46 protein-coding genes and 1 pseudogene (1 of these 47 cut by a window edge) are annotated in these 57,671 nt (G+C 65.1%); 28 read left to right on the top strand and 19 right to left on the bottom strand.

The window, feature by feature from the left end:
- Positions 1 to 130: 130 nt before the first annotated feature.
- From I6F16_RS06620 to I6F16_RS06605, 4 genes are all read left to right on the top strand, one after another.
- Entirely contained in the window at positions 131 to 706 is a 576-nt protein-coding gene (locus I6F16_RS06620) for an HdeD family acid-resistance protein (protein ID WP_036006124.1), read from the top strand.
- Positions 707 to 929: 223 nt separating this feature from the next.
- Positions 930 to 2,141 carry an ABC transporter substrate-binding protein gene (locus I6F16_RS06615; protein ID WP_036006122.1) on the top strand — a complete coding sequence of 404 codons (1,212 nt, stop codon included), beginning with the start codon at positions 930 to 932 and terminating at the stop codon, positions 2,139 to 2,141.
- Between the two features lie 295 nt (positions 2,142 to 2,436).
- Positions 2,437 to 3,651 carry an acyl-CoA dehydrogenase family protein gene (locus tag I6F16_RS06610; RefSeq protein WP_036006121.1) on the top strand — a complete coding sequence of 405 codons (1,215 nt, stop codon included), beginning with the start codon at positions 2,437 to 2,439 and terminating at the stop codon, positions 3,649 to 3,651.
- Positions 3,652 to 3,809: 158 nt separating this feature from the next.
- Positions 3,810 to 4,103, top strand: coding sequence for a hypothetical protein (locus I6F16_RS06605; protein ID WP_036006118.1), 294 nt, complete (start codon positions 3,810 to 3,812; stop codon positions 4,101 to 4,103).
- A 214-nt stretch (positions 4,104 to 4,317) separates the two neighbouring features.
- Here the strand turns inward: I6F16_RS06605 and I6F16_RS06600 are convergent, their stop codons facing one another.
- A complete protein-coding gene (locus I6F16_RS06600; RefSeq protein ID WP_225113514.1) occupies positions 4,318 to 6,057 on the bottom strand; it encodes a methyl-accepting chemotaxis protein in 1,740 nt (579 codons plus the stop codon).
- Positions 6,058 to 6,292: 235 nt separating this feature from the next.
- Between I6F16_RS06600 and I6F16_RS06595 the strand changes: the two genes are divergently transcribed.
- The 4 genes from I6F16_RS06595 to I6F16_RS06580 all read left to right on the top strand — a co-directional run bounded on the left by I6F16_RS06595 (position 6,293) and on the right by I6F16_RS06580 (position 12,777).
- Complete coding sequence (locus tag I6F16_RS06595) at positions 6,293 to 7,675, top strand: ethanolamine ammonia-lyase subunit EutB (RefSeq protein ID WP_225113513.1); 1,383 nt, start codon at positions 6,293 to 6,295, stop codon at positions 7,673 to 7,675.
- A gap of 148 nt (positions 7,676 to 7,823) precedes the next feature.
- Positions 7,824 to 9,410, top strand: a complete 1,587-nt coding sequence (locus tag I6F16_RS06590; protein ID WP_036006106.1) for a B12-binding domain-containing radical SAM protein — start codon at positions 7,824 to 7,826, stop codon at positions 9,408 to 9,410.
- A 6-nt stretch (positions 9,411 to 9,416) separates the two neighbouring features.
- Complete coding sequence (eutC, locus tag I6F16_RS06585) at positions 9,417 to 10,202, top strand: ethanolamine ammonia-lyase subunit EutC (RefSeq protein ID WP_225113512.1); 786 nt, start codon at positions 9,417 to 9,419, stop codon at positions 10,200 to 10,202.
- A 208-nt stretch (positions 10,203 to 10,410) separates the two neighbouring features.
- Complete coding sequence (locus I6F16_RS06580) at positions 10,411 to 12,777, top strand: MMPL family transporter (protein ID WP_225113511.1); 2,367 nt, start codon at positions 10,411 to 10,413, stop codon at positions 12,775 to 12,777.
- 21 nt (positions 12,778 to 12,798) lie between these two features.
- On the opposite strand, the gene I6F16_RS06575 is transcribed toward I6F16_RS06580, so the two are convergent.
- Complete coding sequence (locus I6F16_RS06575; protein WP_036006100.1) at positions 12,799 to 13,632, bottom strand: hypothetical protein; 834 nt, start codon at positions 13,630 to 13,632, stop codon at positions 12,799 to 12,801.
- A 91-nt stretch (positions 13,633 to 13,723) separates the two neighbouring features.
- On the bottom strand, positions 13,724 to 14,221 hold the full coding sequence (locus I6F16_RS06570) for a hypothetical protein (RefSeq protein ID WP_036006098.1): 498 nt from the start codon (positions 14,219 to 14,221) through the stop codon (positions 13,724 to 13,726).
- A 458-nt stretch (positions 14,222 to 14,679) separates the two neighbouring features.
- Between I6F16_RS06570 and I6F16_RS06565 the strand changes: the two genes are divergently transcribed.
- The 6 genes from I6F16_RS06565 (at position 14,680) to I6F16_RS06540 (ending at position 20,836) form a co-directional block, all read left to right on the top strand.
- Positions 14,680 to 14,913: a hypothetical protein gene (locus I6F16_RS06565; RefSeq protein WP_025035011.1), complete on the top strand. Its 234-nt coding sequence runs from the start codon at positions 14,680 to 14,682 to the stop codon at positions 14,911 to 14,913.
- A 190-nt stretch (positions 14,914 to 15,103) separates the two neighbouring features.
- Entirely contained in the window at positions 15,104 to 15,988 is an 885-nt protein-coding gene (gene hpnC, locus I6F16_RS06560; protein ID WP_109144429.1) for a squalene synthase HpnC, read from the top strand.
- A complete protein-coding gene (gene hpnD, locus I6F16_RS06555; protein ID WP_057027142.1) occupies positions 15,978 to 16,817 on the top strand; it encodes a presqualene diphosphate synthase HpnD in 840 nt (279 codons plus the stop codon). Before hpnC ends, hpnD begins: the two co-directional genes overlap by 11 nt.
- Positions 16,817 to 18,073, top strand: coding sequence for a hydroxysqualene dehydroxylase HpnE (hpnE, locus tag I6F16_RS06550; RefSeq protein WP_225113510.1), 1,257 nt, complete (start codon positions 16,817 to 16,819; stop codon positions 18,071 to 18,073). Before hpnD ends, hpnE begins: the two co-directional genes overlap by 1 nt.
- A gap of 64 nt (positions 18,074 to 18,137) precedes the next feature.
- Positions 18,138 to 20,090, top strand: coding sequence for a squalene--hopene cyclase (gene shc / locus I6F16_RS06545; RefSeq protein WP_036023097.1), 1,953 nt, complete (start codon positions 18,138 to 18,140; stop codon positions 20,088 to 20,090).
- Positions 20,087 to 20,836 (top strand): phosphorylase, encoded by a 750-nt coding sequence (locus tag I6F16_RS06540; RefSeq protein WP_036006088.1) that lies wholly within the window; start codon positions 20,087 to 20,089, stop codon positions 20,834 to 20,836. Before shc ends, I6F16_RS06540 begins: the two co-directional genes overlap by 4 nt.
- Before the next feature lie 165 nt (positions 20,837 to 21,001).
- On the opposite strand, the gene hpnH is transcribed toward I6F16_RS06540, so the two are convergent.
- Together hpnH and ispH are read right to left on the bottom strand one after the other, a co-directional pair.
- Positions 21,002 to 22,162 carry an adenosyl-hopene transferase HpnH gene (gene hpnH / locus I6F16_RS06535; RefSeq protein WP_036006086.1) on the bottom strand — a complete coding sequence of 387 codons (1,161 nt, stop codon included), beginning with the start codon at positions 22,160 to 22,162 and terminating at the stop codon, positions 21,002 to 21,004.
- A 36-nt stretch (positions 22,163 to 22,198) separates the two neighbouring features.
- Complete coding sequence (gene ispH / locus I6F16_RS06530; protein ID WP_225113509.1) at positions 22,199 to 23,125, bottom strand: 4-hydroxy-3-methylbut-2-enyl diphosphate reductase; 927 nt, start codon at positions 23,123 to 23,125, stop codon at positions 22,199 to 22,201.
- Positions 23,126 to 23,580: 455 nt separating this feature from the next.
- On the opposite strand from ispH, the gene I6F16_RS06525 reads away from it, so the two are divergent.
- Positions 23,581 to 26,169: an MMPL family transporter gene (locus I6F16_RS06525; RefSeq protein ID WP_225113508.1), complete on the top strand. Its 2,589-nt coding sequence runs from the start codon at positions 23,581 to 23,583 to the stop codon at positions 26,167 to 26,169.
- On the opposite strand, the gene I6F16_RS06520 is transcribed toward I6F16_RS06525, so the two are convergent.
- Entirely contained in the window at positions 26,137 to 26,799 is a 663-nt protein-coding gene (locus I6F16_RS06520) for a DUF2147 domain-containing protein (RefSeq protein ID WP_036006080.1), read from the bottom strand. The genes I6F16_RS06525 and I6F16_RS06520 overlap by 33 nt on opposite strands.
- A gap of 141 nt (positions 26,800 to 26,940) precedes the next feature.
- Between I6F16_RS06520 and hpnO the strand changes: the two genes are divergently transcribed.
- Positions 26,941 to 28,332, top strand: a complete 1,392-nt coding sequence (hpnO, locus tag I6F16_RS06515) for an aminobacteriohopanetriol synthase HpnO (protein ID WP_036006078.1) — start codon at positions 26,941 to 26,943, stop codon at positions 28,330 to 28,332.
- A gap of 38 nt (positions 28,333 to 28,370) precedes the next feature.
- Here the strand turns inward: hpnO and I6F16_RS06510 are convergent, their stop codons facing one another.
- On the bottom strand, positions 28,371 to 29,252 hold the full coding sequence (locus I6F16_RS06510; protein ID WP_225113549.1) for an alpha/beta hydrolase: 882 nt from the start codon (positions 29,250 to 29,252) through the stop codon (positions 28,371 to 28,373).
- Between the two features lie 13 nt (positions 29,253 to 29,265).
- A complete protein-coding gene (locus I6F16_RS06505) occupies positions 29,266 to 30,885 on the bottom strand; it encodes a GMC family oxidoreductase N-terminal domain-containing protein (protein ID WP_225113507.1) in 1,620 nt (539 codons plus the stop codon).
- Between the two features lie 171 nt (positions 30,886 to 31,056).
- Between I6F16_RS06505 and I6F16_RS06500 the strand changes: the two genes are divergently transcribed.
- Positions 31,057 to 32,229: a M20 aminoacylase family protein gene (locus I6F16_RS06500; protein WP_225113506.1), complete on the top strand. Its 1,173-nt coding sequence runs from the start codon at positions 31,057 to 31,059 to the stop codon at positions 32,227 to 32,229.
- Between the two features lie 104 nt (positions 32,230 to 32,333).
- Here the strand turns inward: I6F16_RS06500 and I6F16_RS06495 are convergent, their stop codons facing one another.
- Positions 32,334 to 33,776, bottom strand: coding sequence for a UdgX family uracil-DNA binding protein (locus I6F16_RS06495; protein WP_225113505.1), 1,443 nt, complete (start codon positions 33,774 to 33,776; stop codon positions 32,334 to 32,336).
- Positions 33,776 to 35,011, bottom strand: a complete 1,236-nt coding sequence (locus tag I6F16_RS06490; RefSeq protein ID WP_225113504.1) for a putative DNA modification/repair radical SAM protein — start codon at positions 35,009 to 35,011, stop codon at positions 33,776 to 33,778. Before I6F16_RS06490 ends, I6F16_RS06495 begins: the two co-directional genes overlap by 1 nt.
- Before the next feature lie 162 nt (positions 35,012 to 35,173).
- On the opposite strand from I6F16_RS06490, the gene I6F16_RS06485 reads away from it, so the two are divergent.
- Genes I6F16_RS06485 through I6F16_RS06475 form a run of 3 tightly spaced genes read left to right on the top strand, consistent with a single transcriptional unit; the run spans position 35,174 to position 40,915 of the window.
- Positions 35,174 to 35,962: a DNA repair protein gene (locus I6F16_RS06485; RefSeq protein WP_225113503.1), complete on the top strand. Its 789-nt coding sequence runs from the start codon at positions 35,174 to 35,176 to the stop codon at positions 35,960 to 35,962.
- The gene (locus tag I6F16_RS06480; protein WP_225173505.1) at positions 35,859 to 37,454 is read left to right on the top strand and encodes a DNA polymerase Y family protein; all 1,596 of its coding nucleotides are present in this window, start codon (positions 35,859 to 35,861) and stop codon (positions 37,452 to 37,454) included. The genes I6F16_RS06485 and I6F16_RS06480 overlap by 104 nt, the downstream gene beginning before the upstream one ends.
- Complete coding sequence (locus tag I6F16_RS06475) at positions 37,451 to 40,915, top strand: error-prone DNA polymerase (protein ID WP_225173504.1); 3,465 nt, start codon at positions 37,451 to 37,453, stop codon at positions 40,913 to 40,915. The genes I6F16_RS06480 and I6F16_RS06475 overlap by 4 nt, the downstream gene beginning before the upstream one ends.
- Positions 40,916 to 41,080: 165 nt before the next feature.
- Here the strand turns inward: I6F16_RS06475 and I6F16_RS06470 are convergent, their stop codons facing one another.
- Both I6F16_RS06470 and I6F16_RS06465 read right to left on the bottom strand, forming a co-directional pair.
- Positions 41,081 to 41,851, bottom strand: coding sequence for an SDR family oxidoreductase (locus I6F16_RS06470; RefSeq protein WP_036006057.1), 771 nt, complete (start codon positions 41,849 to 41,851; stop codon positions 41,081 to 41,083).
- Between the two features lie 199 nt (positions 41,852 to 42,050).
- Complete coding sequence (locus I6F16_RS06465) at positions 42,051 to 42,338, bottom strand: hypothetical protein (RefSeq protein WP_036006055.1); 288 nt, start codon at positions 42,336 to 42,338, stop codon at positions 42,051 to 42,053.
- A gap of 90 nt (positions 42,339 to 42,428) precedes the next feature.
- On the opposite strand from I6F16_RS06465, the pseudogene I6F16_RS06460 reads away from it, so the two are divergent.
- The 3 genes and pseudogenes from I6F16_RS06460 to I6F16_RS06450 all read left to right on the top strand — a co-directional run.
- Positions 42,429 to 42,643: pseudogene (locus tag I6F16_RS06460) on the top strand (CoA transferase); the annotation flags it as partial.
- Between the two features lie 145 nt (positions 42,644 to 42,788).
- The gene (locus I6F16_RS06455) at positions 42,789 to 44,039 is read left to right on the top strand and encodes an efflux RND transporter periplasmic adaptor subunit (protein WP_036006053.1); all 1,251 of its coding nucleotides are present in this window, start codon (positions 42,789 to 42,791) and stop codon (positions 44,037 to 44,039) included.
- Between the two features lie 29 nt (positions 44,040 to 44,068).
- Entirely contained in the window at positions 44,069 to 47,185 is a 3,117-nt protein-coding gene (locus tag I6F16_RS06450) for a CusA/CzcA family heavy metal efflux RND transporter (protein WP_225113500.1), read from the top strand.
- Between the two features lie 3 nt (positions 47,186 to 47,188).
- Here I6F16_RS06450 and I6F16_RS06445 read toward each other — a convergent pair whose 3' ends face one another.
- The 5 genes from I6F16_RS06445 to I6F16_RS06425 form a co-directional block, all read right to left on the bottom strand.
- Complete coding sequence (locus I6F16_RS06445) at positions 47,189 to 48,151, bottom strand: amidohydrolase family protein (protein ID WP_036006044.1); 963 nt, start codon at positions 48,149 to 48,151, stop codon at positions 47,189 to 47,191.
- A gap of 52 nt (positions 48,152 to 48,203) precedes the next feature.
- Entirely contained in the window at positions 48,204 to 48,761 is a 558-nt protein-coding gene (locus I6F16_RS06440; protein WP_225113499.1) for a hypothetical protein, read from the bottom strand.
- A 25-nt stretch (positions 48,762 to 48,786) separates the two neighbouring features.
- A complete protein-coding gene (locus I6F16_RS06435; RefSeq protein WP_085968932.1) occupies positions 48,787 to 50,217 on the bottom strand; it encodes a TolC family outer membrane protein in 1,431 nt (476 codons plus the stop codon).
- A gap of 187 nt (positions 50,218 to 50,404) precedes the next feature.
- The gene (locus I6F16_RS06430) at positions 50,405 to 51,184 is read right to left on the bottom strand and encodes an enoyl-CoA hydratase (RefSeq protein WP_036006037.1); all 780 of its coding nucleotides are present in this window, start codon (positions 51,182 to 51,184) and stop codon (positions 50,405 to 50,407) included.
- A 109-nt stretch (positions 51,185 to 51,293) separates the two neighbouring features.
- Positions 51,294 to 51,950 (bottom strand): hypothetical protein, encoded by a 657-nt coding sequence (locus tag I6F16_RS06425; protein ID WP_225113498.1) that lies wholly within the window; start codon positions 51,948 to 51,950, stop codon positions 51,294 to 51,296.
- Positions 51,951 to 52,241: 291 nt separating this feature from the next.
- Here I6F16_RS06425 and I6F16_RS06420 point away from each other — a divergent pair, with 291 nt between their 5' ends.
- Both I6F16_RS06420 and I6F16_RS06415 read left to right on the top strand, forming a co-directional pair.
- Positions 52,242 to 52,787, top strand: a complete 546-nt coding sequence (locus tag I6F16_RS06420; RefSeq protein WP_036042899.1) for a sigma-70 family RNA polymerase sigma factor — start codon at positions 52,242 to 52,244, stop codon at positions 52,785 to 52,787.
- A gap of 2 nt (positions 52,788 to 52,789) precedes the next feature.
- A complete protein-coding gene (locus I6F16_RS06415; protein ID WP_109144411.1) occupies positions 52,790 to 53,428 on the top strand; it encodes a DUF1109 domain-containing protein in 639 nt (212 codons plus the stop codon).
- Positions 53,429 to 53,537: 109 nt separating this feature from the next.
- On the opposite strand, the gene I6F16_RS06410 is transcribed toward I6F16_RS06415, so the two are convergent.
- The gene (locus tag I6F16_RS06410) at positions 53,538 to 54,641 is read right to left on the bottom strand and encodes a DUF2336 domain-containing protein (protein ID WP_225113497.1); all 1,104 of its coding nucleotides are present in this window, start codon (positions 54,639 to 54,641) and stop codon (positions 53,538 to 53,540) included.
- A 63-nt stretch (positions 54,642 to 54,704) separates the two neighbouring features.
- Positions 54,705 to 55,862, bottom strand: a complete 1,158-nt coding sequence (locus I6F16_RS06405; RefSeq protein WP_225113496.1) for a GGDEF domain-containing protein — start codon at positions 55,860 to 55,862, stop codon at positions 54,705 to 54,707.
- Positions 55,863 to 56,299: 437 nt separating this feature from the next.
- Between I6F16_RS06405 and I6F16_RS06400 the strand changes: the two genes are divergently transcribed.
- The 3 genes in view from I6F16_RS06400 to I6F16_RS06390 are tightly spaced (at most 16 nt apart) and all read left to right on the top strand, a layout consistent with a single transcriptional unit that may run on beyond the window.
- Positions 56,300 to 56,869 (top strand): sigma-70 family RNA polymerase sigma factor, encoded by a 570-nt coding sequence (locus I6F16_RS06400; RefSeq protein ID WP_036006024.1) that lies wholly within the window; start codon positions 56,300 to 56,302, stop codon positions 56,867 to 56,869.
- Positions 56,866 to 57,561 (top strand): hypothetical protein, encoded by a 696-nt coding sequence (locus I6F16_RS06395; protein ID WP_036006022.1) that lies wholly within the window; start codon positions 56,866 to 56,868, stop codon positions 57,559 to 57,561. The genes I6F16_RS06400 and I6F16_RS06395 overlap by 4 nt, the downstream gene beginning before the upstream one ends.
- A gap of 16 nt (positions 57,562 to 57,577) precedes the next feature.
- Positions 57,578 to 57,671, top strand: partial view of a S8 family serine peptidase gene (locus I6F16_RS06390; RefSeq protein ID WP_225173503.1) — the start only. The gene runs 1,616 nt beyond the window's last position; 94 of the gene's 1,710 nt are visible here — the first part of the coding sequence; its start codon is at positions 57,578 to 57,580; its stop codon lies off the right edge, out of view.

Below are 57,671 nucleotides of genomic sequence, written 5' to 3'. Positions count from 1 at the left end.
TGACCCGCCGCATTCGATCTTGATTTGCGTCAAGGTTGCGGCAGGCGAGGTCTGCTCTGCTGGGTGTTGTCTCGGTCGGGTGCGTGCTATCATGGCGTGTGCCCGGGGGCTTCGCATGCAGGAGTGGCCCATGACAACTGCGTCAGATACGTCTCATCCGTCCGGTCTCGGCTCGGGAATGGCTGCGCTACACGCCAAATGGGGCTGGATCGTCGCGCTCGGCGTCGTCTACCTGATTGCCGGCTTCGTCGCGCTCGGCAGCATGGTGATGGCAACGGTGGCGAGCGTGATCGTGGTCGGCGCAATGATGATCGTCGCCGGCGTCACCGAGGTGATCGGCGCATTCCAGATGAAGAGCTGGGGAAAGTTCCTGATCTGGGCCTTGCTCGGTGTGCTCTACATCGTTGCCGGCTTCCTCACCTTCGCGAACCCGCTCTTCGCCGCGGTTCTGCTCACGCTGTTCCTCGGCGCCTCGCTGCTGGCCTCCGGCGCGGTCAGGCTGTTTCTCGCCTTCAGCATGAAGCGCGAAAGCCCGTGGGGCTGGGTGGCGGTGTCGGCCGTCGTCACGCTGCTGCTCGGGCTGCTGATCCTGGTGCGCTGGCCGGTGAACAGCGTCTACATCCTCGGCCTGTTCCTCGGCATCGACCTGATCATGGCCGGTGCCGGATGGGTCAGCTTGGGCTTCGCCTTGAAGCGGCGCGGCTAAAGCATGATCCGGAAAAGTGCCGAAGCGGTTTTCCGGAAAGCTCATGCGTCAAGAACAACCTGACGCACGATGACGATTCATCAAAATCTCGTCGCGCTTCAGGCGATGCCATCAGCAACTCGACGCAAGACCATCTTGATGAACTCCGCTGATCTGACGCGCTGACAAGAAGCAGCGCGCCGCGCGGTCGTTTCGCCGCGGCGACAATCATTGGGGAGAAACCATGAAAGCCGCTTTGGCCCTGGCCGCAGCGCTGGCTGCCGCCTGCTTGTCCGCTCCTGTCTCCGCGCAAAAATCCTACGGTCCTGGAGTTAGCGACACCGAGATCAAGATCGGCAACACTATGCCCTATAGCGGCCCGGCATCGCCGCTCAGCATCACGGGACGGGTGATCTCCGCCTATTTCGACGAGATCAACGAGAAGGGCGGCGTTGGCGGCCGCAAGCTCAACCTGATCTCGCTCGACGATGCCTTCTCGCCGCCCAAGACCATGGAAGCCGCGCGGCGCCTCGTCGAAGGCGACGGCGTCGCCTTCATCTTCGCCACCATGGGCACGGCGCCGAGCTCGGCGATCGCAAAATATCTCAACAGCAACAAGGTGCCGCAGATCTTCCTGATCAGCTCGGCCTCGAAGTGGAACGATCCCGCCAACATGCCTTGGTCGATCGCGCTGCCCTGGGCGCCGAACTACACCAGCGAGGCTGCGATCGACGTCGCCTATGCCCGCGCCAGGAACCCGAATGCGCGCTTTGCGGTGCTCTACCAGAACGACGACGCCGGCAAGGAATATCTTCGCGGCGTCAAGGAGGCGCTCGGTGCCGACGCCGACAAGGCGATCGCGATGGCCTCGAGCTTCGAGGTCGCCGATCCCACCGTCGATTCCCAGGTCCTGACGCTCGCCAATACCAAGGCCGACGTCTTCATGATCTATTCGGTGACGCCGCGCGCCTGCGCGCAGGCGATCCGCAAGGCGCACGAGGTCGGCTGGCAGCCGACGCGCTTTCTGGCCTCCGGCTGCGCCAACAAGGCCACCGTGATGGCGCCCGCTGGCCTGGAGGCCGGCAAGGGCGTGCTGTCGCTCGGCGCGCTCAAGCCGTTCGTCGAGGCGCCGAAGGACGATCCGGCGATGACGGCCTATATCGACTTCATGAAGAAGCGCCTGCCCAATGCCGACATCAACAACGTCGCCGGCCTCTACGGCTACACCGTCGCCGAGGCGCTGGTGGCGCTGCTGAAGCAGTGCAAGGACAACCTGACGCGCGAGAACATCATGGCGCAGGCCGCGAATCTGAAGAACGTGCCGCTGTCGCTCCTGATGCCCGGCATCACCCTCAACACCACGCCGCAGGATTTCCGCCCGATCAAGGACGGCTACATGCTCCAGTTCGACGGCAACGACTGGGTGGTGGCAAGCGAGCTGTTGCGCGGGACGTGAGAGGCGGGTTCTCGCGGCGGATGCGAAATCGTAGGGTGGGCAAAGGCGCACTTGCGCCGTGCCCACGATCTATCAATGATGACCGAGAAAGAGCGTGGGCACGCTTCGCTTTGCCCACCCTACGAGACTGATGTCTCCATCACGTCATGGCCGGGCTTGTCCCGGCCATCCACGCATTTCCCCGCGGCACGAAGAACGTGGATGCCCGGGCCTTCGCCTCGCCGAAGCGGCTTCGGCCGCGCAGGCGGGATAAGCCCGGCATGACGACCTCAAATGTAGCGAACAGGAGACCACCATGGACTTTCACCACTCCGCCCGTTCGCTGGAGCTCCAGGACCGCGTTCGCCAGTTCATGCAGGCCCATGTCGAGCCGGTCGAGGAGCTCTACTACGAGCAGGTCAAGCCGGAAGCTTCACGCTACAAGACTCCGCAAATCCTTCAGGACCTGAAGCGGCTGGCGCGCGAGCAGGGGCTCTGGAACCTGTTCCTGTCCGGCGAGCACGGGCCGGGTCTGACCAACCTCGAATACGCGCCGGTGAAGGAGATCATGGGCCGCATCCTCTGGGCGCCCGAGGTCTTCAACTGCTCCGCGCCCGATGTCGGCAACATGGAGGTGCTCGCAAACTACGGCACCAAGCCGCAGCAGGAGCGCTGGCTGAAGCCGCTCCTCGAGGGGCGCATCCGCTCCGGCTTCTCGATGACGGAGCCGCAGGTCGCCTCCAGCGACGCCACCAACATCCAGTGCGAGATCCGGCGTGACGGCGACGACTACGTGATCAACGGCCGCAAATGGTTCACCTCGGGCGCGATGAACGAGGATTGCGAGATCCTGATCGTGATGGGCAAGACCGCGCCCGACCATCTCGACCGCCATCGCCAGCAATCCATGATCCTGGTGCCGAAGAATACGCGTGGGGTGCGCATCGTCCGCGACATGCTCACCTACGGCTATGACGATGCGCCGGTCGGCCATCCCGAGATCGTCTACGACAACGTCCGCGTCCCCGCCGAGAACATTTTGCTCGGCGAGGGTCGCGGCTTCGAGATCGCGCAAGGCCGGCTCGGCCCCGGCCGCATCCACCACTGCATGCGCCTGATCGGCTGCGCCCAGCGGGCGCTGGAATTGATGTGCCAGCGCGCGGTCTCGCGCGTCGCCTTCGGCAAGCCGCTCGCAGAGCAGGGCTCGGTACGCGAGGACATCGCGCACTCCTTCTGCGAGATCGCGCAGGCGCGCCTGCTCACCTTGCAAGCCGCCGACAAGATGGACCGCGAGGGCAACAAGGCCGCGCGCGACCTGATCGCCGCGGCCAAGATCGTGGTCCCCAGCATGGCCGCCCGCGTCATCGACCGCGCCATCCAGATCCACGGCGCCGCCGGCGTCTCGCAGGACACGTTTCTCGCGCGCGCTTACGTCTACGCCCGCTTCATCCGCATTGGCGACGGGCCGGACCAGGTGCATCTCGCGGCCGTCGGGAAGGAGCTGATCAGGCGCGGCGGGGTGATGGGGTAGCGCCGTGGTCCGTGGCCGGATTGCGCATCGGCGGCGCTTCGAAGCGCCGCGACGGGCAAGTCCTTTGGCCGCGATCCAGTATGGCCTCAGATCACTGTAGTACATAGTAACTACTGCTGACCGAGAGTGACCCTGCACGCCATGGCGGGTTCACCCGGGTGAAAGAGCACAGATCGCTTTCGCGCGAGAAAACGTCCGATGCCGAAGGCGAGCGCGCAAGACTGGACAGCATCATCGATGCCGAGCGGCGGCACTTGCTCGCGGACCTGCGCGCCGGTCGTCCGGATGTGATCCTCGTGGATACCCGGCTGCTCAGCGCGGTCCCGTTCGACTGGCTGGCCTGGGCAAGGTCCGATCCGGAGCTCCAGGCCGAACTAAGTCGTTACCGCGAGCTCGAGGATGCCGGCGGCCGCGTCCGGATCTTGGTCGCTCGATCGGGTTCGGAGCGGTAACCCCGTTCGGTTGCCAGCCGCGGCACAGGCGCCACGCTCGGCATGCTGACATCATGCCCCTGTTTTGCCCGACGAGTCAAAATCGGTCCGTAAAAACAGCAGGGCTTCGCGCCGGGCCGCCAAGCCATTGAAAAAGCTGACCCCCGTCTACTGTGCATGGGGTTGTTTTTCCGTTTTTGCTGGAGCGACCGTTTTCGCGGCGCCAGGCGGGCCGCTACCCCGCCTTGGCGATGCGACCGTCCGCCGACCCCGCGCGCAGATTCTGGAAGAACGTCTCCACCTCCCGCGACAGCGTCTGCGCCGTCTCGGTCAGGCTGCTGGCGGCGGTGAACACCGAAGCCGCCGCAGTATCGGTCTCGCCGATGGCATCGCGCAGCGAGGTGATGTTCGCCACCAGCGTCTCGTTGCCTTGGGCAGCGCTTTGCGCGTTGGAGGAGATCTCGCGCGTGGCCTGGTCCTGCTGACTGACGGCGCCGGCAATCGCGGACGTGACCTCGTTGATCTCGCGCACCGCCCCGCCGATCTCGCGCACGGCGTCGACGGCGTTCCGCGTCGAGGCCTGGATCATCGCGACGTTCTCGCTGATCTCGGCCGTGGCCTTGGCGGTCTGGCCCGCGAGCGCCTTCACCTCGTGGGCGACGACGGCAAAGCCGCGGCCGGCATCGCCGGCGCGCGCCGCCTCGATGGTGGCGTTCAGCGCGAGCAGGTTGGTCTGCTCGGCGATCGCCTGGATCAGGTTGAGCACGCCGTCGATGCGTTGCGTGGCTGCAGCGAGGCTCTCGATCTCGGAGATCGACTTCTCGGTGCGCTGGCCGGTCTGCTCGACCGCGCCGGCGCTCTGCCGCACCTGGCGGCCGATCTCCACCACCGAGGCCGAAAGCTCCTCGGCCGCGCCCGCCACCGCGGTGACGTTGTGCGAGGCCTGCTCGGTGGCGTTCGCCGCGGTGCCGGCGCGGCTGCTCGCATCCGCAGTGACACGCGTGATGGTCTGCGCGGTCTCGCGCATGACGGAGGCGTTGTCGCTGAGGCCGCGCATGATCGCGCCGATCGCCTCGCGAAATTGCTCGACGGACCGCTCGACGTGACGGGCGCGCTCCTCGCGCGCGGCGGCGTCTTGCGACACTTGCGAGGCGAGGTTGCGGTTGCGCCCCATCGAGTCCTGGAACACCTGGATGGCGCGGGCCAGCGCGCCTATCTCGTCGGCGCGGTCGGAGTGCGGCACCACGACGTCGTCGGCGCCGTCGGCGACCTGCTTGATGGTGGCGGTGATCGCGGCGAGCGGCCGGGCGATCGAGCGGGCAATGATGACGATGCCAGCGACGACGAGGGCCAGCGCCACGCCGCCGAGGCAGGTGAGGATGAACGACAATGTGCGGGCGGTCTCGGTCTGCTGCGCGATCTGCCTGCCGCGCTCGGCATAGACCTTGGACAGCGCCTCGAGGTCCTTGTTCAGCGCCGAGCGGACGCTGCGGTTGGCGTCGTTGTCGCCCCATTCGCGGCCCGCTGCCGCGTTGATCTCGACGCCGCGCCGCACCAGCTCCTTGCGGAACTCGACGAACTGCTCAATGCGCTTCTTGAAGGTCGCGAACTGCTCGGCATCGTCGGCCTTGACGATGGTCTCCCAGCGCTTCACGATGTCGAGGATCTGGGCGTTGAACTTGAGCAGACCGTCGCCGTATTTCCTCACCACGGCCGGCTCGGTCGACATGTAGATGCCGCGCGATTCCATCACCACCGCATAGACGAGGGAGTTGACCCGCTCGACGTTCAGCGCGGCGGCATTGGCCGTCTCAATCGCGACTGCGAGGTCCGCGCTGCGGCGGCTGTTGTAGTCGGACAAGATCGCGATCGCTGCCGTGAGCAGCGCGAACAGCGCGAAGATCGCATAGAGCTTGCTGGCAAGCGTGAAGCGGCCTGCCGGCTTGGCGGCATTCCCAGATCGGTCGGATGTCATGATGTTCAAGGAGCCCGGATTGGCCTGACCGGCCGGTGAACGGGGTCAGGCAAATTGTTGCAAAACTATGCAGAACGAAGATGGACGCCTCGTTAACGCGCGGCCTGGCCGCCTCCGTCCTTGGTCGAAGGAAAGGCAAGTCATTTCAGCGTCTTGATCCGAAGGTTTAGTTTCAGGATAGTCTTTTGGGATAGTCTTGGAGTCGGCCGTTGGCCGAGCAACCCCGGAGAGACCCTTGGTCTACCGCCACAGCATCGACGCCACGACCTACAGCTTCCCTGACTTGCGCGACCTGCTCGCCAAGGCGACACCCCCGCGCTCCGGCGACCGGCTGGCCGGCATTGCCGCTGCCAGCTCCGAGCAGATGATCGCCGCGCGGATGGCGCTCGCCGATGTGCCGCTCGGCCAGTTCCTGCAGGAAGCCGTCGTTCCCTACGAGGCCGACGAGGTCACCCGCCTCGTCATCGACAGCCATGACGCCAAGGCGTTCGCGCCGGTGGCATCGCTGACGGTCGGCGCCTTCCGCGACTGGCTGCTGTCGGACGCCGCAACGCCCGAGATCCTGCGCAAGCTGGCGCCCGGCATCACGCCGGAGATGGCGGCCGCGGTGTCGAAGCTGATGCGCAACCAGGATCTGATCCTGGCGGCGCGGAAATGCGAGGTCACCACCGCCTTTCGCAACACTATCGGCCTGAGGGGGCGGATGAGCACACGCCTGCAGCCGAACCATCCCTTCGACGATGCAAGGGGCATCACCGCCTCAATCCTCGACGGCATCCTGCTGGGGGCGGGCGATGCCTGCATCGGCATCAATCCCGCCAGCGACGACCCCGCCGTCATCGCGCAATTGCTGCGGCTGCTCGACGAGATCATCGCGCGGCTGCAGATCCCGACGCAAGGCTGCGTCCTGACCCATGTCACGACGACGCTGTCGCTGATCGGGCAGGGCGTGCCGGTCGACCTCGTCTTCCAGTCGGTCGCGGGCACCGAGGCCGCCAACCGCAGCTTCGGCATCGACCTCGCACTGTTGAAGGAGGCGCAAGAGGCCGGGCTGTCGCAGTCGCGCGGCACGGTCGGGCGGAACCTGATGTATTTCGAGACCGGCCAGGGCTCGGCGCTGTCGGCGGGCGCCCATCACGGCGTCGACCAGCAGACCTGCGAGGCGCGCGCCTATGCGGTCGCCCGCGCCTTCGCTCCGCTGCTGGTCAACAGCGTGGTCGGCTTCATCGGCCCGGAATATCTCTATGACGGCAAGGAAATCATCCGCGCGGGGCTGGAGGATCATTTCTGTGGCAAGCTGCTCGGCCTGCCGCTCGGGGTCGACATCTGCTACACCAACCACGCCGAGGCAGATCAGGACGACATGGACAATCTCCTGACGCTGCTCGCCGCCGCCGGCGTCACCTTCATCATGGGTGTTCCCGGTGCCGACGACATCATGCTGAACTACCAGTCGACGTCTTTTCACGACGCGCTCTATGTCAGGGACGTCTTCGCGCTGCGCCGCGCGCCGGAATTCGACGACTGGCTGGCGCGCTCGGGCATTGCAGGTGCCGATTTCCGGATTGCCGGCGATGCGGGCCTGCTGCCCGATTTTGCCGCGCGGCTGATCGCATGAGGCGGAAGGTCAACTCGGTTGGGAAACCATCGGCGCCTCTCGGAATTATGCTTACGCCACAATATTGAGAAATTCCGCCGACAGCATTACGCTATGTGTCGGGCTGGCAATTTCCGCACCATCGGTTGAGTGTGGCGGGGGAGCTTTGATGCGAGCTGAAAGTAACGGAACGTCCCGGCGGATTCTCTGCGTGTTTCCGCGCTACACCTCGTCCTTCGGCACGTTCGAGCATTCCTATCCCCTGACCGATGGCGTCCGCGCCTTCATGCCGCCGCAGGGCCTGCTGCTGATCTCCGCCTATCTTCCGAAGGAATGGCAGGTCAAATTCGTCGACGAGAACCTGCGCCGCACGACGAGGGAGGAGTTCGAATGGGCGGAAGCCGTCTTCGTCAGCGGCATGCACATCCAGCGCCAGCAGATGAACGACATCTGCCGCCGCGCCCATGAGTTCGATCTGCCGGTCGCGCTCGGCGGGCCTTCCGTCAGCGCCTGTCCCGACTATTACCCGTCCTTCGATTATCTGCATGTCGGCGAGCTCGGCGACGCCACCAACCAGCTGATCGAGATCTTGTCGCGCGACACCTCGCGTCCGGAGAGCCAAGTCGTGCTCACGACCAAGGACCGCGTGCCGATGACGGAGTTTCCGATCCCGGCCTACGAGCTCGCCGACGTGAAGAAGTACTTCCTCGGCAGCATCCAATATTCCAGCGGCTGTCCCTACCAGTGCGAGTTCTGCGACATCCCCGGCCTTTACGGCCGCAATCCGCGCATTAAGACGCCGCAGCAGATCATCGCCGAGCTCGACCGCCTGCGCGAATGCGGCATGACCGACACGGTCTATTTCGTCGACGACAATTTCATCGGCAACCGCAAGGCGGCCATGGACCTGCTGCCGCACCTGATCGAGTGGCAGAAGCGGACCGGCTACGTGGTGCGGCTCGCTTGCGAGGCCACGCTCAACATCGCCAAACGCCCCGAGATCCTCGAGAAGATGCGCGAGGCCTATTTCATCACCATCTTCTGCGGCATCGAGACGCCGGATCCCGACGCGTTGAAGGCGATGCAGAAGGACCACAACATGATGGTCCCGATCCTGGAGGGCGTGCGCACCATTAACTCCTATGGCATGGAGGTGGTCTCGGGCATCATCATGGGGCTCGACACCGACAAGCCGAACACCTCGGAGGCGCTGCTCGCCTTCGTCGAGGAGTCCCGGATTCCGCTGCTCACCATCAATCTGCTGCAGGCGCTGCCGAAGACGCCGCTATGGGACCGGCTTGAGCGCGAGGGGCGGCTGGTCGAGGACGATGGCCGCGATTCCAACGTCGACTTCCTGCTGCCCTATGACGAGGTCGTCGCGTCCTGGAAGCACGCCATGGCAGTCGCTTACGCGCCCGACAAGGTCTACGCGCGCTATCAGCACCAATGCGACCACGTCTATGTGAACCGGCTCAAGGTACCGGTGCCGGACGAGATGAAGACCTGGCGCAGCATCCGGCGCGGCCTCGTCATACTGCGCAACATCTTCTGGAAGGTCGGCGTGCTCGGCGATTATAGGCGCGTGTTCTGGAAGTTCGCGCTGGGCCGCATCAAGCGCGGCGACATCGAAGGCCTGATCGGCTGCACGCTGGTCGCGCACCATCTCATCACCTTTGCGCGCGCGGCCTCCAGCGGCAAGCAGAACGCCTCGAACTATTCGATCCGGCTGCGCGAGGCCGCCGTGCCCGCCGAATGATGCCACATGTCTGACCCGGCCCTGCCGTGCCGTCCGACCCTCGATTTGCGCTCGTTTACGCCTGCGCGCGTCGCGCTGGGGCGCAGCGGCGCGAGCCTGCCGACGAGAGCGTTGCTCGATTTCACGCTGGACCATGCCCGCGCGCGCGATGCTGTGCATGCGGCCTTCGACACGCCGCGTCTCATCGCCGATCTCGACGCACTCGGTGTTGCGGTGACCGAGGTCAGGAGCCGGGCGGTCGATCGTGGCGACTATCTGCGGCGGCCGGATCTGGGACGACAGCTCGACCCCGGCTCGGCTCAGCGTCTGGCACGAAGCATCTCGGCGCCGTGCCAGCTCGCGGTCGTGATCGGAGACGGCCTGTCCGCGGCGGCGGTCCATAGCCATGCGGCGATCGTGGCAAGGCGCCTGTTGCAATCGCTTGCGCAGGGGGATGCTGTCGCGGTTCGCCATGTCGTCGTCGCATCGGGCGCGCGCGTCGCGCTCGGCGACGAGATCGGCGCCATTCTCGGTGCGCGCATGGTCGCGATGCTGATCGGCGAGCGGCCCGGCCTGTCCGCGCCCGACAGCCTCGGCGCCTATTTGACCTTTGCGCCGAGGCCCGGCCGCACCGATGCCGAGCGCAATTGCGTCTCCAACATCCACCACGCCGGGTTGAGCCACGAGGAGGCGGCGTTCAAGATCGCCTGGCTGGTCCGCGAGGGGCTGGCCCGGGAGATCACCGGCGTGGCGCTGAAGGACGAGAGTGCGGACCGCGCGCCGCGCCAGATTGGCACATCCTCGCCGGGATGACGGTCATTCCAGGCTCGGATCGCCACTTTTCTGATCGATTCGGCCGCGCCGGGCCTGCTTGCGAAAAGACCTGTCGACCTGCTAAACCCCTGCCGGCGATTTTCCGCGCATTTTCAAAGGGCAAGCCTCCCATTGGTATGGCGTTTTCAAGCCGTTCGCGGCGCGCGATAAGCTCACAGGCCGAGCCGATTTAGGAACTGGATAAGGCATGCTCGAAAAGCACAGCGAGAGTGAGGTTCATGTCGACAAGGTCGAGCAGGGATCTACGTCCTCCATCGCCTTCGGGCTGGAGCGTCTCGGGCTGATCGCCGTTCGGGCCCCGATCGTCTCCTGCATCGTCCTGCTCGCGCTGATCGTCGGCGCGGTGTTCGGCATCTACCGGATCAAGATCGACGATTCGCTGTCGCAGCTGTTCCGCTCCGACACCCGCGAGTTTCGCCAGTACGAAGAGGTCACCAAGAAATTCCCGGCGGAGGAGTTCGACGTCCTCGTCGTGGTCGAGGGCAAGACCCTCCTGGAACGCAGCAACCTCGAGAAGCTGCGCGACTTCGTCACCGACCTGCAGCTGGTCGAAGGCACGCGCGGGCTGGTCTCGCTGTTCTCGGCGCGCCAGGCGCCGGCCCCCGGCAAGCTGCCGGCGGCCCTGTTCCCGCCCGAGCTACCGGAGGGCGCGGCCTATGACAAGTTCATCGAGACCGTCAAGAACAACGAGATCATCCGCGGCAAGCTGCTGTCGGAGGACGGCACATTGGCGCTGGTCGTGCTGTCGCTCGATCCGGAGGTGGTCGCTTCCAACAAGTTGACCAAGACCGTCGCCGACATCCGTGCGCTGATGAAGGAGACGCTCGGGGACACCGGCCTCAACGTGCAGCTCTCCGGCGTCCCGGTGATGCAGCTCGAGATCCGCAACGCGGTTGAGCGCGACGGGCTGACCTACAACATCCTCGGCATCCTCGCCGGCTGCATCATCGCCATCATCTTCTTCCGCAAGATCTCGTTCATGATCGCGGCGGCATTCCCGCCGATGATCGCTATCCTGCTGGCGCTAGGCGCGCTCGGCTGGGCCAATTTCAACCTCAACATGTTCCTGAACGTGATGACGCCGCTCATCATGGTGATCAGCTTCTCCGACTCGATGCAGCTGACCTTCGCCGCGCGCGACAGGCTGATCGCGGGCCAGGACAAGTTCACCGCGTTCAAGAACGCGGTGCTGGTGGTGGGCCCGGCCTGCGTGCTGACGCATGGCACCGCCGGCATCTCCTTCATCGCGCTGCAATTCTCCGATTCCGACCTGATCCGCAAGTTCGGCGAGGCGGGCCTTGCCGCCACCATCATCGCGCTGGTCGCGGTGCTGTCGCTGGTGCCTGTCTTCGGCGTGCTGTTCGTGCGCAACGAGAAGATCTTTGCAGTCAAGTTCCAGGGCGCTGATGCCGGCGTACAGGCGCTGCGCAATTTCTGCTACTGGATTGCGGTGCGCATGGTCGGCCGGCCCGGCCTGTTCAGCCTGCTGGCGGTGCTGTTCGTCGGCGGCCTCGGCGTCATCTATGCCAATCTGGAGCCGCGCTACCGGCTCGCCGACCAGGTGCCGGACAAGCGCCAGGCGGTTGCCGCCAGCGACCGGTTAGACGCCAAGCTGACCGGCGCCAATCCCGTCAACGTGCTGATCGTGTTCCCGAAGGGTGAATCGCTTTATTCGCCGCAGACGCTCCAGACGATCGCCGAGGTGCACGCGACAGTCGAGAAGTCCGCAGGGGTCGGTAACGTGTGGTCGCTGGAGACGCTGCGCCGCTGGCTGGCGGAGAAGGCCGGCAGTGCCGACGTCGCGACGCTGAAGGAATATGTCAGCGTCATCCCCGAGCACCTGGTGCGCCGCTTCATCGACGCCGAGCAGGACGCTGTCGTGGTAGCCGGCCGCGTGCCGGACAAGGATTCCAGCCAGCTCCTGCCGATCGTCGACAAGCTCGATTCGGAGCTCGACGCCGTTCGCAAGAAGCATCCGGGCTATGAGATCGCCGTGACGGGTCTCGCCGCCATCGCCGCGCGTAACTCGGCCAACATGATCGAGAAGCTGAACCACGGCCTCACGATCGAATTCGCGCTGGTCGCGATCTTCATCGGCCTCGCCTTCCGCTCCTGGGTGGTGACACTCGCCTGCATCCTGCCGGGCATCTTCCCGGTGGTGATGTCGGGCACGGTGCTGTGGGCCATGGGCGAGGGACTGCAATTCGCCAGCGTCGTCGCGCTGACCGTCTCGTTCGGACTTGGCCTCTCCGCCACCATCCACTTCCTCAACCGCCTGCGGCTGGAGAACAAGCCGGGTGTCGGCTCGGCGCTCGCGGTGGAGCGGGCCACCGTGCTGGTGGGACCTGCGCTGATCCTGACCACGGTGGTGCTCGCCTGCGGCCTTGTCGTCACCGTGTTCTCCGACCTGCCATCGCTGCGTCTGTTCGGCTGGCTCAGCGCCTTCTCGATGGTGATGGCATTGGTCGCTGATCTCTTCATCCTCCGGCCGACGGCGATGTGGCTAATCAATCTGCACGCCAAGCTGCATGGCGCGGACAAGCAGGCGATCTGAGGGGCCGGCGCCGGACCGCCCTCACGCGCCGATACGAACGATTCCGTAAGGATTGAACTTGAAGTCGCCCTCGGCGTAGTCCTGCTCCCGCGACAGCGCGAGCTTGCGGTCGCGCAGCGTTGCCTCGATGCCGCGCTCGGCCATTGCGTCCGCGATTTCGTCCATCAGATTCGCTGCGTTACGGTCGCTGCCGCGCGATCGCGCGACATAGATTTCCGGCAGTCCGACGAGGTGGAAGCCGACGCTTTCGTTGTAGGTGTCGCCGGCAAGCGGACGCTTGGCGAAGGCGAGGCGACAGGATCGGCCCATCGCTGGCGTGACGGTAAGGCCCTGGTTCGTGTTTGCGGCGGCCTTGCACTCGCGGGCCAGTTGCCGCCATCGCGTGAGTCCGTGGGCAACGCCCGCGCTTTCTCCTTTCACGGCCGTGGCGCCGGCCTCGATCATCTCCTCGACAATTCGCAAGGCGGCAGCTGAATAGGCGACCGTCTTGTGCTGCTCCATCGGCGGGCTCAGCACGTAGAGGACCGCTTTGTGATTGAGTACGGCCATTTCGTCCGCCTCGGACCACGCTTTCGGAAAGACGCGGTCCCAGCACACACCGAAAGAGCGCTCCATGTGCGGATCGGGTTTGGCTTGCGAATAGGTGCGGTCGATCTCGAAGCCGAAATCGGCGATCGTCTTCGCCACCGCCTTGGGCGGATGCAGCAGGCTTTCATTCTTGCCGAGGAAGCAGAGTACGTGACGCGGCTTCACGGACGAAGGCTGCATGTTCGCTCCCTGCTGATCGCTGGCGAAGGCGCGGCTGGCCACGAAGAGCCCGGCGGCCTTCAGCAGATGTCTGCGGATCGGGTCCATCTCAGCAAATCCAGCCGGTCAGTTCGTGTCAGCAAAAAGCCCCCGGCTCGCGAGAACCGGGGGCATGTTCCTCATTGCGTGCGAAAGGCCTTCAGCCCTTCGTCATCGTGATGTTGACGCCACGGATCTCGCCCTTGGACGAGATCTGCACCGTCTGCTTGGTGCCGTTGGTGCGCAGCGACAGGTTGGCGGCAAAGCCGTTGGCCTCGACGAAGACCTCGATCTGGCCGCCGCCGGCGGTGCCCTGGAGATTGCCGAAGATGTTGCGGCTGGACTCGCTCCAGTTGCCGGAGATGCGGTCGCCCTGGCTCGTCACGTCGCTGGTGAGGTTGAACTTGTAGCTGTCGGAGGCGCAGCTCAGCGCCTGCTTCAAGTTGAGGCCGCTGCCGGCGACCTTATAGTCCGCTTTGCAGCGAATGCGCTCGGTGGAGCCGTCGGACAGCGACACCGTGCCGGTTCCGGTCCACGCGCCGTCGAAGCCGGCAAACGGTCCGGACGACTGTGCGTGGCTTGCCGATGCCGAGAAGAGCAGCGCCACCCCGATGCCGGCCGCCCTGATTGCCAGTCCAGATCGCCAAAAGAATGTCATCTCGAATATCCCGCTTTGGAACGACGTTCGCTTCGATCGAGAACGTCTCGCCACATCGAAAGTTTAGTGCTCCGAGCAAGTCGCAGGTTCAAAGCCCGGCGGCCAGAGACGGCGGTTCACGCGGCCGCGCCGTGCTTCCAGGGGCCGCGATTTGCCGCGCTTCGTCATGTTTCCGGCAGCCGAGGACGGGCGAAGAGATGCAGCGCGGCAACAGGTCTGCATTAAAACGCAATGCTCCCGAATTATGATGTAGTATCAATCCCTTACATCTGTCAATGAAGGCGCGGGGAAGACCTGATTCGGCGGGGGCGGCGCCAATTTGGCCGCATTTGCCAGTGCTTGTGCCTTCCCTGAGGCCGCTACAAGCGGCGACTTGCCATCAGAACCAATCCGTTCCGGCCATCCGCCCTGCGCAGTCCGGGATCGGTGCGATTCTGCCGTCAGAATGAAGGAATACAATGCGCAATCTTCTCGTCGCTCTCACCCTGCTGTCGGCCTCCCTTTCGACGGCAGCGTTCGCCCAACAAGGGCGTGGCACGGACGCCGAGCAGAAGGCCTGCACCCGCGATGTGCAGAAGTTCTGCCGCCCGGTCATCGACCAGGGCGATTTCACCATCCTGGCCTGCCTCAAGGAGAACCGGGCCAAGATCTCGCAGGCCTGCGACCAGGTGCTGAAGAACCACAATCAATAAACTCGGCCATTGGCCTAGAAAGGCGGCCCTCGGCCGCTTTTCCGGGCCCAATTCGAAGGGGCAGCCATCGACGGACAGGATTGGTTTTGCGGCCGTATTCCCCTATATGGGGGCCGCGGCGGCGTCGCCGGCGTGAGCCCGCCCGAGCGAAAAAGCCCTTCCTGTCCAAACGATTGTAAACCAGCCCTCGATGACCTCTGCGAGCGAATTGCGATCCGGCAAGGGTGACCGCGACGAGAATTTTCCCGTCGCGTCCTGGATCATTCATCCGCGTCATCGCGCCCTGATCCTGGCCTATTACAATTTCGTCCGCACCGCGGACGACATCGCCGATCACGCCACGCTCCCCCCCGACCAGAAGCTCGCTTATCTCGATCTGCTCGAGGCGGAACTGCTCGGCAAGGGTGACACCCAGCCTGAGGCCGTCAGCTTGCGCCGCGCGCTGGCCGAGCGCGGCATGGCGCCACGTCATGCGCTCGACGTGCTGATCGCCTTCCGCATGGACGTGACCAAGCTGCGCTATGAGACCTGGGACGAGGTCATCCATTATTGCCGCTACTCGGCGATGCCGGTCGGCCGCTTCATGCTCGACGTTCACGGCGAGAGCACCTCGACATGGGCCGCCTCGGACGCGCTCTGCGCGGGCCTTCAGATCAACAATCACTTGCAGGATTGCGGCAAGGATTATCGCGAGCTCAACCGCGTCTATCTGCCGCGCGATGCGCTGGCAGCGCACGGCGCCTCCGTCGAGCAACTCGGTCTCGCGCAGTCGCCGCCGGCGATGCTGGCCTGCCTGCAGTCGCTCGCCGCACGCAACGAGGTGCTGCTCGGAGAGGGCAGGTCGCTCGCAGCCGAGATCCGGGATTTCCGTCTCGGCGTCGACGTCTCCGTCATCCAGGCCTATGCCGACCGCATCGTGCGCTTGCTCAAGGTACGCGATCCCTTGCGGGAGCGCGTGCATCTGAACAAATTCGAGCTGCTCGCCTTCAGCCTCGCCGGGATCATCGGCGAAGTTGGCCGCCGTGCGATCCGTCGCAAGGCCATTTCCAGACCGGGGACTGCCCATGACGCTTGAGGCGACCACGCCCGGCGCCAATTACGGCTCGACCGCATCCGGCAGCTCGTTCTATGCCGCGATGCGCATCCTGCCGCGTGATCAGCGCGAAGCGATGTTTCAGATCTACAGCTTCTGCCGCCAGGTCGACGACATCGCCGATTCCGACGGCCCGCGCGACGAGCGGCTCGCCGCACTTCAGGAATGGCGCAACGATATTGACGCGCTCTATCAGGGCCATCCGCCGCCGCGGCTGAAGGACTACGTCGCCTCGGTGAAGACCTTCGGGCTCAAGCGCGAGGATTTCCTCGCCATCGTCGACGGCATGGAGATGGACGTGCCGCAGGACATCCGTGCGCCCGACATGGCGACGCTGGATCTGTATTGCGACCGCGTCGCCAGCGCCGTGGGGCGGCTGTCGGTGCGCGTGTTCGGCATGCCCGAGGAAGACGGCATCCTGCTCGCGCACCACCTCGGCCGCGCGCTGCAGCTCACCAACATCCTGCGCGACATCGACGAGGACGCCGGCCTTGGCCGGCTCTATCTGCCGCGCGAGGCGCTGCTGCATGCCGGCATCACCTCTGATGATCCGAACCGCGTGATCGCCGAGCGCGCGCTGCCGAAGGTCTGCATGCCGCTGGCGCAGCGCGCCAAGGTGCACTTCGAGAAGTCGGACGAGATCATGAACCGCAACAGGCGCCGCGCCGTGCGCGCGCCGCGGATCATGTCGAAATACTACCATTCCATTCTGGACCTCCTGATCGCGCGCGGCTTCACCGCGCCGCGCGAGCCGGTCCGTGTGTCGAAGATCACGCGCATCCTGATCCTGCTCCGTTACGCTTTCATCTGATGCAAAACACAGCTCACATCATCGGCGCTGGAATTTCCGGCCTCTCCGCCGCCGTGCGGCTCGCCAATGCCGGCTTCAAGGTCGCCGTGCACGAGGCGACGCACCAGGCCGGCGGCCGCTGCCGGTCCTATTTCGACGGCGCCACCAATCTCACCATCGACAACGGCAATCATCTGCTGCTGTCGGGCAACAGCCATGCGCGCGCCTATGCGCGCGCGATCGGCACCGAGGCGGGCCTGGTCGGCCCCGAGCGGGCGCAATTTCCGTTCGTCGATGTCAAAACCGGGCAGCGCTGGCAGATCGATCTCGGCGATGGCCGGTGGCCGACCTGGGTGCTCGACGAAAGCCGCCGCGTGCCCGACACCGGCCTTTCCGATTATCTCAAGCTGGCGCCACTGATCTGGGCGTCGGAGGAGACGCTGGTCGGCAAGTCGATTCCGACCGAGGGCATCCTCTATCAGCGCCTGGTGCAGCCGCTGCTGCTGGCAGCTCTCAACGTCGATCCGCCCGAGGGCTCGGCCGGGCTCGCCGGCGCGATCGTGCGGGAGACGCTGCTTGCGGGCGGGCAGGCCTGTCGTCCGCTGATCGCGCGCGACGGTCTCAGCGCGGTTCTGATCGAACCCGCCGTGAAGTTTCTGCAGGAGCGTGGTCACAGCGTTCAGCTCGGCCACGAGCTGCGCTCGTTCGTCAGCACGGACGGCAAGGTGACCGCGCTGAATTTCGGCGGCGAGGATTTGATCCAGCTCGGTGCGGGCGATGTCGTCGTGATGGCGGTGCCGCCGCGCGCGGCCGCTAGCCTGCTCCCGGGGCTGAAGACGCCGACCGAATTCCGCGCCATTGTGAACGCGCATTTCCGCTTTGAGCCGCCGCCGGGCTCGGCGCCCATCCTCGGCGTGATCGGCGGCGTGGTGGAATGGCTGTTCGCGTTCCCGAACCGGCTCTCGGTGACCATCAGCAATGGCGACCGCCTGGTCGACATGCCGCGCGAGGAACTGGCGCAGACGATCTGGAACGAGGTCTGCGAGGCGGGCGGTGTCTCCGGTGAGCTGCCTCCTTGGCAGATCGTGCGCGAGCGCCGCGCCACATTTGCGGCGACGCCGGCCCAGAACGCCCTGCGTCCCGGGCCGGTCACTGCGCTGAAAAACCTGTTCCTCGCCGGCGACTGGACTGCTACGGGATTGCCAGCAACCATCGAGGGATCGGTCCGGTCGGGTGACCGCGCCGCCGATCTGGTTCTGGCCGCCAAAGGATCCTGAAAGGCGGCCCGACGGGCAATTCTCCCGGTCAACTTTCAATCGACTATCGGAGCAATCGAGCGACATGGATTCCGTGACCGCGACCAGCCGCGAAGCTTTGGAATCGAGCATTGCGTCGGCCACCCAGGGCCTCCTCGGCTTCCAGCAAGCCGACGGCCATTGGGTGTTCGAGCTCGAGGCCGACTGCACGATTCCGGCCGAATACGTTCTGCTGCGCCATTATCTCGCCGAGCCCGTCGACACCGTGCTCGAGGCCAAGATCGGCAACTATCTGCGCCGCATCCAGGGTACCCATGGCGGCTGGCCGCTGGTGCATGACGGCGAGTTCGACATGAGCGCCAGCGTGAAGGCGTACTTCGCGCTGAAGATGATCGGCGACTCCATCGACGCGCCGCATATGGTGCGGGCGCGCGAGGCAATCCATGCCCGCGGCGGCGCGATCAACAGCAACGTCTTCACCCGCTTCCTTCTCGCGACCTTCGGTGTCGTGACCTGGCGCGCGGTGCCGGTGCTGCCGATCGAGATCGTATTGCTGCCGTTCTGGTCGCCGTTCCACCTCAACAAGATCTCCTACTGGGCGCGCACCACGATGGTGCCGCTGATGGTGATCGCCGCGCTGAAGCCGCGCGCGAGGAATCCGAAGGGCGTCGGCATCGACGAATTGTTCCTGCAGGATCCGCGCTCGATCGGCATGACCGCCAAGGCGCCGCACCAGAGCATGGCCTGGTTTCTGTTGTTTCGTTCGCTCGATGCGATCCTGCGCGTGATCGAGCCGCTGTTTCCGAAGAGTCTGCGCAAGCGCGCGATCGACGCCGCGCTCGCCTTCACCGAGGAACGGCTCAACGGCGAGGACGGCATGGGCGCGATCTACCCGCCCATGGCCAACATCGTCATGATGTACGACGCCCTCGGCAAGGACGAGAACTTCCCGCCACGCGCGATCACGCGCCGGGGCATCGACAAGTTGCTCGTCATCAAGGACGACGAAGCTTATTGCCAGCCCTGCGTCTCTCCGGTGTGGGACACGACGCTCACCGCGCATGCGCTGCTGGAGGCCGGCGGTGACAAGGCGGTGCCGGCCGCCAAGCAGGGCCTCGACTGGCTGATCCCGAGGCAGGAGCTCGAGGTGAAGGGCGACTGGGCGGTGAAGCGGCCCGACGTGCGCCCGGGCGGCTGGGCCTTCCAATACAACAATGCCCATTACCCCGATCTCGACGACACCGCCGTCGTGGTGATGTCGATGGACCGCATGCGCCGGGAGCACGGTGCGGCCGGCTATGACGACGCGATCGCCCGCGGCCGGGAGTGGATCGAGGGCATGCAGAGCGACGACGGTGGCTGGGCCGCCTTCGACGTCAACAACCTCGAATATTACCTCAACAACATCCCGTTCTCGGACCATGGCGCGCTGCTCGATCCGCCGACTGAGGACGTCACGGCGCGATGCATCTCGATGCTGGCCCAGCTCGGTGAGACCGCCAAGACCAGCAAGCAGGTGGCCGCCGGGGTCGCCTATCTGCGGAAGACCCAGCACCCGGAGGGGTCCTGGTACGGCCGCTGGGGTATGAACTTCATCTATGGAACCTGGTCGGTGCTGTGCGCCCTCAACATGGCCGGGGTCGACCACAAGGACCCCATGATCCGCAAGGCGGCGGCCTGGCTGACCTCGATCCAGAACGACGACGGCGGCTGGGGCGAGGACGCCGTCAGCTACCGCCTCGACTACAAGGGCTGGGAGGCCGCTCCCTCGACCGCCTCGCAAACGGCATGGGCCTTGCTTGCCCTGATGGCGGCAGGCGAGGTTGATCACCCGGCCGTTGCCCGCGGGGTGGAGTACCTGATTGCAACACAAGACAAAAAAGGACTGTGGGACGAGCAGCGGTACACCGCCACAGGCTTCCCCCGCGTGTTCTATCTACGTTATCATGGTTACCCAAAGTTCTTTCCGCTGTGGGCGTTGGCGCGGTATCGGAACTTGCGGAACACCAACAGCAGGGTGGTAGGGGTCGGAATGTGACTTTGGGGACGGGGGACTATGTTACCGCGGGTCAGGCCATCGACCCGCGGCCGATACTGATCGTGACCGGATTGGTTCAGGAGGCCCGCATCGCGGCTGGGCCCGGAATGGCGGTCATCTGTTCATCCAGCAGCCCGACCCAGTTGCGGGCGCTTCTGACGGTGGTGGATCCTGAGACGATTCGCGGTGTGATCTCGTTCGGCGTGGCCGGCGGGCTCGATCCGAGCTTGCGCTCCGGCGACGTCGTGCTGGCGACCGAGGTGCTCTCCGGCGACACCCGCTGGGCCGCCGGCCTGTCGCTCGGCGACGATCTGATCGATCGCCTGACGTCCGGCCGCCGCCGCGTCGTGCGCGGTAGTCTCGCCGGTGCCGAGGAAGTGGTCACGAAGCGCTCCTGCAAGGCGGCCCTGCACTCCGAGACGGGGGCCGCCGCGGTCGACATGGAAAGCCACATCGCCGCGGCCTACGCCGCCGACGCCGGGCTGCCCTTCGCCGCGGTCCGCGTCATCAGCGACCCCGCCCACCGCGCGCTGCCGGCGCTGGCCCGCGCCGCGATCAAGCCGAACGGCCAGATCGACCTCGGAGCCGTGCTGCGCGGCATCGTGCGCAATCCGGCAACGCTGCATGCCCTGGTCTCGACCGGCATCGACTTCAACCGCGCCCTGCGGTCGTTGCGCGGCTGCCGCGATTATCTGATCGGGACGGAGTTCGTCGAGAGCGAGGCCTTGGTGTCGAAGGCGGCGTGAGCGGGGGCTTCGATCTGAGAATAAAGAAAGGGCCCGGTCGCCATTGGCGTCCGGGCCTTTTTGTTTCGACGTTCGTAGCCCGGACGGAGCGAAGCGTAATCCGGGGCCTTGGAGAGACCATCCCGGATTTCGCTTGCGCTCCATCCGGGCTACGGGCTCTGCGCTTTACGCGGCCGTCGAAGCCTTTTGCGCGGCCTTTGCCTGTGCGGCAGCGGCTTCGTCCTTGCGGATCTCCGAGAGCTTCTTCTGGACCTGCTCGGAGAAGATGTACTGCGCCGGGCGCTGCTTGGAGAGGTCGATCTCCGGCGCCATCGGGCCGCTCGTCCGCACGCCGCGCAACGCCACCCACATCGCCTTCAGCGGGTTGTTGAGCGCTGCGGTCGCAGCCGTGGGCTCGTAGCCGCAATGGGCCATGCAGTCGGCACACTTCTCGTACTTGCCGGTGCCGTAGGAATCCCAGTCTGTGGTCTCCATCAGCTCCTTGAAGGTTTTCGCGTAGCCTTCACCGAGCAGGTAGCAGGGCTTCTGCCAACCGAAGATGTTGCGCGCGGGCATGCCCCACGGGGTGCATTCGTATTCCTGGTTGCCGGCGAGGAAGTCCAGGAACAGTCCGGAATGCATGAAATTCCACTTCTTGCCCTTGCCCATCGCAAAGACGTCGCGGAATAGCTTCTTGGTCTTGGTGCGGTTGAGGAAGTGCTCCTGGTCCGGCGCGCGCTCATAGGCGTAGCCCGGGGACATCGAGACGCCGACGCCGAGCTCGGTGGTGAGGTCGAGGAATTTGGCGATCTCCTCGGCCGGGTGGCCGTCGAAGATGGTGGCGTTGACGTTGACGGTGAAGCCGCGCGCCTTGGCCGCCTTGATCGCCGACACCGCGCGGTCGAACACGCCCTTCTGCGACACGGCCTTGTCGTGGTGGTCGCGCAGGCCGTCGAGATGCACCGAGAAGAACAGATAGGGCGAGGGCTCGAACAGATCGAGCTTCTTCTCCAGCAGCAGCGCGTTGGTGCAGAGCGAGACGAACTTCTTGCGCGCGACGAGGCCGCGCACGATCTCGCCGATCTCCTTGTGGATCAGCGGCTCGCCGCCGGGAATGGCGACCATCGGCGCGCCGCACTCGTCGGCGGCGTCCCAGCACTCCTGCGCCGTCATGCGGCGGTTGAGGATCGCATCGGGATAATCGATCTTGCCGCAGCCGACGCAGGCGAGGTTGCAGCGGAACAGCGGCTCCAGCATCAGCACGAGCGGATAGCGCTTGCGGCCAAGCAGTTTCTGCTTGAGCAAATAGCCGCCGATACGCATTTCCTTGAAGAACGGGATAGCCATTACAGGTTTCTTTCTGGGCTTTTCAATTCGGGTGGGTCAGCTCGCGGCCAGTTGGGCCGGAAGCCGGAATTCGATGTTTTCCTCGCGGCCCGGCAACACCGAGACCTTTACCGGTCCGATCCGCCGCATCGCTTCGATCACGTCATCCACGAGTACCTCGGGCGCCGAAGCGCCGGCCGTGACGCCGACGGTCCTGGCATCCTTCAACCACTCCGGATTGAGCTCGCTGCCGTCGGCAATCAAATAACTCGCGACGCCGGCCTCAGTGCCGATTTCGCGGAGCCGGTTCGAGTTCGAGCTGTTGGCAGCGCCCACCACCAAGATCACGTCGACCAGCTTGCTCAAGTCCCTTACCGCAGATTGGCGGTTCTGTGTCGCATAGCAGATATCCCGGATATCCGGACCTTGAATGTCTGTAAAGCGGGCCTGAAGGGCCGCGATGATGTCCTTGGTGTCGTCGACCGACAGGGTGGTCTGGGTGATGTAGGCCACTGGCGTATCCGCCGGCAGGGTCAGCGCCTTAACCTCTTCAAGGCTCTGGACAAGCTGCACCGGCCCCGGGACCTGGCCCATCGTGCCCTCGACCTCGGGATGGCCGGCATGGCCGATCAGGATCAGGGTGCGGCCCTTGCCGATGTAGCGCTTCCCCTGATTGTGAACTTTCGTGACCAGCGGGCAGGTGGCATTGAGCACCGGAAGGTCGCGCGCGACGGCCTCTTCCTCGACGCTGCGGGCGACGCCATGCGCGCTGAACACCGTCACCGCCTTCGGCGGTACCTCGGAGAGTTCCTCGACGAAGATGGCTCCTTTGGCCTTCAGGCTCTCGACGACGTATTTGTTGTGCACGATCTCATGGCGCACGTAGACGGGCGGGCCGTACTTCTCCAGCGCCCGCTCCACGATTTCGATTGCTCGTACCACCCCCGCGCAGAAGCCGCGCGGTTGCGCCAGATAAACTTCCATTGGACGCCCATCACGCAAGTTGCACCAATCCGCTCTTTGCAGTCCCCAAGCGGCACTCCGATACTGACCAATGAGTTGCAATATCCGCACCATTGGTTCGCGCCTGCGGTAGCCACCCACCTCTGTGGACGGCTCCGGCGCATGGAGGCGCAATACTTTGTGTCAAAAAATCGGCGGTAGGGGAAGGTGGAACCGCTGAGGGAGGGTCTATGAGGTATTTTAGTAGGGATTGCGGTGTGCCTGCGTGCGCGACATTCCTGCATAGTCCTTCGTCACGTTCCCGCCTCAACTCCCTGCCTATACCGGCCGCCCCGCATGATTTTGCCACGGTCTCCCGCCGTTTACCTCGAACCTTCTGGCGGCGAGAACCACCCAAAACAGCAATAGGTTTCGGCCGGGAACTCCGATAAACAGCGGGCGTTTCCGGCAAGCTGTTAACCGCAGAAAGAAAAGAAGTGCTGCAAAGCGTCGTCGTTGCCATCGTCAGGGCCTGCACCCGGTTTGCCTCCCTCGTCGTCGTTCTCGGGCTCCTGCTGTCGGTGGGGGCGGGCTATTACGCTGCGCGCCACTTTGCCATCAACACCGATATCAACTCGCTGATTGCCCAGAATCTGGACTGGCGGCAGCGTGACCAGCAATTCGACAAGGCGTTCGATCAGAACGAAATGATCCTCGCTGTGGTCGAGGCCAGGACGCCGGAAATGGCGAGCGCCGCGGCAGACGCGCTCTATGCCAGGCTGAAGGACGACAGGACCAACTTCCACTCGATGCAGCAGCTCGGCAGCGGCGCGTTCTTCGAGCGGAACGGCCTGTTGTTCCTGCCGACCGAGGAGGTCGGCAAGATCACCGGCCAGTTCGAAGCCGCCGCGCCGCTGATCGAGATCATGGCCGGCGATCCCTCGATCCGCGGCCTGACCGGGGCGCTGGAGACCGGCCTTGCCGGCGTCAAGCGGGGCCAGGTCAAGCTCGACAGCACCGAGCGGCCCTTCAACCTGATCGCGCAGACAGTCGAGACCGTGCTCAACAAGGGCAACGCCAGCTTCTCCTGGCGCGAACTCGTCAGCGACGAGCCGCTCAAGGATTCCGACAAGCGCACCTTCATCGAGTTCAAGCCGATTCTCGACTACAACGCGCTGGAGCCCGGCAAGGATGCGACCGACGCGATCCGGAAAGCGGCGGCGGATCTGGATTTTGCCGGCAAATACCAAGCGCGGGTGCGGCTGACCGGTCCGGTGCCGATCGCCAACGAGGAATACGCCACCGTTCAGGAGGGCGCGGTCGTCAACGCCGTCGGCACGATTCTCGTCGTGCTGGTCATCCTATGGCTCGCGCTGCATTCGTCGAAGATCATCTTCGCGGTGTTCGTCAATCTGTTCGTCGGTCTGGCGATCACGACAGCGGCCGGCCTGATGATGGTCGGATCGTTCAACCTGCTGTCGATCGCGTTCGCGGTGCTGTTCGTCGGCTTAGGGGTCGACTTCGGCATCCAGTACAGCGTCCGCTACCGCTCGGAGCGCTACAAGCACGACGATCTCGCCGGCGCGCTGGTGCTGGCAGCCAAGCGCTCGGCGGTGCCGCTGTCGCTGGCGGCGATGGCGACGGCCGCGGGCTTCCTCTGCTTCATGCCGACCGACTACAAGGGCATCGCAGAGCTCGGCCAGATCGCCGGCGTCGGCATGCTGGTGGCGTTCATCTCGTCGATCACCGTTCTGCCGGCGCTGCTCAAGCTTCTGAACCCGCCCGGCGAGCCGGAGCCTGTCGGCTACGCCTTCCTGGCGCCGCTCGACCACTTCCTCGAGAAGCACCGCGTGCTGATCGTCGGCGGCACGCTGCTGCTCGCGCTCGGCGGCCTGCCGCTGCTCTACTTCATGAAGTTCGACTTCAACCCGATGAACCTGCGCAATCCGCACGCCGAGTCGATCGCCACCTTCCTCGATCTGCGCAAGGACCCCAATACTGGTGCCAATGCCATCAACGTGATGACCACGTCCGAGGAGCAGGCAAGGCGGGTCGAGGCGAAGCTGGAGAAGGTGCCCGAGGTGCTGAGGGTGATGTCGCTCGACAGCTTCGTGCCGCAGGACCAGCCGCCGAAGCTGAAGCTCATCGCGCAGGGCGCCAAGGTGCTGAATCCGGCGCTCAACCCCGATCAGATCGACGCGGCGCCGACGGACCAGGAGAATGTCGAATCGCTGAAATCGTCGGTCGACAATCTGCGCCGGACCGCGGGCGACGCGAAGGGCCCGGGCGCTGTTGCCTCGCGCCGTCTTGCCGACGCGCTCGAGAAGCTCGCCAACGGCGACGAGGCCACGCGCAACAAGGCGCAGGACGTGTTCGTCGCGCCATTGAAGATCGTGTTCGACCAGCTCAGGAACGCGATGCAGGCAGGTCCCGTCACCCTGAGCTCGCTGCCGCCCGATCTCGTCAGCGCCTGGAAGAGCAAGGACGGCATCATCCGCGTCGAGGCGCTGCCCAAGGGCGATCCCAACGACAACGATACGCTGCGCAAATTCGCGGCGGCGGTGCTCCAGGCCGAGCCGACTGCGATCGGCGGTCCGGTCTCGATCCTGAAATCCGGTGACACCGTTGTGAAGGCGTTCATCCACGCCGGCATCTATGCGCTGCTGGTGATCGGGCTGCTGCTGTGGATCACGCTGCGCCGCTTCGTCGACGTGCTGATGACGCTGGTGCCGCTGCTGGTTGCCGGCGCGGTGACGCTCGAGATCTGCGTGTTGATCGGCCTGCCGCTCAACTTCGCCAACATCGTCGCGCTTCCGCTGCTGCTCGGCGTCGGCGTCGCCTTCAAGATCTATTATGTCGTGGCCTGGCGCTCGGGCAGGACGAACCTGCTCCAGACCAGCCTGACGCGCGCGATCTTTTTCAGCGCGCTGACGACCGCGACCGCGTTCGGCAGCCTGTGGCTGTCGAGCCATCCCGGCACGTCCAGCATGGGCAAGCTGCTGGCACTGTCGCTGGTGACGACGCTCGCCGCCGTGCTGCTGTTCCAGCCGGCCCTAATGGGCAAACCCCGCAATCTCAGCGAGTAGGCAGATGTCGCCGACCGGGTCGGCGGCGCCCTTCTGACCGGGCTTGGCTGCGCCGGCGGCCTTGGGAGCTGCGGGCGCAGGCGTGGTGGTGCCGCTCCCGGCTTGGGCTGCTTGGGCCCCTTGCCCCGCTTGCCCCCCTTGGGGCTTCGGCGCAGTGCCGCTGGATTTCGCTGCGCCCTTGGCCATGGCGTTGGCAGGGCTCGAAGGGATCGGCGGGCCGACCCGGGTCCAGGTTTCGCCGCCGCAGAGGAAGCCCATGACGCAGCCCTTGATCTCGAGCTGGTCGGGACCGGCCGGCGTGATGGTCGCGCTGTAGAGCTGGCCGTCCTTGGCGTTGTAGACCTGTCCTTCCCACTGATCGACGCCGGGCTTCTTCTTCATGTCGATCAGGGTTGCCATGCCGAGCGTCGGCCTGTTCTTTTTCGAGGCGTCCGGATTGTTCTCGTCGCGTCCGCCGGGCTGTTTTTCCCAGGAAACCGCGCCCCACATGCTGCCATAGCATTGGGCGACGCGAATGTTGGCAACGCCGTCGGCGACCCGCCAGTCGCCGGTCGGATCCGCGGCGAGCGCGGGCGTCAGGCCGGCGTAACCGCCAGCCAGTATTAGTCCGGTGTAAAGGGCCAAACGCATGTGTGTTCCTTGGCAGTGCAACATGGTCTAAAGCTGTGCTTGCGAAGATGGTCCGAAAAAGGGCAAAAGGCCGCACAGACCGTTTTCAGTAACGGTCCGTTTTCAGTTGACGAGACGGCCCTCAACCGAAGTATGTAGCGGATGCACAGCCCAAATCCAGACATGTCTCAGCTATTCGCGGACCGTCAGGCCCAGCGCAGCACCCTGCATAACCGGTATCTGAACGAGCAGTTCGTCCGGGTTCTCAAGACCATCGGCTACGATGTCGGCTTTCAGAAGGGGCATGGGCAGTATCTCTACGACCGTGAGGGCGCGCGCTATCTCGACCTGTTGTCCGGCTTCGGCGTGTTTGCGATCGGGCGCAATCATCCGGTCATGCGCGAGGCGCTCAAGAGCGTGCTCGATGCCGACCTGCCCAACCTCGTCCAATTCGACGTCTCGACGCTCGCAGGTGTGCTGGCTGAGCGCCTCCTGAAATACGTTCCCTATCTCGACAAGGCGTTCTTCGCCAATTCCGGTGCCGAATGCGTCGAGGCCGCGATCAAGTTCGCGCGCGGCGCGACGGGGCGTCCCGGCATCGTCTATTGCGCGCACGGCTATCACGGACTGACCTACGGCGCGCTGTCGCTGACCGGCGATGCCAATTTCCGCACCGGCTTCGAGCCGCTGCTGCCGGGCTGCACCGCGATCCCGTTCAACGACCTGGCGGCGCTGGAAAAGGCGCTGGCCTCGCGCGAGGTCGCAGCCTTCGTGGTCGAGCCGATCCAGGGCAAGGGCGTCAACATGCCCACCGACGAGTTCCTGCCCGGCGCGGCCGCGCTCTGCAAGAAATACGGCACGCTGTTCGTCGCCGACGAGATCCAGACCGGCATGGGCCGCACCGGCCGCTTCCTCGCGGTCGAGCACTGGAACGTCGAGCCCGACATGGTGCTGCTGTCGAAGTCGCTGTCGGGCGGCCACGTGCCGGTCGGCGCCGTGCTGACGCGCAAGAGCATCTTCGACAAGATCTTCAACCAGATGGACCGCGCGGTGGTGCACGGCTCCACCTTCTCCAAGAACGACCTCGCGATGGCCGCGGGCATAGCCACGCTCGACGTCATGGAATCGGAGAAGCTGATCGATGCGGCCGCCAAGCGCGGCGCCGAGCTGCGCCTCGCGCTGACGCGCATGGTGCCAGGCTACGAGCTGCTCAAGGAAGTCCGCGGCAAGGGCTTGATGATCGGTATCGAATTCGGCCCCCCGAAGTCGCTGCGCCTGCGGGCCTCCTGGAACGTGCTGGAGACCGCCAACAAGGGCTTGTTCTGCCAGCTCATCACCGTGCCGCTGTTCAAGGATCACAAGATCCTCACGCAAGTCGCCGGCCACGGCAGCCACACCATCAAGCTCTTGCCGCCGCTCACGATCACCGAGGAAGACTGCGCCTGGATCGAGCGCGCCTTCGACGACGTCATCGCCGGCAGCCACAAGGTCCCCGGTGCGATCTGGTCGCTCGGCAAGACGCTGGTGGACAACGCGGTGCGCAGGTCGGCTTAGAGACGTTCGCTCAGGCCGCCTCGGTCCGCGGCCGAACCTTATTTGGCAAACTCGCGCACGGCTTCCACCACGTGCTCCGGCACTTCCTGCGCGACGCAGTGGCCGGCATTCTCGAAAATCCGTGTGGTCACACCCGGGATCAGCGACACAGCGCGTCGCGCCATCTCCTTGTAGATTGGACCCGACTTCGCCGCTGTCGTGACGCGCACCGGGCAGTCGATTTCGCTGAGCATCGCGAACGGATTGCCGCGGGCATCCCCAATGTAGACCTGCTCCATCGCCTCGTAGATGGGAAGCAAGATCGCGGCTTCGATTTTGGGCGTGCAGCAGAGCCGGACGCGGCCGTCATCCAGGGGCGCGAAGCCGTGGCGCACATACGTCCGTAGCGAGGTTTCGGTCCAATCCGCAAACGCCGGTGCTGCGCGGTAACGTTCGAACACTGCGTCGGGACTGTCGAACTCGGCGCGTCGGCGTAGCGTGCCCTGCACGCGGGCGAGCGATTCTTCGCTCAATCCTCCGGAGCGCGCCGCGCGCGGGTCCATGACGGTCGGCTCCATCACGAACAGGCGTGCGAAGCGACCGGGCAGGAGTTTCGCCGCGAGAAGGAGATCGGTCGCACCCGCGCTGTGGCCGATCCCGTAGATGTCGCGGAGATCGAGCGTATCGACCACCCGGCAGATGTCGTCGGCGTAATCAAGGAAGTGATAGGCGCCGGGTTTGTGGCTTGCGCCATGACCGCGGCGGTCGAGGGCATAGACGGTGTAGGTCGATGCGAGCTCGCGCGCGACCTCGTGCCATACGTGGGCGACGAAACCGGTGCCGTGTACGAGCAGGGCAGGCGGCTTGCCGCTGTCGCCCCATTGCAGCATGGCGATCTCTGCGTCGGCGGGGCCGATTGAGAAACGGTGCGGATCGATCATGAGCGATGGGATGCTACTTCGCATCCTCCAGAATCATCGTGGCGCCCTTCTCAGCGATCATCGCGGTCGGCGTGTTGGTGTTGCCCGAGGTGATCGTCGGCATGATCGAGGCATCGACGATGCGCAGGCCGTCGAGGCCGTAGAATCGCAACCGCTCGTCCACCACCGCCATTGGATCGTTCGCCGTTCCCATCTTCGCGGTGCCGACGGGATGGAAGATGGTGGTGCCGATGTCGCCGGCGGCTTTCGCGAGGGAGGCATCGTCGTCGCCGACGGAGGGGCCGGGCAGATATTCACTGGGGCGATATTTGGCCAGCGCTTTCTGCTGCATCAGGCGCCGCGTGGTGCGAATGGCGTCGGCGGCGACCTGGCGGTCGTCGTCGGTCGACAGGTAATTTGGCGCGATGATCGGCTTCTCGTCAGGCGTTGTCGCGCGCAACCGCACGGTGCCGCGCGAGGTCGGTTGCAGATTGCACGCGCTCACCGTGATCGCAGGGAAACGGTGCAGGGGATCGCCGAACTTGTCGAGCGAGAGCGGCTGCACGTGGAATTGGATGTTGGCGCGGGCGCGCGTCGCATCGGAGCGCGTGAAGATGCCGAGCTGCGACGGCGCCATGGTGAGCGGGCCGCGGCGGCGGAAAGCGTAGTCGAGCCCCATCAGGCCGCGGCGCAACAGATTGTAATAGGTCTCGTTCAGCGTGCGCACGCCCTCGACCTTGTAGATCGCGCGCTGCTGCAGGTGATCCTGCAGATTGCGCCCGACGCCGGGCTTGTCCATGACGATGTCGATGCCGAGCGGCGACAGCCAGTCGGCCGGTCCAATGCCGGAGCGATGCAGCACCTGCACCGAGCCGATCGAGCCTGCCGAGAGTACCACCTCGCGCTTTGCGCGCGCCTCGATGATCTCGCCGTTCTGGATGAAGCGCACGCCGACGGCGCGGCCCTGCTCGATGATGAGGCGGTCGACCAGCACGTGCTTCTCGAGCCGCAGATTGGGGCGCCTCAAGGCCGGCTTGAGGAAGCCGCGCGCCGAGGACCAGCGCCGGCCGCGCTTCTGGTTGACGTGGAAATAGCTGGTGCCTTCATTGTCGCCGGTGTTGAAATCCGGGATGCGCTTGATGCCCATCTCCTCGGCGGCGTCACCGACCGCGTCGAGAATGGCCCATGACAGCCGCGGCGCTTCGATACGCCAGCCACCGCCGGCGCCGTGATGCTCGCTGGCGCCGAGGAAGTGGTCCTCGAGGCGCTTGAACAACGGCAGCACGTCGTCATAGCCCCAGCCGGTCAGGCCAAGCTGGCGCCAATGATCGTAGTCGGCAGCCTGTCCGCGCATCGAGATCATGGCGTTGATTGCCGAGCAGCCGCCGATCACCTTGCCGCGCGGATAGGCCAGCGAGCGGCCGTTCAGGCCGGGCTCGGCCTCGGTCTTGAACATCCAGTCCGAACGCGGATTGCCGATGGCGAAGAGATAGCCGACCGGGATATGGAACCAGATCCAGTTGTCGTCGCCGCCGGCTTCAAGGATGAGAACGCGGTTGCCTGGGACAGCCGACAGCCGGTTGGCGACGATGCAGCCCGCGGTGCCGGCTCCGACGACAATGTAGTCAAACTCACCTTCAAGCCGCCTCGGCATTCTGCTTCCACCCGGATGGTCTCTTTGCTTTCCGTTAATAGGCAGACGCAGCCGACCTGGACAAGCCCGGCCATGCCGGGTGAACAGGGCTAGACCCCGATTGCCGGCGGTTGGGTGGACCGACGCTTGCATGGTAGACAGACCTGCATTTCCAACAGTTCGAGACCTTCCATGCCCATCGTGAACCGCGTCGCCGACCTTCAACCCGATATCCAGGCCTGGCGGCGGGACATCCATCAGCACCCCGAGCTGTTGTACGATGTCCACCGCACCGCAGCATTCGTTGCTGACCGGTTGCGGGAGTTCGGCTGCGACGAAGTCGTGACCGGTCTCGGCCAGACCGGCGTCGTCGGCGTAATCAAGGGCAACAAGCCAACCGGCGAGGGGCTCAAGGTGATCGGCATGCGTGCCGACATGGACGCGCTGCCGGTCGAGGAGCAGACCAATCTGCCTTACGCCTCCAAGATCCCCGGCAAGATGCACGCCTGCGGCCATGACGGCCACACCGCGATGCTGCTCGGCGCGGCCCGCTATCTCGCCGAGACGCGCAATTTCGCCGGCGATGCCGTGGTGATCTTCCAGCCCGCCGAGGAGGGTGGCGCCGGCGGCGCGGCCATGGTCAAGGACGGCCTGATGGAGCGGTTCGGCATCGAACAGGTCTATGGCATGCACAACGGCCCGGGCATCCCGGTCGGCTCGTTCGCGATCAGGCCAGGCCCCATCATGGCGGCGACCGACGAAGTCGACATCATGATCGAGGGCGTCGGCGGCCACGCCGCGCGTCCACACAAATGCATCGATTCCGTGCTGGTCGGCGCGCAGGTGATCACGGCCCTGCAGTCGATCGTCTCGCGCAGCGTCGATCCCCTGGAATCGGCGGTCGTATCGATTTGCGAATTCCACGCCGGCAACGCCCGCAACGTCATTCCGCAGACTGCGACCCTGAGAGGCACCATCCGCACGCTGTCGCCGGAGGTGCGCAAGCTGGTCGAGAAGCGCGTGCATGAAGTCGTGGCGGGCATGGCGCAGATCACCGGCGCCAAGATCGACCTGCACTACAAGCGCAATTATCCGGTCGTGAACAATCATGCGGCGGAGACCGAGGTGGCACGGCGCATCGCCACGCAGGTCGCGGGCGAGGCCCATGTCCACGAGATGGCGCCGCTGATGGGCGGCGAGGATTTCGCCTACATGCTGGAAGCGCGGCCCGGCGCCTTCATCTTCTGCGGCAACGGCGACAGCGCCGGCCTGCATCATCCCGCCTACAATTTCAACGACGAGGCGATCGTCTACGGCACGTCCTATTGGGTGAAGCTGGTCGAGGAGCAGCTCGCGGCGTCGTAGGACCGGGTCCGAAGCACAGATGAAGGGCCCGTGCATTCCACGGGCCCTTGTCTATTTGAGAAATCGGATCGTCGACAACGGCGTGAAGCCATTTCCCACTGTATTCACGCAGCCCGTGCGGCCTTCTTCTGCAGGCCGGCGGCGATCTTCAGATCTTCGACGAAGCGCCGATATTCCAGAACCTTGGCTTCGGGATCAGGTAGTCGCAGCAGATAGGACGGGTGCACCGTCACCAGCGCCTTGCGCCCGTCGGGAAGCTCGATCAACCGGCCGCGGTTCTTGCCGATGGGGGTGATCTTGCCGAACACGCTCTGCGCGGCAGTGGCGCCCATTGCCACGATGAGATCGGGCTGGATTGTCGAAACTTCCCGCTCATACCATTGCCGGCACGCCCGGATCTCAGGTGTGTTCGGCTTCTGGTGCAGGCGGATCTTTCCGCGCGGCACGAATTTGAAGTGCTTCACCGCGTTGGTGACATAGACCTTCTTGCGGTCGACGCCGGCCTCCTCCAGTGCGCGATCGAGCATTTGCCCGGCCGGGCCGACGAAGGGATGGCCGGCGAGGTCTTCCTTGTCGCCGGGCTGCTCGCCGACCAGCATGATGTTGGCATTCTTCGGCCCTTCGCCGAACACGGTCTGTGTCGCGTCCTTGTAGAGATGGCAGGCGCGGCAATGCGCGGCCTCCTCGCGGAGCGTTTCGAGATCGTCGGCAGCTGACTTGCGTTTCATCGGAGCCTCCGGCCGCTTCTGAGGCTTGTGCGGATCGGTTGCGGCATTGGCGATCATGGCGCCGGTCATGCGCTCGGCGTCCTCGATCAAGGGCTTAATGATCGAAGCCTCGGGCAGGTTCCTCCAATATTTCTTCGGCATCTCGGCCTGCATCGCCTTCACCTTGAGCCGGGCCGGATTGAAGATGCTGGCATAGTAGCGCCGCCAGGTTTCCTCCAGCCGGTCTTCGCCCGGCGCCTCGCTCTTGCTGACGCCCGGCGTGAACGAGAGCGCATGGCCGTCCCAATGCGCGCAGAGGTCCGGCGTCAGGATCGACCAGGGCATGTCGGCAAAGCGCTTGGCGAAGAACGGCGCGGCGAGCTCGACGACGTGATGCTCCGGCTCGAACCAGGCGACGTAGTGCGCCTGGCGTTCCCGGCCGATCTCGCGGAAGCGCACGAAGGCATGCATCTTGTGCTCGTCGCGATAGACCGCTTTCGCCATGGCCGTGACAAGCGCGACATCGGGGTCGGTCGCGACCTCGATGAGATCGTGATTGTCCTTCAGCCGGAACAGCAAGCGATAGAGGATCGCAAAGCGCTCGCCGTCGCGATGCAGGATCGCCGCCTTGGCAAGCTCGACGAATTTTGCCGAGACGGTGAACGTGCCGTCGTTCACCTCGAGGATCGGAGACGGCGAGGACGGTGCGAACAGCTCGGCTTCGTGGCCCTGCACGGTCCAGGTGACCGCGCCGGGCGGCACGTGATGGAGCACGAGGCTGCGCGCGGCTTTGCGCCAGCCGTCGTAATCGGTTTCGGTGTCGAGCATGATGTACTGCATCAGAAGCCAAATCCCAGTTGCGTTGCTTTCGGCTTGAACCGTTCGATCAACCCGGCGGCATCGAGACGATGCGGTGAGGGGCGGTGATCGCTGAGGACGATGAACGGCAGCGCCTTGTTGCGGGGCACATGCAGCCGCGCGAGATCGGCGAGGCGGATCGTGGTGGTGCGCCGCGTTGCGAGGATGCGTTCGACCGTCCTGGTGCCGAAGCCCGGAACGCGCAGCAGCTCCTCGCGGCTGGCGCGGTTGACGTCGAGCGGGAAGCGGTCGCGGTGGCGCAGCGCCCAGGCCAGCTTGGGATCGATGTCGAGCGGCAGCATCGCGCTGTCGTCGACGATCTCGCCGACATCGAAGCCGTAGAACCGCATCAGCCAGTCGGCCTGGTAGAGCCGGTGCTCGCGCAGCAGCGGCGGCGCGCGCAGGGGCAGCGCGCGGCTGGCATCGGGGATCGGGCTGAAGGCGGAGTAATAGACGCGCCGCAGCCGGTAGGCGCCGTAGAGATTGGCGCTGGTGTGGAGAATGGTGTGATCGGAGGCGCTATCTGCGCCGACGATCATCTGCGTGCTTTGTCCGGCGGGCGCGAAGCGCTGCGGTTTGGCCTTCGTCTTGGCGCTGCGGCTCTCCTCGGCCTCGTCCAGCTTCAGCCGCAGCCGGCCCATGGTGCGGCGGATCGCGCGCACGTCCTTCTCCGGCGCGAATTGCTGCAGGCTCGTCTCCTCAGGCATCTCGATGTTGATCGAAAGGCGGTCGGCATATTTGCCGGCCTCGGCGATCAGCGCGTCGTCGGCCTCGGGAATGGTCTTCAGATGGATGTAGCCGCGGAAATGATGCTCCTCGCGCAGTTTTCGCGCGACGCTCACCACTTGCTCCATCGTGTAATCAGGGCTGCGGATGATGCCGGAGGAGAGAAACAGGCCCTCGATGTAATTGCGCCGGTAGAAGTCGAGCGTGAGCTTGACCAATTCGTCGATGGTGAAGCGGGCGCGTGGGACATTCGAGGAGGCGCGGTTGACGCAATAAAGGCAATCGTAATTGCAGGCGTTGGTCAGCAGCACCTTGAGCAGGGAGATGCAGCGTCCGTCCGGCGCGTAGGAATGGCAGATGCCCATGCCCGGCGCGGTCGAGCCCATGCCCTTGCCGTCGCTGGAATCCCGCTTCTCGGTGCCGCTGGAGGCGCAGGATGCGTCGTATTTGGCGGCATCCGCCAGAATCTCCAGCTTGCGTTGTACGTCCATGTTTGAATCTCTTTGATTCCGCTCATGAATCTTTGGATGCGCCAATTCGATTGACTCTGCCGGCGCCGTTAGCTTTATATTAGAACATATCATGAACAAATGAGCCAGCCGCTGGTTCTCTTTTTGAGAGCCATCGGCAATCACCTCTGAGGAGCGGCGAGCATGAGCGGCGCACGTATGAGCGCGCTTGCGACCTTGCGTAGCCAGATCGAGCGCATCGAGACGGCGGAGGTCGTGCATCCGCGCGATCGCATCGCGCTCGGCCATGGCGCGGCCGACGCCGCGCTGAAGGGCGGGTTCGCGCGCGCGGCGATCCACGAGGTGTTTTGTGAGGGGCGTCAGGGCGCGGCCGCGACGGGCTTTGTCATGGGCCTTGCGGGACGCGTGAGCGCACGCCGGCCGCTATTGTGGGTGCGGCAGGATTTTTCGGAGTTCGAAACCGGTGCGTTGTCGATGAGTGGGCTTGCCGAGCTCGGCCTCGATCCGCGCCCTGTGGTGATGGTGCGCGCCGCCGATGTCGAGAGCGCGTTGCGCACCTCGGCCGATGCGCTCGCCTGCGATGCGCTCGGCGCCGTCGTGCTTGAGCTCTGGGGCGAGACCAGGCAGTTCGATCTGGTGGCGAGCCGCAAGCTGACGCTGGCCGCGCAAGGCTCCGGTGTCACCGGCCTCTTGCTGCGGATGGCCGCGCAGCCGCTGCCTTCGACCGCGGAGACACGATGGATGCTGCGTGCGGCGCATTCGCCGCCGGACTCGGTGTGGAGTGCCTGGGGCGCGCCGGTGTTCGATGCCGAGCTCTTGCGCAATCGTCATGGCCCCTGCGGCCGGTGGATCATGGAATGGAATTGTGATGAGTGCCAGTTCAGTGAACCGTCGACGTATCCTCAGCCTGTGGCTGCCGCGCCTGCCCATCGACAGGATCCAGCGGTTCCTTGGCAGCGCCGGGCTGGGTAAAACCAACCATGAGCCGAGCATTGTCGTCATCAAGGACAACAATGCGCTGGTGATCCATGCGCTGGACGAGGCCGCCGAGCGCCTCGGCCTGTATATCGGCCAACCGCTCGCCAATGCGCGGGCGATGTGCCCGGATTTGCGTGTGTTCGACGCCGATACCGTGGCCGATACGAAGACGCTCAGCGACATCGCCGATTGGTGCGACCGCTTCACGCCGCTGGTGGCGCTCGATCCACCGCACGGGCTGTTCCTGGACATCACCGGTTGCGCGCATCTGTTCGGCGGCGAGGCCGCGCTGTTGCGGACATTGGTCCGGGCGCTCGACCGGCAAGGCTTTGCCGTCAGCGCGGCGATCGCGGGCACCTCGGTCTGCGCCCGCACGCTGACGCGGCAGGTATCCGGCACCATCGTGGCCGATGGCGGCGAGGCGGAGGCGATCAGGTCGTTTCCAGTCTCCGCGCTCGGTGCGGGTGAAGCCATCACCACCGGCCTGCGCCGTGCCGGGCTGAAAACCATCGGCGACGTCGCATCGCGCAGCGCCTCCGAGATCACGGCGCGGTTCGGCGCGCGCTTCTCCACGCTGCTCGCCCATGCATTGGGGCAGGGTGATGCGCCGATCAGCCCGCGCAAACCGCTGCCCGATTACATCGTCGAGAAGCGCTTTTCCGAGCCGATCGCAACCGACACCATGATCGCGATGACGCTGTCGCGGCTCGCCGACACGTTGATCGCATCCATGGAGAAGCAGGGCAAAGGCGCGCGGCGGCTTGAAGCGGCGTTCTTCCGCACCGATGGTGTGGTGCGTACGATTACGGTCGAGACCGGGCGTCCGGTGACGCGAAGCGCCGTGGTCGACCGCTTGTTCCGCGAGCGGCTCGATGCCCTCGCCGATCCCCTCGATCCCGGTTTCGGCTTCGACATGGTGCGGTTGTCGGCGAGCCGCACCGAGATCGTGGTGCAGGAGCAGCGCGATCTCGATGCCCATGTTCACGACAATGACGAGCTCGCCGCGCTGATCGACCGCATCGCCGCGCGCATCGGCGGCAAGCGTGTCGTCGTGCACCTGCCGCAGGATACCCATATCCCCGAAAGCGCGGTGCTGGCCGCATCGGCGCAGCATCATCTCACCGCGGCCATGCAGGCCGAATGGCCTGTTCGCACCGAGAGCGAGCCGCCGCTGCGTCCCTTGCGGCTGTTCGACAAGCCGGAGCCGATCAAGGTGCCGTTCGCGACCGTGCCCGATGGCCCACCGCATCAATTCACCTGGCGCCGTGCGCTGCATGCGGTTGTGCGGGTGGAGGGGCCCGAGCGCATCGCGATGGAATGGTGGCGGCAGGACGGCAAGCAGCTGACACGGGATTATTTCCGCATCGAGGATGCCGAGGGCCTGCGCTTCTGGATCTTTCGCGACGGTCTTTATGAAGGCGAGGTGTTCGACGGTGACGGCAAGCCGGCGTCTCCCGGCTGGTATGTGCATGGTCTCTTCGCATGAACAGCCCCGCTTATGCCGAGATCGGCATCACCACCAATTTCTCCTTCCTGCGCGGCGGCTCGGATCCGCGCGCCTATGTGCATCAGGCGAGCGCTTTAGGAATTCCGGTGATCGGCATTGCCGATCACAACACGCTCGCCGGCGTGGTGCGCGCCTGGAACGAGCTCGACAATGACGAGGTGCTGCACAAGCCGAAACTGTTGATCGGCGCCCGCATCGTCTTCATCGACGGCACGCCCGACATCCTGGTCTATCCACGCGATCGCGCCGCCTATGGCCGGCTGTGCCAGCTCCTGACGAGGGGCAAGCGTGGCGATGACATCACGCGGATCGAAAAGGGCGAGTGTCATCTCAGGCTTGACGATCTCCTGGAATTCTCGGAAGGCCAGCTCCTGGTGTTGACGCTGCCGCATCGTTTCGAGCTGGCGCGGGCGCTGGATGTCCTCGCAAAGCTGAAGGCGAGCCGTGCCGAGGGCGTGTGGCTGGCGGCGAGCCTGCTCTATCGCGGCGACGACAAGCGTCGCCTCTTGCGGCTCGATGATCTCGCCGCAAAGGCCAAGGTGCCGCTGCTCGCAACCAATGAGGTGCTGTATCACGATCCCCGCCGCCGTCCGCTCCAGGACGTGCTGACCTGCATCCGGGAAAAGACCACGATCGAGGCGATTGGGCGGAAATTAGAGGCCAATGCCGAGCGCTTCCTGAAGACGCCGCGCGAAATGGCGCGGCTGTTCCGCGATTTTCCCGAGGCGATTGCGCAGACCATGCGCTTTGCGGACGCAATCGAGTTCTCGCTCGATCAGCTGAAGTATCAATATCCCGACGAGCCGGTACCGCCGGGCAAGACCGCGCAGGGGCATCTGGAGGACCTGACCTGGGCGGGCGTCGACAAATATTTCGGCGGCAAGATCGACGACAAGCTGCGCGCGACCCTGAAGAAGGAGCTCGCGCTGATCGCCGAGCTGAAATACGCGCATTACTTTCTCACCGTGCACGATATCGTCCACTACGCGCGCAGCCAGAACATTTTGTGCCAGGGCCGCGGCTCGGCGGCGAACTCGGCCGTGTGCTACGTGCTCGGCATCACCTCGGTCGATCCGACCAAGGTGGACCTCTTGTTCGAGCGCTTCATCTCCAAGGAGCGGCTGGAGCCGCCCGATATCGACGTCGATTTCGAGCATTCGCGCCGTGAGGAGGTGATGCAATATGTCTATCGCCGCTACGGCCGCCACCGCGCCGCGATCATCGCCACCGTCATCCACTACCGCCCGCGCAGCGCCATCCGCGACGTCGGCAAGGCGCTCGGCCTGACCGAGGACGTCACTGCCGCGCTCGCCGACACCGTTTGGGGCAGCTGGGGCAAGGGCCTCAACGACATGCAGGTCCGGCAGGCCGGGCTCGATCCGAACAATCCCATGATCAACCTCGCGGTCGAGCTTGCGACCGAGTTGATCGAATTCCCGCGCCATCTGTCCCAGCATGTCGGCGGCTATGTGCTGACCCAGGACCGGCTCGACACCTATGTGCCGATCGGCAATGCCGCGATGGACGACCGCACCTTCATCGAATGGGACAAAGATGACGTCGATGCACTGAGCATGATGAAGGTCGACGTGCTGGCGCTGGGCATGCTGACCTGCATCAGGAAATGTTTCGATCTGATCGACCAGCACAAGGGCGAGCGTTTTATGCTGGCGAGCGTCCCGCAGGACGACCCCAGGGTTTACGACATGCTGTGCCGCGGGGAATCGCTCGGCGTGTTCCAGGTCGAGAGCCGCGCCCAGATGAACATGCTGCCGCGGCTGAAGCCGCGCACCTTCTACGATCTCGTCATCGAGGTCGCGATCGTGCGCCCCGGGCCGATCCAGGGCGACATGGTGCATCCTTATTTGCGGCGGCGGAACGGGCTGGAAAAGGTGAGCTATCCGTCTCCGTCGCCGGAGCATGGCGACAAGGACGAACTCTACAAGGTGCTGCACAAGACGCTCGGTGTCCCGCTGTTCCAGGAGCAGGCGATGCGCATTGCGATCCAGGCCGCGCATTTCACCTCCGAGGAAGCCAACGGCCTGCGCCGCTCGATGGCGACCTTCCGCAATGTCGGCACCATCGGCCAATATGAGGAGAAGCTGATCGGCAACATGGTGGCGCGCGGCTACGATCCCAACTTCGCCAAAAGCTGCTTTGACCAGATCAAGGGATTTGGATCCTACGGCTTTCCGGAGAGCCATGCCGCGAGCTTTGCACAGCTGGTCTACATTTCGTCGTGGCTGAAGCACTATCATCCCGACGCCTTCTGCTGCGGTCTGTTGAATTCGCAGCCGATGGGCTTTTATGCGCCGGCGCAGATCGTCAGCGACGCCCGCAAGAACGGCGTCGAGGTGCGCGACATCGACGTGTCCTACAGCTTTGCACAGAACACGCTGGAGGAGGGGAGCGGTCAGTATTGCGCCGTGCGCCTCGGCTTTCGCCAGATCGATGGATTCCACTGGCTGGACGAGGATGAGGAGCGCCTGAAGCGCTCTCAGTCGTCATTCCGGGGCGCGCGTAGCGCGAACCCGGAATCCATCGCGCCGCATACGCCTGGCGGAGGAATGGATTCCGGGCTCGACGCTGACGCGTCGCCCCGGAATGACGGTGTCGAGAAAGCCCAGGACTGGGCCGACCGCATCATTGCCGCGCGCAACCGCCGTCCCTTCACCTCGCTGGAGGATTTCGCCCGCGACACCGGTCTGCCCAAGCGCGCGCTGATCCTCTTGGCGGATGCCGATGCGTTCCGCTCGCTCGGGCTCGACCGCCGCGAAGCGCTGTGGCAGGTGCGGCGGCTGCCCGACGACGTGCCGCTACCGCTGTTCGAGGCGGCGACCGCGCGCGAGCAGCCGGACGAAGGCGCAAAACCGCTGCCGGCGATGCCGCGCGCCGAGCAGGTGGTCGCGGACTACCAGACCATCCGCCTGTCGCTGAAGGGCCATCCGATGGAATTCCTGCGCGAGATGTTTACGCGCGAGCGCATCGTGGCCTGCAAGGAGATCAGCCATGAGAACGAGCGGCGCCGCGTCCGTTGCGCCGGTGTGGTCCTGGTGCGGCAGCGGCCGGGCAGCGCCAGCGGCGTCGTGTTCATGACGCTGGAGGACGAAACCGGCATCGCCAATGTCGTGGTCTGGCCCAAGATCATGGAGCAGTACCGGAAAGAAGTGATGGGCGCGCGCCTCATCCTGGTCGAAGGCTACATCCAGAGCAGCCCGGAGAAGGTGACGCATCTCATCGCCCAGCGCATGATCGATCGCTCGCACGATCTGGTCGGATTGGCCAACGATGCGCTCGGCCGCAAGCATCCGCTGCCCGCAGGCGCCACCGTGGTCGAACCGCTGAACGAAGACCCTCGCGCGCTTACGGACATGCCCGCGCAAAAAATCCGTCACCCCCGCAACGTCCGTATCCTGCCGCCGTCGCGGGATTTTCATTGAGCGAGCGCGGGCTACTGCCGACGTTTGTTGCGATGATTGCGCCTCATTCTCAGTCGTCATGCCCGGGCTTGACCCGGGCATCCACGTCTTTCGGAGTGCGCAGCAGTGCGTGGATGGCCGGGTCAAGCCTGGCCATGACGGAGGAGAGAGCTCGGCAAGCTGCCCTCAAAAATTCACCCGGTTCGAGATGGCGCCATCCACGACCAGATTCGATCCCGTGGTGAACCCCGACACCGGGCTCGCCAGAAACACCGCCGCGCTCGCGATCTCCTGCGGCGTCGCCATGCGGCCGGTCGGGTTGCGCTTCATCGCGTCCTGGTACCGCTCCGGCATGTTCTTCTCGATCATCTCCCAGACGCCGCCCTTGAAATAGACGGTGCCGGGCGAGACCACGTTGATCCGGATCTTCTTCTTCGCGTATTGCCGCGCCAGTCCCTTGGCCATGTGGATCAGTGCGGCCTTGATCGGGCCGTAGGAGCTGGCCGTGTCCGCCTGCGCCGCGGAGATCGACGAGATGATCACGAAAGCCGCATCGCCGCTGCCGGCGCCGCTTGTCTCGAGGAATGGCCGGGCGGCGTCGAAGGCATGCACGGCGCCGAGCAGGTCGAGGCGGAAATTCTGCTCCCAGGACGCCGGATCGTGCCCTTGCGCCATTGCGCCGGCATTGGAGAATAGCAGGTCGATGCCGCCGAGCTCTTTTGCTGCAGCCTCGATCCAGCTTTTGAGCGCCGCGCCGTCGGTGACGTCGACCGCGCCGCCGGTGGCGCGGATGCCGCTCGCCTTCAACTCCCCGACCGTGGCCGCAACCTGATCGGCGTTGCGCGCGCACACCGCGACATTGGCACCTTCGCCGGCCAGCGTCGCCGCAATCGCCCGCCCGATGCCGCGCGTGCCGCCGAGCACGACGGCGTTCTTGCCTTTGAGACCGAGATCCATTGTTGCTCCTTTTTGTTGGTGCTGCGAGTGTAGCTGTTTCGCGAGGCGCCCAGAAGCCTCCACGTCGTCGTTGCGAGCCACCGGGTCCGCGCAAAGCGCGGCCCGATGACAGGCTCCGCGAAGCAATCCAGAAATGCATCCGCGGAAGGATCCTGGATTGCTTCGTCGCAAGGGCTCCTCGCAATGACGCGGAGAGACTTCACTCCGGCGCCGCTCCCACCGGCGGGCCGCCGGGCGGGCGGTGCAGAAAGGTCAACGAGGCATAGGCGCCGGCCCAGGAGCCGATTGCGGCAAAGGCAACGTAGAAGACGTTCTCGGTGTAGCTGATCACGGCGTAAGAGGAGAGCAGGTACCAGACCGCGCTCCAGTTCGCCGCCGGGATGCGCTTGCGCGCGATCACGGCCGAGGTGAACATGACATAGACGGCGTCGGTGGCCGCCGTCGCGATGAACACGGCACCTGCGATGAGGGGATCGATGGCGGCCATTGCAATCCTTTCTGCGATCATGACACGGTCGCGAAAAGTACAGCAAATGAGCGGGGAGAGAAGCAGCGATGCAGAGCCCCGCCGACATTCTGGCTGAGGAATCTCGGTCGGCTCGAGGGCGGATTGAATACCCCGATGTCCCGGGACAGGCCGTACATGCTGCGTTCATAGAGCACATGCAATCTGGCTTCGGCACGTTGAAGGCGGTGCAGCATTCCGCTCGGCTGTCGAAGACGCCGGCGCATTGGAGCCGTCCGGCGATGCCGCTCGGCAGTCATTCGGCACAATGGCCAGGCCGAAGCTGACATGAAGCTGACAAGTCCCAGAATTTTAACGCAAACGGAAAGGGCCGACGCGTTTTTTAGGTTGTTTGAACTCCCAATTCGGCACTATTAGCGCGACCGATGAGGCAATCATTTGCCGAGATCGTCGCAGACACGACCGGGCCCCATGGCAGTTGAGAATACCAAGCGATTGCACGTGATTGCAAAACAACGGGTGATCGCATTCGTAGTCTTACTAGCTGTCGCCGGCGCCGGTGTCGGAGCGTACGGCTTGTTCTCTTCGGGCCCGAAGGCAAAGAAGCACTCCGACATCTCCAGCCAGTCGCGCAGAAACGCGCAGACCTTCACGCCGACACCGTCCGAATGGGCGACGTTGACGATCGAGCCGGTCGCCGCCAGGAGCTTCCGGGCCGAGTATGTCACCGAGGGTAAGGTCGCGGTCGACGAGGATCGTTCGACGCCGGTGTTCTCGCCCTATGCAGGCCGTGTCACCAAGCTGCTCGCCAAGCCCGGCGAGACGCTGAAGCAAGGTCAACCGCTGTTTACGATCGAGGCCGCCGACACCGTGCAGGCCCAGAACGATTTCATCGCGGCGATGACCTCGCAGAACAAGGCGAAGTCGGCGCTCGAGCTTTCCGACATCCAGTTCAAGCGCGCCAAGGACCTCTACGAGGGCCATGCCATTCCGCTCAAGGATTACCAGCAGGCGGAAGCGGCCCAGGTGCAGGCGCAAAACGACATGCGCTCCTCGGTGGCGGCGCTGGAAGCCGCGCGCAACAAGCTGCGCATCCTCGGCTTCACCGACGAAGCCACCAAGACGTTCCAGGAAAAGGGCGTCATCGATCGGGAGATCACGATCTACTCGCCGATCTCCGGCACGGTCGTGCAACGCAAGATCGGCCCGGGCCAATACGTCAATTCCGGCGCCAGCGATCCGGTCTTCGTGGTCGGCGACCTCTCCACGGTCTGGCTCACCGCCTTCGTGCGCGAGAGCGATGCGGCCGCGGTGTGCATCGGGCAGGACATCACCGTCAATGTGATGGCGCTGCCGGGCCGTCCGTTCAGCGCCAAGATCAACTACGTTGCTGCCGCGATCGACCCCGCCACCCGCCGCCTGCAGGTCCGCGCCACGATCGACAACAAGGACGGGCTGCTCAAGCCGGAAATGTTCGCGAACGTCACGATCTATTCGGCCGGCGACCGCGCCGCGCCGGCGGTGCCGAAGCATGCGCTGATCTACGAGGCCGACAAGGTCCGCCTCTGGGTCGCGCGCGAGGACAAGTCGGTCGAGCTGCGCCAGATCAAGATCGGTCTCATCAACGGCAACCTCGTCGAGGTCACCAGCAATCTGAAACCCGGCGAGCAGATCGTCACCAAAGGCAGTTTGTTCATCGACCGCGCGGCGTCCGGCAGCTGATCGACGACCCAAGAAAATTGAAGACCTGAATGGATCGTCTCGTTGCCCTTGCCGTCAACCGGCGTTTCCTGATGGTCGGCATGTTCGTCGCCGTGCTGATCGGCGGCTTGATCGCGTTCAACCGGCTCAACATCGAAGCCTATCCCGATCCGACTCCGCCGATGGTCGACATCGTGACGCAGAGCCCGGGCCTGTCGGCGGAAGAGATCGAGCGCTACATCACGATCCCGATCGAGACCCAGGTTGCCGGTCTGAAGAACGTCACGACCATCCGTACCATCTCGCTCTACGGCCTCTCCGACGTCAAGATCCAGTTCTCCTTCGCCTACACCTATGACGAGGCGTTGCAGCAGGTCTTGAACCGCCTGGCTCAGCTTGCGCCGCTGCCCGGCAACGTGCAGCCGCAGATCTCGCCGCTCAGCCCGATCGGCGAGATATTCCGCTACCGTCTCGTCGGGCCGCCGAACTACAGCGTGCTCGACCTCAAGACCATTCAGGACTGGATCCTGCAGCGCCGCTTCCGCGCGGTGCCCGGCGTGATCGACGTCACCGGCTGGGGCGGCAGGAGCAAGACCTACGAGATCCAGGTCGATTTCAACAAGCTGGTCGCCAACGGCCTGACGCTGCCGCAACTGCTCCAGGCGGTCGGCAATTCCAACGTCAATGTCGGCGGCAACACTGTCGATATCGGCCAGCAATCCGCCGTGGTGCGCGGCGTCGGCCTGATCCGCTCGATCGACGACCTCGCCAACACCATGGTGGCGCAGGCGGGCGGCAATCCGGTGCTGGTCAAGGACGTCGCCACCGTTACCGTCGGCCAGAAGCCGCGCCTCGGCATCGCCGGCCTCGACGATTCCGACGACATCGTGCAGGGCATCGTCCTGATGCGGCGCGGCGAGCAGAGCTCGCCGACCATCAAGCGCGTCCATGAGCTCGTTCAAGCCATCAACAATTCCAGCATCCTGCCGCCTGGCGTGCGCATCGAGCGCATCTACGACCGCGGCGACCTGATCGAGCTCACCACTCACACCGTGCTGCACAACATGGTGGTGGGCATTCTCCTGATCGTGCTATTGCAGTGGATCTTCCTTGGCGACCTCCGCAGCGCGCTGATCGTCGGCGCCACCATTCCGTTCGCGCTGTTCTTCGCCGTCATCATCCTGGTGCTGCGCGGGGAATCGGCCAACCTCCTGTCGGTCGGTGCGATCGATTTCGGTCTCATCGTCGATGCCACCGTGATCATGGTGGAGGCGATCTTCCGCCGCCTGACGCAAACGACACCGATGTCGGAATCCGAGCATATGTCGCCCGAGACGCTGTTCGGCATGAAGAGCCATGCCATCCTCAGCGCGGCGGCCGACGTCTCGCGATCGATCTTCTTTGCCGCGGCGATCATCATCGCGGCGTTCCTGCCGCTGTTCACGCTCTCTGGCGTCGAGGGCAACATCTTCGGACCGATGGCGCGGACCTATGCCTACGCACTGGCCGGCGGCCTGCTTGCCACCTTCACCGTGACTCCCGCGCTGTCCGCGATCATCCTGCCGGCGCATGTCGAGGAGACCGAGACGAAGGTGATGCTGATCCTGCACCGGCTCTACATGCCCGTGCTGAACTGGGCGGTCGCCAACCGCAACATCGTCCTCGGCGCCGCGGTCGGTCTGGTGTTGATGACGGTCGCGCTCGCCCGGCTGCTCGGCCTCGAATTCCTGCCGAAGCTGGAGGAGGGCAACCTCTGGATCCGCGCCACGCTGCCGCCGACCATCTCGCTGCAGGAAGGCAACAGCTACGTCAACGAGATGCGCAAGGTGATCCGCGCCCGGCCCGAGGTCGAATCCGTCGTGTCGCAACACGGCCGTCCCGACGACGGTACCGACGCCGCCGGCTTCTTCAACGCCGAGTTCTTCGCGCCGCTGAAGCCCGTGAGCCAGTGGCCCGGTACCCGCGACAAGGAAGAGCTGACCGCGCAGCTGCTCAAGCAGCTCGACGATCGCTTCCCCGGCGTCGAGTTCAACTTCTCGCAATATCTCCAGGACAACGTCTCCGAAGCCGTCTCCGGCGTGAAGGGCGAGAACTCGATCAAGCTGTTCGGCAGCGACCTTCAGGCGCTCACCGACACCGCCAACAAGATCAAGCAGGTGCTGTCGACCGTGCAGGGCGTCACCGACCTTGCGGTGTTCACCTCGCTGGGCCAACCGACCGTCCAGATCGACATCGACCGTGCCAAGGCTGCGCGCTACGGCCTAGCCCCTGGCGACATCAACGCGACCATCAAGGTCGCGATCGGCGGCGACAGCGCCGGAGATCTTTACGAGCCCGGCAGCGACCGCCACTTCCCGATTATCGTGCGCCTCGCGCCGGAATACCGCCGCAGCGCCGAGGCGATCCAGAATTTGCGGATCGGCGCGCCCGGGCCGAACGGCACCGTCACGCAGATCCCCTTAAGCGAGGTCGCGACCATCAGCCTCGTCTCCGGTGCGGCCTACATCTATCGCGAGCAGCAGGAGCGTTATCTGCCGATCAAGTTCTCGGTGCGCGAACGCGATCTCGGCAGCGCGATCCGCGAGGCGCAGGACAAAATCGCCGCGCAGGTGCAGCTGCCGCCGGGCTCGCACATGGAATGGGTCGGCGAGTTCGGCAACCTCCAGGACGCGATCCGGCGGCTCTCGATCGTGGTGCCGATCTCGCTGGCGCTGATCGGCGTGCTGCTCTGGTTTAATTTCGGCTCGATGACCGACACACTGCTCGCGATGAGCGTGATCCCAATGGCGATCTTCGGCGGCGTGCTCGGCCTCCTGATCTCGGGCACCGCGTTCAGCGTCTCCGCGGCGATCGGCTTCATCGCGCTGTTCGGCATCGCGGTGATGGACGGCATCATCATCCTGTCGCAGTTCAACCAGCTGATCGAAGAGGGCATGGACCGCAGGAGCGCGGTGGTACGCACCGGCGAGCTGCAGCTCCGGCCGGTGCTGATGACCTGTGTCGTCGCAGGCGTCGGCCTCCTGCCGGCAGCGCTGTCCGAAGGCATCGGCTCGCAGGTGCAGAAGCCGCTCGCGGTTGTCGTCGTCACCGGCATGATGCTGGCGCCGGTCGTGATTCTGGTGACCTTGCCGGTGCTGATCTCCTTCTTCTCCCGCCGCGCGCGCTGACCCTCAGAACCCGTAGAGCCGCGCCGGATTGTCGACCAGGATCTTCTTGCGCACCTCGGCATCCGGCGCCCACACCGGAAGCTGGTTGAGCAGGCGGCCGTCGTCGATCTGATAGAGCGGCGCGATGTCGGTGGGCTTGCGGCCCTCGACGCGGCTCGAATCCGGATGCGGCCAGTCGGTGCCCCAGACGATGCGGTCAACATTGGCCGCGATCAGCGCGCGGGCATAGGGCACCATGTCCTGATAGTCGGGCGCCAGCTTCGACGAGCGATAGGCGCCCGAGATCTTCACATAGGCCTTGCCGGACTTCACCAGCGCGACGAGGTCGGAGAAGCCCGGCTGCTCCAGCCCGAGCGAAGCGTGAAGGCCGCCGAAATGGTCGAACACGACCGGCACCGGCGCCGTCTCGACGAGGTCCTTGATCGCGGAGATCATGGCCAGCGTGGTGTAGAGCTGTACGTGCCAGCCGCGCGCCTTCATGCGCTCGACGGCGGCGGTGAAGCGCGGCCGGCCGACATTGGGGTCGTTGACGCCGCCGGTCGCCAGATTGAGGCGGATGCCGCGGAAGCCGTCCTGGTGCATCGTATCGAGCGCGCTCTCCGGCGTCTTGTCGTCGATCACGGCGACGCCGCGCGCGGTCGCGCCGCGCGCCTTCATGCCGAACAGCGTGGAGGAATTGTCGGTGCCGTAGACGCTCGGCGTCACGATCACCACGCGCTCGATATGCAGCGCCTTGTGCAGCGCCGCCATTTCTTCCGGCGAAGCCGGCTCCGGCGTATAGACGCGGCCAGTGAAGAACGGAAATTTTTCGACATCGCCGTGAATGTGGGTGTGGCAGTCACAGGCATGCGCCGGCACATCGAAATTGATCGGCGTCGCAGGCTGCGCCGCGCGGGCATGGGCTTTGCTGGTCATGGCTACTCCGGCCGCAAGGGAGGCAAGCAGGACGCTGCGTCGGCTGAGCACGATTTCTCTCCCGGTCTGTTTTTTTATCGGCGAGTGGGAGGAGAATATCACATCAGCCGGGTAACCGCTCCGCTTCGCTGCATAGCTGCTCGACAAGCTCCGCAAGCGGACGTGAGCCGTCCACGCGTACGACCGGGCAGGGCAGGCCGGCGAGCCAGGCTTCGTGCTTGGCGAGACTGCGGCCTTCGCGATCGCCGGCTTCGTAATGGGAGGCCCATTCGACGAAGTCTTCGGTCTCGCCATGGCGCCAGCCGCCCGGCGCGACGGCATCAGCGCCGAAATGGGCGGCTTCGCGGGCGCGCAATCGCTTCATACGAATCTCGCGCGGCGCGGTCACGAAGACGACCAGGTCGAAGTACGAAACGAGCTCTTCGCCCCAGCCGGTGACGGACCCGCTCAGCACCCAGTCGAGACGCGGCAAGAACATCTCGTGCATCAGGCGCAGGCGGTCGGCGGCCGGGCGGGTCGTCCGATAGGGCGGCACGGTGGGCAGCCAGAAATAGTCGTCGCTGTCGTGATGCGGCAGCGCAAGCTGCCCCGCGAGCGCACGACCGATCGTGGTCACGCCGCAGCCCGAGGCTCCCATCAGATGGATGCGGCGGCTTTTCATCGGCATCCACCAGAGAGATTTGAGGCTACTGCCCCGACGGCGTGCGCAGGCCGTGCCAAGCGTCGCGGACCTGGTGGTAGTGCACCTCGGGCAGATAATCCGGCGTGTTCAGGTTCAGCGTCTTGACGTCGAGATGGCCGATGGCGCTGAGCAGCGTGTAGGAGGCGATCACGCGGTCGCGTTGCGCGCCGATCAGGCGGGCCTTGGCCTGGATCAGGTCGGCCTGCGAGTTCAAGACGTCCACCGTCGTGCGCTGGCCGCCGGCGGCCTCGCGCTGCACGCCCTGCAGCGCGACGGTGGCCGCCTTCACCTCGGACTCCGAGGCCGAGACCGTGATCTTGGCGCCTTCGTTGGCAACCCAGGCGCTGACCGCCGCCGTACGCGCTTGATTGCGCACCTGGTCGAGCACGAGGCGGCTCTGCGCCGTGATCTCCTTGGCCTGCCGGGTCTGCGCCGCGGCCTGGCCGCCGTCGTAGATCGGCGCGGTGACGTTGGCGACGATCGAAGCCTGGTCCTCGGCGAAGGTGCCGAGCGTCGGGTCGTTGTTGCGGCTTTTGCTGGCGCTGCCCTGGATGGTCGCGCTCGGCAGCAGCGTGCCTTCGGCGATGCGGATGTTGGTGGAGGCGACATCGACGTCGAAGCTGGCGGCCATCACCGCCGGATGCTGGCGGATCGCCATCGTCATGGCGTCCTCGCGGCTCTTCGGCAGATAGCGGTCGACGGCCTCGGCAGGCCTGAGCTGCGAGGGCGCATTGCCGATCACTTGCGCATAAGTGGCCTGGCTGACCGCAAGCGCGACCTCGGCCGCGTTGAGATCGGCAAGGCCACGATTGAGGCGGGCCTCGGCCTGCGCGGTGTCGGTCGGCGTGACGTCGCCGGCGTTGAGCCGGCGCTGGGTGACGGAGAGCGTCTCGCGCAGGAAGGCGACATTGGAGCGCTGCGCCTCGACCAGCGACTGGTTGGCGAGAACATTGGTGTAGGCGGTGACCGCATCGAGCAGCACGCCCTGGCCGACGTTGCGGAGCGCTTCGCGGCCCGACTGCACCTGGAGCTCGGCGGCCCGCACGCCGTTGGCGGTGCGGAAGCCGTTGAACAGGCTCTGCGTCACGGTGACGCCGATGATCCAGGGCTTCAGATTGCCGGTCTGGATGGTGTTGTCCGGCAACAGATTGCGCACCGATTGCAGGCCGGCGCTGAGGCTCGCCACGATCTGCGGCCGGTAGCCGGCCAGCGCCTGCGGCACGTTCTCATCGGTGGCGCGCTGGCGCGCACGCTCGGCATTGAGCTGCGGATTGGTCTGATACGCTTTTGCCAAGGCGTCCGGCAGTGCTTCGGCCCATGCCGCGGAGGGAAGGGCGCACGAGAACGCCAGCGTGGTCCATGTCGCAAGCGCATGACCCGCGCTCGATCGACGTCGCGTCACCCCGCGACCAGCTCTGGCGGTACGCCCAATCATGTAATCTCGCTTAACCCCGGCTGTCCGCCCCCGCCGACGATGGCCTCTTAACTGTTTAGCCAGCCGAGGTCCCGCAGGCAAACTGCCGCGGGCAAAACTCCCATGTATTCCGTGCTTGTTGCAGGCGCGTCACAGGCTGTGCGCGGGAAAGCGCCAGAGCCTTACACCGGCCTGACCGGCTCGTGCGCTACCGGTTCTTGTTCACAGGCTTGCGCTTCTCGATGAACGCCGCCATGCCCTCCGAGCGGTCCTCGAGCGCGAAGGTCGAATGGAACAGGTTGCGTTCGACGCTCATGCCTTCGGAGAGCGTGGTCTCGAAGGCGCGGTTCACCGCTTCCTTGGCCATCGCGGCCGCAGGGCGCGACATCGCGGCGATCTTCTCGGCGGCCGCCATGACCTCGTCCATCAGCTTGTCGGCGGGTACGATACGGCTGACCAAGCCGGAGCGCTCGGCTTCGGCGGCGTCCATCATCCGGCCGGTGAGGCAGAGGTCCATGGCCTTGGACTTGCCGATCGCGCGCGTCAGCCGCTGGGTGCCGCCGATGCCGGGAATGGTGCCGAGCGTGATCTCGGGCTGGCCGAACTTCGCGGTGTCGGCGGCGATGATGAAATCGCACATCATGGCGAGCTCGCAGCCGCCGCCGAGCGCGTAGCCGGCGACCGCGGCGATGGTTGGCTTGCGACAGCGCGCGATGCGGTCGCCCCCGATCGCGGCGAAATCCTCGGAGAACATGTCGATGAAGCCCTTGGGCTGCATCTCCTTGATGTCGGCGCCGGCGGCAAAGGCCTTCTCGTTGCCGGTCACGACGATGCAGCCGATGGCGTCATCGGCCTCGAGATCGTCGACCGCAGCTGCGATCTCGCGGAAGACGCCGAACGAGAGCGCGTTGAGCATCTTCGGCCGGTTCAGCTTGACGATGCCGACCGCGCCGACGCTCTCGACGATGATGTGTTCGAACGTGCTCATGCTCCACCCACGCTTTCGATTGAGCGGGCAATGTGCCCGCTGGCGCGGATGCCTTCAAGGGGGACGGACGCGGGACGCGCGCGGGGTCGCGTCCCGGCGGAACCGGCCATCAGGCCATGAACATGCGCGCGGCGGAGGCCAGGGTCAGCAATGTGCCGACGCCGATGAAGATCTTGCCGATCAGGGAGCTCTGGTCCCAGGCCGAGCTCTGCTGGCTGCTGGCCATCACCGGCGCCGGCCGCGGCTGCGCCTCGGTTGCGGCGATCACCGCCTTCTGCGGCGGCGGGGTCTCCTGCAAGGCCCGATCGATGTCGTTGAGTTGATCGGGCGCGACGACCTGGCTTTGAGGGTTCTCGGTGCTGGTATTATCGGCGGCTGCCTGGACGTTGTCGTTGGCGCGGTTCGTCATCGCGGAGGCTGCCGCGGCAGTCGGCGTGTCGGCGGCGAGCTGCGCATTGGCGTTGGCGACCTCCGGGGCCAGCTGGCTTGAGGCCGGGACCTGACTGTCGGTCTTGTCGTTCTTGGCCTCGTCGGGCTTGGCCGCCGTGTCCTTCTTGTCGGCCTTGTCCTCGGATTTCTGCCCCGTCTTCCTGCTGTCGGTGCGGCGCGAGTCTTGGCGCCGGTGCTTGGCCGTATCGGCCCCTTTGTCGGCGCTCTCCGATTTGTTGCCTGCGGCCGAGTTCGGCGCCGCCTGTGCGAGGCCCCCGGACAGCAAGACAAGCCCGGCCAAAACGATCAGGGCCGCGCGCGCGCTGGTTTTCATCATGTCGACGATCTCCCCAATTCCGCCCGTCCCGGCAGCGAACAGAGACCCCGGGGCGTGACGACAGCGGGGCAGAAAATGGGAATCTTCGGGCTACACTGGGCAAAAACGCGGCAGACCCCCTCCCGCAGCCGCCCGCCCGATGCAGGACGCACCGATCGGTGTTAAGAGCCGTCGCAGATGTTTGCGGCCGCATCGGTCGCGCGGCCCGGATCTTGATCACGAACTCGTGATAATTTTGGCGCCCGCGTAACAAATTGAAAGAGCGGCCGAATTGCATGGTGAGGGGCGCGCGTGCGCGGACGTGAGGACGAATGGACCGGCCTGATGCGGTCGGCCATGGCTGGCGATGATGCGGCGTATCATCGTCTGTTGAAGGCAGTCACGCCGGTGCTGCGGGCCGCCGCGAGGCGTGGCTTGGCGCGGGCGGGTCAGCCGCCCGACCAGGCCGAGGATATCGTGCAGGAGATTCTGTTGGCGGTACATCTGAAGCGGCATACCTGGGACAGCGAAGCCCCCTTCGCGCCCTGGCTGTTTGCGATCGGCCGCAACAAGCTGATCGATGCGCTCCGGCGGCGCGGCAGGCGCGTGTTCGTCAACATCGACGATTTCGCCGAGACGCTGCCGGGCGAGGCGCCGCAGGACACCGCTTCAGCCGGCGAGGTCGCCGCCCAGCTCGGAACCCTGCCGCAGCGTCAGCGCGACGTGCTGCAATCGATCGCGGTCGAGGCCGCCTCGATCAAGGATACGGCGGCAAGGTTGTCGATGAGCGAGGGTGCGGTCCGGGTCGCGCTGCATCGCGGACTTGCGGCGCTGACCGCCAAATTGCGGGACCATTGATCATGGACACCGATCAACTCATTCGCTCGCTCGCCGCCGACAATCCGCACCGCGCGCCCCGCGTCGGCGCCGTGCTGAGCATGGCGCTGCTGGTGGCTGCGCCGTTGTCGATCCTGATCTTTGTGACGTTCTTCGGCGTGCGCGCCGACGTCATGAGCGCCATGCGCAACCCGTTCTTCGACATGAAGTTCGCGGTGACGTTGTCGCTCGCGATCCCCGCCATCATCGTCAGCCTTCATTTGTCGCGTCCCGAAGCCCTGCTGCGCGGCTGGGGCTGGCTGCTGCTGCTTCCCGTCGGGCTGCTCGCCGTGGCGATTGGCAGCGAGGCGATGATGGCGCCGGCGATGCCGATGACGATGCGCCTGGTGGGTAAGAACTCCAGGGTCTGCATGGTCGCGATCCCCGCAATGGCGCTGCCGCTGCTTGCGGGGGCGCTGTTCGGCCTGCGCCACGGCGCGCCGTCTCGTCCCGCGCTCGCCGGAGCGCTCGCAGGGCTGGTGTCGGCGGGACTTGCGGCGACCCTCTATGCCTCGCACTGCACCGATGATTCCCCGCTGTTCGTCGCGACCTGGTACACGCTCGCGACCGCGCTGGTGACGGCGATCGGCGCGGCGGTGGGATCGAGGGTGTTGCGGTATTAAAGCATGATCCGGAAAAGTGCGAAGCGGTTTTCCGGAAAGATCATGCGCAACCAACAACCTAAAGCGCGATGACGATTCAAAATCTCATCGCGCTTTAGCGCGCACGGCTTCATGCCGCCGGCGTCGCGTGCAACTGCATGCGGTGGAAGCGCAGCACCTGTTGCGCGGTCGATGAGCGCAGCGCCTCATAGGTGTCGCGCAGCTTCAGCATGTCGGTCTGCGACCCGCCGGAGAGCTTCTCGCGCAAGGCGATGATGGCGCGCACGCTCGACCATTGCATGCCCGCGGCCTTGGCGAGGATCATCACGCCTTCGGTGCGGCTCTCGATCATCATGGTCTCCGCCGTCTCGACCGCGATCCCCGCGAGCGCGGCCAGCGCCGCGTTCGTCTCGTCGAACTTGCCCTGCTCGGCGAAGGTGGCGACCTGGAGCTCGTTGAGGCGGCCGTCCTCGTGCAGCGACTTCACCAGCGCGCGAGCCATCTCCGTCTGTTTCGTCCTGGCGACGGCGCGAACCCGTTGGGCCGCTTCCTCGACGGCCCTCGACACCTCGTCCGCGAGCTCGGGATGCGCAGCCGCGAGCTTCCTGCGCACGCTCGAGGATGCGTTGGCGACCAGCCTCAGATAGTGATGGCGCGGCAGGTCGGGCCGCAGGCCGATGCAGCCGGCGAGGTCGTCGTCGCGCTCGGCGCGGACGACGAGGTCGGCGAAACCGTCCTCCGAGAACTGCGCGCCGGGATTGCCGACGGTCGACTGCACCACGTCCTCGTTGCCCCGCGCCACCAGCACGTCGGTCAGCGCTTCCGACAGCGTCCGCCGCAGCGAGATCGCCTTGAGATGCGCCTGGCCCTTGGTGCGCGCGATCTCGACCAATGTCGCCTCATCCAGCCGCTCGGACTTCGACAGTACGGGGCCGGAGACCTCGATCACCTCGTCGAGCGCGAGCGTGCGGATGATCTGCGGCGGCGCAGCCGCGATCGGCGCGAGCCGCTCGGCGAGCAGCGCCTTGGCCGACGTCTCGATCTGCTCGATCAGGCACTGGAACACGTCGTCGAACACGCGGATGTGCTCGTCGGAATAGTCGACCGCGTTGCCCACGAAGAGATCGGTCACGCGGCGCAGCGTCTCCACCCGGCGTGCGACGGTGCCGTGCGAGAGGGCAGCCTGCAATTCTTCGAGCAGACTATCGGATGGTCTTGCGGAATGGGATCTCATTGCCCTGTCCTGGAGCGTTCGCGCCGGCGGCGGCTTCCGTCGCACCGGAGAAAAATGGATCGGTCAGCTCGTTGCAACGCAGTTGCGCCCTCGCGCCTTGGCGGAATAGAGCGCGCTGTCGGCGCGCGCGAGAAACGTGTCGGCAGTATCGACGTCGCGCAGCGTCACGACGCCCGCGGAAATGGTCACCCGCATGCTGGGGGAGAACGCGCCCCAGTCAAGATCGGCGACGATGCCGCGCAGGCGCTCGAGTATGCGGAGCGCGACGTCGCCCGACGTGTCCGGCAGCAGCAGCAGGAATTCCTCGCCGCCGTAGCGGCCGAAACTGTCGGCCGGGCGGATGTTGGCGAAGATGGTGATAGCGAAGGTGCGCAGCACCTCATCGCCAATGGGATGGCCGTAAGCGTCGTTGATGCGCTTGAACCAGTCGAGATCAATCAGCGCGATCGCGAAGGGCGTGGATGCCCGCCGCGACTTTTCGATCTCGGTGTCGAGAAGCCGCATGATGCAGCGGCGGTTGTAGGAGCCGGTGAGCTCGTCGAGCTCGGCCAGTTCCTCGATGCGTCGATAGGCGGCCTTCAATTCGATGCTGCGCTTGTACAGGATCTTGCGTAAGGTGGCGCCGAACAGGCCGAGGAAGGCGCACTGCCCGATCACCAGCACGAAGCAGAGCATCGAGGCGGTCCGCTGCAGCCGGGTCGCGACCGGCAGTCCGATCGGCAGGTCCGATCCCAGGAAAACCACGGTGAGCCCGCAGGTGGCGAGGCCCCAGGTGAGCATGGCCTGGCTCGACGTCATCCGCAGCGTGCCGAACGCGAAGATCAGAAACAATACGGCAAGGAACGCGACCCCGATGGTGGGCACTGCTAGCAGGAACACCAGTTGCAGCGCCATATGCAGCGAGATCTGATAGACGGTGAGGTAATGATCGTCGAAACGGTCGCCGAAACCTGCCTCCGACAGCACCGTGAAAGTCCCGATGATCAGAAGGCCGCCGACCCAGAACAGCGTCGGAACGGCCATGGAGACCGCGCCGTCATAGGCGTAGAGCAGCAGGACCGCGCCGCCCAGCGAGTAGCTCGCGACCTGGCCGATATACATCTGGCGACGCTGCCAGACGCGGCGCGCCCTGACCTCGGGCGCCGTCGTCTCGGGCGCAAGGACGAGATCCGCGACCTCTGCGGCATTCCTCTCTGGAAAGGACGTCGCGGCCGTACCCATGGTCCCGCCAATGGTGGATGTCAGCGTAAAAACCTACGTGGCAAGCCTTTAGGTTTGGTATCCTTTGAAATCGAATCCGAACCGTGCAGCAGGGAACAAGGCGATCATCTAGCGTGAGAATTTTACCAATGATCACGCATCGTGTGCGCTGCGGTCGAGCCGAAGCGAGGCTTGGCGCGACAAAGGTGGTGCGGGGCTGCTATGGAACCGGATGAGGCCGGGCTGCCTATGTCCGGGCAGGCATTCCGCAGGGAATATCGCAGTATTATGGTACCGATCCGGATGAGCGACGCTGACCACCAGGGGTGGGACAAGAAAAATGCCCGGATGTGGGGTAGCTCACACAAGCCCCCGTATGACTGCGGTAGGTTCAACAATTTTGCCCCCCACATCGAACCGGCCACCGCATCGACCCGACCAACCTTGCGAGACGGCCATTGAGCGCGACACAGGCGGCTTCAGACGAGATCCTGATCGCCAGGATCGCTCAAGGTGACCGGCTCGCCATGCAGGTGCTGTACGGGCGGCACCATGTCAGGGTTTACCGGTTCGGGCTGAGGCTCGTGCGGGACGAGCAGGCGGCGGAAGACCTCATCAGCGAGGTGTTTCTCGACGTCTGGCGTCAAGCGGGCAAATTCGAGGGCCGATCTGCCGTTTCCACCTGGCTGCTGGCAATCACACGATTCAAGGCCCTGTCTGCGCTCCGGCGCAGGAAGGATTTCGAGCTGGACGAAGACGCCGCCAACGCGATCGAGGATACATCCGACGATCCGGAAACGGTGGTGCAGAAGAAGGATACCAGTGAGGCGTTGCGGGAGTGTCTGACGGGCCTCTCGCCGGATCATCGGGAAATCGTCGATCTCGTCTACTACCACGAGAAGTCCGTGGAAGAGGTGGCCGAAATCGTCGGGATACCAGAGAACACTGTGAAGACGCGCTTGTTCTATGCGCGCAAGAAACTGGCCGAACTGCTGAAGGCAGCCGGCGTCGAGCGAGGCTGGCCATGATGGCTTTGAGCAAGAAGATGCTGGAGCAAGAGCCCAGTGAAATTGAACTGCTGCTGCCTTGGCACGCTGCTGGCACGCTGAACGCGCGCGATGCGCGCCGTGTCGAGGAAGCGCTGGCGCGCGATCCGGACCTGGCGAAGCAATATGCGGCGATCCGCGGCGAGTACGAAGAGACCATTCATCTGAACGAGAGCCTGGGCGCTCCGTCGGCGCGCGCGATGCAGAAGCTGTTCGCCGCGATCGATGCCGAGCCGGCGAGGGCGAGCGGCTCGCTACCGCTGTCGGCGCGTATCTCGACCTTCTTCGCGAGCTTGTCGCCGCGCACGCTGGCGTGGTCGGCGAGCCTCGGTGCCGTCGCGCTCGTGCTGCAGGCCGGCATCATCGGCGCCGTGCTGATGAAGAACCAGCCGGCGACCTTCCAAACCGCTTCGCTCTCGACCAGCGCACCGATCACGCGCGAGCTTGGTAGCGCCGCCGCGCCGGCGCGCGCGCTGGTGCGCTTCACCCCTGAGGCGCGCGTCGCCGACATCACCGCGCTGCTCGACAGCTACCAGGCTTCGATCATCGGCGATGCCAAGGGCGGCATGTTCCGCCTCCAGTTCGACAAGGCGATGAGCCAGGACGAGCTCGCTTCGCTGCTCGGCAGGATGCAGCGCGAGAAGTTCGTCAACCTCGCCGTCGCGGCGCCCTAGGCGCGCCGCCGAGCCGATGACGGGCAAATCCGAGAGCAGGGTGCGCACTGGGGCCCGCGCTTCATCCGTCGGCGTTGCGCTTCTGGTCGCCTCCTGTTTCGGCGTGGAGG

The sequence above is a fragment of the Bradyrhizobium sp. IC4060 genome (genome assembly GCF_020193715.1).
Lineage (GTDB): Bacteria > Pseudomonadota > Alphaproteobacteria > Rhizobiales > Xanthobacteraceae > Bradyrhizobium > Bradyrhizobium yuanmingense.
This window is presented reverse-complemented; position numbering and strand designations above follow the sequence as displayed.

Excerpts from the sequence above, each read along its gene's own strand:
- I6F16_RS06575 (WP_036006100.1), bottom strand. The coding sequence starts at position 13,632 with ATGGACCCGATCCGCAGACATCTGCTGAAGGCCGCCGGGCTCTTCGTG.
- I6F16_RS06620 (WP_036006124.1), top strand. The coding sequence starts at position 131 with ATGACAACTGCGTCAGATACGTCTCATCCGTCCGGTCTCGGCTCGGGA.
- I6F16_RS06520 (WP_036006080.1), bottom strand. The coding sequence starts at position 26,799 with ATGCGTTTGGCCCTTTACACCGGACTAATACTGGCTGGCGGTTACGCC.
- eutC (WP_225113512.1), top strand. The coding sequence starts at position 9,417 with ATGTCTGACCCGGCCCTGCCGTGCCGTCCGACCCTCGATTTGCGCTCG.
- I6F16_RS06435 (WP_085968932.1), bottom strand. The coding sequence starts at position 50,217 with ATGATTGGGCGTACCGCCAGAGCTGGTCGCGGGGTGACGCGACGTCGA.
- I6F16_RS06615 (WP_036006122.1), top strand. The coding sequence starts at position 930 with ATGAAAGCCGCTTTGGCCCTGGCCGCAGCGCTGGCTGCCGCCTGCTTG.
- I6F16_RS06425 (WP_225113498.1), bottom strand. The coding sequence starts at position 51,950 with ATGATGAAAACCAGCGCGCGCGCGGCCCTGATCGTTTTGGCCGGGCTT.
- I6F16_RS06495 (WP_225113505.1), bottom strand. The coding sequence starts at position 33,776 with ATGCAGTACATCATGCTCGACACCGAAACCGATTACGACGGCTGGCGC.
- I6F16_RS06440 (WP_225113499.1), bottom strand. The coding sequence starts at position 48,761 with ATGAAAAGCCGCCGCATCCATCTGATGGGAGCCTCGGGCTGCGGCGTG.
- I6F16_RS06430 (WP_036006037.1), bottom strand. The coding sequence starts at position 51,184 with ATGAGCACGTTCGAACACATCATCGTCGAGAGCGTCGGCGCGGTCGGC.
- I6F16_RS06610 (WP_036006121.1), top strand. The coding sequence starts at position 2,437 with ATGGACTTTCACCACTCCGCCCGTTCGCTGGAGCTCCAGGACCGCGTT.
- I6F16_RS06470 (WP_036006057.1), bottom strand. The coding sequence starts at position 41,851 with ATGGATCTCGGTCTCAAAGGCAAGAACGCCGTCGTGCTCGGCGGCACG.
- I6F16_RS06450 (WP_225113500.1), top strand. The coding sequence starts at position 44,069 with ATGGATCGTCTCGTTGCCCTTGCCGTCAACCGGCGTTTCCTGATGGTC.
- I6F16_RS06570 (WP_036006098.1), bottom strand. The coding sequence starts at position 14,221 with ATGACATTCTTTTGGCGATCTGGACTGGCAATCAGGGCGGCCGGCATC.
- I6F16_RS06395 (WP_036006022.1), top strand. The coding sequence starts at position 56,866 with ATGATGGCTTTGAGCAAGAAGATGCTGGAGCAAGAGCCCAGTGAAATT.
- I6F16_RS06490 (WP_225113504.1), bottom strand. The coding sequence starts at position 35,011 with ATGGACGTACAACGCAAGCTGGAGATTCTGGCGGATGCCGCCAAATAC.
- I6F16_RS06415 (WP_109144411.1), top strand. The coding sequence starts at position 52,790 with ATGGACACCGATCAACTCATTCGCTCGCTCGCCGCCGACAATCCGCAC.
- I6F16_RS06590 (WP_036006106.1), top strand. The coding sequence starts at position 7,824 with ATGCGAGCTGAAAGTAACGGAACGTCCCGGCGGATTCTCTGCGTGTTT.
- I6F16_RS06465 (WP_036006055.1), bottom strand. The coding sequence starts at position 42,338 with ATGGCCGCCATCGATCCCCTCATCGCAGGTGCCGTGTTCATCGCGACG.
- hpnD (WP_057027142.1), top strand. The coding sequence starts at position 15,978 with ATGACGCTTGAGGCGACCACGCCCGGCGCCAATTACGGCTCGACCGCA.
- ispH (WP_225113509.1), bottom strand. The coding sequence starts at position 23,125 with ATGGAAGTTTATCTGGCGCAACCGCGCGGCTTCTGCGCGGGGGTGGTA.
- hpnO (WP_036006078.1), top strand. The coding sequence starts at position 26,941 with ATGCACAGCCCAAATCCAGACATGTCTCAGCTATTCGCGGACCGTCAG.
- I6F16_RS06485 (WP_225113503.1), top strand. The coding sequence starts at position 35,174 with ATGAGCGGCGCACGTATGAGCGCGCTTGCGACCTTGCGTAGCCAGATC.
- I6F16_RS06600 (WP_225113514.1), bottom strand. The coding sequence starts at position 6,057 with ATGACATCCGACCGATCTGGGAATGCCGCCAAGCCGGCAGGCCGCTTC.
- shc (WP_036023097.1), top strand. The coding sequence starts at position 18,138 with ATGGATTCCGTGACCGCGACCAGCCGCGAAGCTTTGGAATCGAGCATT.
- I6F16_RS06410 (WP_225113497.1), bottom strand. The coding sequence starts at position 54,641 with ATGAGATCCCATTCCGCAAGACCATCCGATAGTCTGCTCGAAGAATTG.
- hpnH (WP_036006086.1), bottom strand. The coding sequence starts at position 22,162 with ATGGCTATCCCGTTCTTCAAGGAAATGCGTATCGGCGGCTATTTGCTC.
- I6F16_RS06565 (WP_025035011.1), top strand. The coding sequence starts at position 14,680 with ATGCGCAATCTTCTCGTCGCTCTCACCCTGCTGTCGGCCTCCCTTTCG.
- hpnC (WP_109144429.1), top strand. The coding sequence starts at position 15,104 with ATGACCTCTGCGAGCGAATTGCGATCCGGCAAGGGTGACCGCGACGAG.
- I6F16_RS06500 (WP_225113506.1), top strand. The coding sequence starts at position 31,057 with ATGCCCATCGTGAACCGCGTCGCCGACCTTCAACCCGATATCCAGGCC.
- I6F16_RS06405 (WP_225113496.1), bottom strand. The coding sequence starts at position 55,862 with ATGGGTACGGCCGCGACGTCCTTTCCAGAGAGGAATGCCGCAGAGGTC.
- I6F16_RS06580 (WP_225113511.1), top strand. The coding sequence starts at position 10,411 with ATGCTCGAAAAGCACAGCGAGAGTGAGGTTCATGTCGACAAGGTCGAG.
- I6F16_RS06475 (WP_225173504.1), top strand. The coding sequence starts at position 37,451 with ATGAACAGCCCCGCTTATGCCGAGATCGGCATCACCACCAATTTCTCC.
- I6F16_RS06510 (WP_225113549.1), bottom strand. The coding sequence starts at position 29,252 with ATGATCGATCCGCACCGTTTCTCAATCGGCCCCGCCGACGCAGAGATC.
- hpnE (WP_225113510.1), top strand. The coding sequence starts at position 16,817 with ATGCAAAACACAGCTCACATCATCGGCGCTGGAATTTCCGGCCTCTCC.
- I6F16_RS06455 (WP_036006053.1), top strand. The coding sequence starts at position 42,789 with ATGGCAGTTGAGAATACCAAGCGATTGCACGTGATTGCAAAACAACGG.
- I6F16_RS06480 (WP_225173505.1), top strand. The coding sequence starts at position 35,859 with ATGAGTGCCAGTTCAGTGAACCGTCGACGTATCCTCAGCCTGTGGCTG.
- I6F16_RS06505 (WP_225113507.1), bottom strand. The coding sequence starts at position 30,885 with ATGCCGAGGCGGCTTGAAGGTGAGTTTGACTACATTGTCGTCGGAGCC.